The sequence below is a fragment of the Verticiella sediminum genome (assembly GCF_007558815.1).
Lineage (GTDB): Bacteria > Pseudomonadota > Gammaproteobacteria > Burkholderiales > Burkholderiaceae_B > Verticiella > Verticiella sediminum.
The window spans coordinates 114,090-166,351 of record NZ_VLTJ01000002.1 but is presented as its reverse complement, the minus strand read 5'-3'; the positions used below and the strand labels follow the sequence as shown (position 1 = coordinate 166,351).

At 69.0% G+C, this 52,262-nt stretch carries 42 protein-coding genes, 1 tRNA gene and 1 CRISPR repeat array (1 of these 44 only partly in view); of the genes, 32 read left to right on the top strand and 11 right to left on the bottom strand.

Annotation, left to right across the window (positions count from 1 at the left end):
* Window positions 1–204: 204 nt before the first annotated feature.
* From FOZ76_RS01370 to FOZ76_RS01325, 10 genes are all read left to right on the top strand, one after another.
* Window positions 205–1,035, top strand: a complete 831-nt coding sequence (locus FOZ76_RS01370; RefSeq protein WP_143946319.1) for an IclR family transcriptional regulator — start codon at window positions 205–207, stop codon at window positions 1,033–1,035.
* An 83-nt stretch (window positions 1,036–1,118) separates the two neighbouring features.
* Window positions 1,119–2,099: a tripartite tricarboxylate transporter substrate-binding protein gene (locus FOZ76_RS01365; protein ID WP_425473215.1), complete on the top strand. Its 981-nt coding sequence runs from the start codon at window positions 1,119–1,121 to the stop codon at window positions 2,097–2,099.
* Between the two features lie 497 nt (window positions 2,100–2,596).
* Complete coding sequence (locus tag FOZ76_RS01360; RefSeq protein ID WP_143946318.1) at window positions 2,597–7,378, top strand: glutamate synthase-related protein; 4,782 nt, start codon at window positions 2,597–2,599, stop codon at window positions 7,376–7,378.
* A 97-nt stretch (window positions 7,379–7,475) separates the two neighbouring features.
* Window positions 7,476–8,963, top strand: coding sequence for a glutamate synthase subunit beta (locus FOZ76_RS01355; protein WP_143946317.1), 1,488 nt, complete (start codon window positions 7,476–7,478; stop codon window positions 8,961–8,963).
* Between the two features lie 128 nt (window positions 8,964–9,091).
* Window positions 9,092–9,550, top strand: a complete 459-nt coding sequence (locus tag FOZ76_RS01350; protein ID WP_143946316.1) for a carboxymuconolactone decarboxylase family protein — start codon at window positions 9,092–9,094, stop codon at window positions 9,548–9,550.
* Window positions 9,543–10,442, top strand: coding sequence for a sigma-70 family RNA polymerase sigma factor (locus FOZ76_RS01345; protein ID WP_143946315.1), 900 nt, complete (start codon window positions 9,543–9,545; stop codon window positions 10,440–10,442). Before FOZ76_RS01350 ends, FOZ76_RS01345 begins: the two co-directional genes overlap by 8 nt.
* Before the next feature lie 67 nt (window positions 10,443–10,509).
* Window positions 10,510–12,102 carry a nickel ABC transporter substrate-binding protein gene (nikA, locus tag FOZ76_RS01340; protein ID WP_143946314.1) on the top strand — a complete coding sequence of 531 codons (1,593 nt, stop codon included), beginning with the start codon at window positions 10,510–10,512 and terminating at the stop codon, window positions 12,100–12,102.
* Window positions 12,099–13,205 (top strand): nickel ABC transporter permease subunit NikB, encoded by a 1,107-nt coding sequence (gene nikB / locus FOZ76_RS01335; RefSeq protein WP_211365924.1) that lies wholly within the window; start codon window positions 12,099–12,101, stop codon window positions 13,203–13,205. The genes nikA and nikB overlap by 4 nt, the downstream gene beginning before the upstream one ends.
* On the top strand, window positions 13,202–14,116 hold the full coding sequence (gene nikC, locus FOZ76_RS01330; protein ID WP_211365921.1) for a nickel ABC transporter permease subunit NikC: 915 nt from the start codon (window positions 13,202–13,204) through the stop codon (window positions 14,114–14,116). Before nikB ends, nikC begins: the two co-directional genes overlap by 4 nt.
* The gene (locus FOZ76_RS01325) at window positions 14,113–15,861 is read left to right on the top strand and encodes an ABC transporter ATP-binding protein (RefSeq protein WP_143946313.1); all 1,749 of its coding nucleotides are present in this window, start codon (window positions 14,113–14,115) and stop codon (window positions 15,859–15,861) included. The genes nikC and FOZ76_RS01325 overlap by 4 nt, the downstream gene beginning before the upstream one ends.
* On the opposite strand, the gene nikR is transcribed toward FOZ76_RS01325, so the two are convergent.
* Window positions 15,849–16,340: a nickel-responsive transcriptional regulator NikR gene (nikR, locus tag FOZ76_RS01320; protein ID WP_143946312.1), complete on the bottom strand. Its 492-nt coding sequence runs from the start codon at window positions 16,338–16,340 to the stop codon at window positions 15,849–15,851. The two genes, FOZ76_RS01325 and nikR, sit on opposite strands and share 13 nt — an antisense overlap.
* Before the next feature lie 442 nt (window positions 16,341–16,782).
* Here nikR and trxA point away from each other — a divergent pair, with 442 nt between their 5' ends.
* Together trxA and rho are read left to right on the top strand one after the other, a co-directional pair.
* Window positions 16,783–17,109 (top strand): thioredoxin TrxA, encoded by a 327-nt coding sequence (gene trxA / locus FOZ76_RS01315; RefSeq protein WP_143946311.1) that lies wholly within the window; start codon window positions 16,783–16,785, stop codon window positions 17,107–17,109.
* A gap of 148 nt (window positions 17,110–17,257) precedes the next feature.
* On the top strand, window positions 17,258–18,514 hold the full coding sequence (gene rho / locus FOZ76_RS01310; protein ID WP_143946310.1) for a transcription termination factor Rho: 1,257 nt from the start codon (window positions 17,258–17,260) through the stop codon (window positions 18,512–18,514).
* Window positions 18,515–18,610: 96 nt separating this feature from the next.
* On the opposite strand, the gene FOZ76_RS01305 is transcribed toward rho, so the two are convergent.
* Window positions 18,611–19,384, bottom strand: coding sequence for a response regulator transcription factor (locus tag FOZ76_RS01305; RefSeq protein WP_170235247.1), 774 nt, complete (start codon window positions 19,382–19,384; stop codon window positions 18,611–18,613).
* Window positions 19,385–19,473: 89 nt separating this feature from the next.
* Here FOZ76_RS01305 and FOZ76_RS01300 point away from each other — a divergent pair, with 89 nt between their 5' ends.
* The gene (locus FOZ76_RS01300; RefSeq protein WP_143946308.1) at window positions 19,474–19,866 is read left to right on the top strand and encodes a helix-turn-helix domain-containing protein; all 393 of its coding nucleotides are present in this window, start codon (window positions 19,474–19,476) and stop codon (window positions 19,864–19,866) included.
* A 194-nt stretch (window positions 19,867–20,060) separates the two neighbouring features.
* On the opposite strand, the gene gatB is transcribed toward FOZ76_RS01300, so the two are convergent.
* The 3 genes from gatB to gatC all read right to left on the bottom strand — a co-directional run bounded on the left by gatB (window position 20,061) and on the right by gatC (window position 23,438).
* A complete protein-coding gene (gene gatB, locus FOZ76_RS01295) occupies window positions 20,061–21,521 on the bottom strand; it encodes an Asp-tRNA(Asn)/Glu-tRNA(Gln) amidotransferase subunit GatB (RefSeq protein WP_143946307.1) in 1,461 nt (486 codons plus the stop codon).
* The gene (gene gatA, locus FOZ76_RS01290; RefSeq protein ID WP_143946306.1) at window positions 21,518–23,065 is read right to left on the bottom strand and encodes an Asp-tRNA(Asn)/Glu-tRNA(Gln) amidotransferase subunit GatA; all 1,548 of its coding nucleotides are present in this window, start codon (window positions 23,063–23,065) and stop codon (window positions 21,518–21,520) included. The genes gatB and gatA overlap by 4 nt, the downstream gene beginning before the upstream one ends.
* A 64-nt stretch (window positions 23,066–23,129) precedes the next feature.
* On the bottom strand, window positions 23,130–23,438 hold the full coding sequence (gene gatC, locus FOZ76_RS01285; protein ID WP_143946305.1) for an Asp-tRNA(Asn)/Glu-tRNA(Gln) amidotransferase subunit GatC: 309 nt from the start codon (window positions 23,436–23,438) through the stop codon (window positions 23,130–23,132).
* Window positions 23,439–23,899: 461 nt separating this feature from the next.
* Here gatC and FOZ76_RS01280 point away from each other — a divergent pair, with 461 nt between their 5' ends.
* From FOZ76_RS01280 to rodA, 5 genes are all read left to right on the top strand, one after another.
* A complete protein-coding gene (locus tag FOZ76_RS01280) occupies window positions 23,900–24,943 on the top strand; it encodes a rod shape-determining protein (RefSeq protein WP_143946304.1) in 1,044 nt (347 codons plus the stop codon).
* A gap of 16 nt (window positions 24,944–24,959) precedes the next feature.
* The gene (gene mreC, locus FOZ76_RS01275; protein ID WP_143946303.1) at window positions 24,960–25,910 is read left to right on the top strand and encodes a rod shape-determining protein MreC; all 951 of its coding nucleotides are present in this window, start codon (window positions 24,960–24,962) and stop codon (window positions 25,908–25,910) included.
* Complete coding sequence (mreD, locus tag FOZ76_RS01270) at window positions 25,907–26,449, top strand: rod shape-determining protein MreD (RefSeq protein ID WP_246129244.1); 543 nt, start codon at window positions 25,907–25,909, stop codon at window positions 26,447–26,449. The genes mreC and mreD overlap by 4 nt, the downstream gene beginning before the upstream one ends.
* 91 nt (window positions 26,450–26,540) lie before the next feature.
* Window positions 26,541–28,724: a penicillin-binding protein 2 gene (gene mrdA / locus FOZ76_RS01265; protein ID WP_211365918.1), complete on the top strand. Its 2,184-nt coding sequence runs from the start codon at window positions 26,541–26,543 to the stop codon at window positions 28,722–28,724.
* Window positions 28,721–29,857 (top strand): rod shape-determining protein RodA, encoded by a 1,137-nt coding sequence (gene rodA / locus FOZ76_RS01260; RefSeq protein ID WP_143946302.1) that lies wholly within the window; start codon window positions 28,721–28,723, stop codon window positions 29,855–29,857. The genes mrdA and rodA overlap by 4 nt, the downstream gene beginning before the upstream one ends.
* Window positions 29,858–29,911: 54 nt before the next feature.
* Here rodA and FOZ76_RS01255 read toward each other — a convergent pair whose 3' ends face one another.
* On the bottom strand, window positions 29,912–30,808 hold the full coding sequence (locus tag FOZ76_RS01255) for a LysR substrate-binding domain-containing protein (RefSeq protein ID WP_143946301.1): 897 nt from the start codon (window positions 30,806–30,808) through the stop codon (window positions 29,912–29,914).
* 132 nt (window positions 30,809–30,940) lie between these two features.
* Between FOZ76_RS01255 and hglS the strand changes: the two genes are divergently transcribed.
* Complete coding sequence (hglS, locus tag FOZ76_RS01250) at window positions 30,941–32,275, top strand: 2-oxoadipate dioxygenase/decarboxylase HglS (protein WP_143946300.1); 1,335 nt, start codon at window positions 30,941–30,943, stop codon at window positions 32,273–32,275.
* Between the two features lie 12 nt (window positions 32,276–32,287).
* Window positions 32,288–33,493, top strand: a complete 1,206-nt coding sequence (locus FOZ76_RS01245; RefSeq protein ID WP_143946299.1) for an aminotransferase-like domain-containing protein — start codon at window positions 32,288–32,290, stop codon at window positions 33,491–33,493.
* A 110-nt stretch (window positions 33,494–33,603) separates the two neighbouring features.
* On the opposite strand, the gene FOZ76_RS01240 is transcribed toward FOZ76_RS01245, so the two are convergent.
* Window positions 33,604–34,314 carry a GntR family transcriptional regulator gene (locus FOZ76_RS01240; protein ID WP_143946298.1) on the bottom strand — a complete coding sequence of 237 codons (711 nt, stop codon included), beginning with the start codon at window positions 34,312–34,314 and terminating at the stop codon, window positions 33,604–33,606.
* Window positions 34,315–34,497: 183 nt separating this feature from the next.
* Here FOZ76_RS01240 and FOZ76_RS01235 point away from each other — a divergent pair, with 183 nt between their 5' ends.
* The 3 genes from FOZ76_RS01235 to FOZ76_RS01225 all read left to right on the top strand — a co-directional run bounded on the left by FOZ76_RS01235 (window position 34,498) and on the right by FOZ76_RS01225 (window position 37,663).
* Entirely contained in the window at window positions 34,498–35,493 is a 996-nt protein-coding gene (locus FOZ76_RS01235; protein WP_143946297.1) for a Bug family tripartite tricarboxylate transporter substrate binding protein, read from the top strand.
* 99 nt (window positions 35,494–35,592) lie between these two features.
* Window positions 35,593–37,212, top strand: coding sequence for a PDZ domain-containing protein (locus FOZ76_RS01230; RefSeq protein WP_246129243.1), 1,620 nt, complete (start codon window positions 35,593–35,595; stop codon window positions 37,210–37,212).
* Window positions 37,187–37,663 (top strand): hypothetical protein, encoded by a 477-nt coding sequence (locus tag FOZ76_RS01225; protein WP_143946296.1) that lies wholly within the window; start codon window positions 37,187–37,189, stop codon window positions 37,661–37,663. Before FOZ76_RS01230 ends, FOZ76_RS01225 begins: the two co-directional genes overlap by 26 nt.
* Here FOZ76_RS01225 and mutY read toward each other — a convergent pair.
* Window positions 37,620–38,687 (bottom strand): A/G-specific adenine glycosylase, encoded by a 1,068-nt coding sequence (gene mutY, locus FOZ76_RS01220; RefSeq protein ID WP_246129242.1) that lies wholly within the window; start codon window positions 38,685–38,687, stop codon window positions 37,620–37,622. The genes FOZ76_RS01225 and mutY overlap by 44 nt on opposite strands.
* A gap of 25 nt (window positions 38,688–38,712) precedes the next feature.
* A complete protein-coding gene (gene mutM / locus FOZ76_RS01215) occupies window positions 38,713–39,537 on the bottom strand; it encodes a bifunctional DNA-formamidopyrimidine glycosylase/DNA-(apurinic or apyrimidinic site) lyase (RefSeq protein WP_143946294.1) in 825 nt (274 codons plus the stop codon).
* A gap of 172 nt (window positions 39,538–39,709) precedes the next feature.
* On the opposite strand from mutM, the gene FOZ76_RS01210 reads away from it, so the two are divergent.
* From FOZ76_RS01210 to FOZ76_RS01175, 8 genes are all read left to right on the top strand, one after another.
* The gene (locus FOZ76_RS01210) at window positions 39,710–41,503 is read left to right on the top strand and encodes a tetratricopeptide repeat protein (protein WP_143946293.1); all 1,794 of its coding nucleotides are present in this window, start codon (window positions 39,710–39,712) and stop codon (window positions 41,501–41,503) included.
* A 35-nt stretch (window positions 41,504–41,538) separates the two neighbouring features.
* On the top strand, window positions 41,539–42,147 hold the full coding sequence (locus FOZ76_RS01205) for an outer membrane lipoprotein LolB (protein WP_143946327.1): 609 nt from the start codon (window positions 41,539–41,541) through the stop codon (window positions 42,145–42,147).
* Window positions 42,144–43,208, top strand: a complete 1,065-nt coding sequence (gene ispE / locus FOZ76_RS01200) for a 4-(cytidine 5'-diphospho)-2-C-methyl-D-erythritol kinase (protein WP_143946292.1) — start codon at window positions 42,144–42,146, stop codon at window positions 43,206–43,208. The genes FOZ76_RS01205 and ispE overlap by 4 nt, the downstream gene beginning before the upstream one ends.
* Before the next feature lie 8 nt (window positions 43,209–43,216).
* Window positions 43,217–43,290: transfer RNA gene (locus FOZ76_RS01195), tRNA-Gln, on the top strand.
* Window positions 43,291–43,478: 188 nt separating this feature from the next.
* Window positions 43,479–44,429, top strand: a complete 951-nt coding sequence (locus FOZ76_RS01190; RefSeq protein ID WP_170235246.1) for a ribose-phosphate pyrophosphokinase — start codon at window positions 43,479–43,481, stop codon at window positions 44,427–44,429.
* Window positions 44,430–44,537: 108 nt separating this feature from the next.
* Window positions 44,538–45,143 (top strand): 50S ribosomal protein L25/general stress protein Ctc, encoded by a 606-nt coding sequence (locus FOZ76_RS01185; RefSeq protein WP_143946291.1) that lies wholly within the window; start codon window positions 44,538–44,540, stop codon window positions 45,141–45,143.
* A 195-nt stretch (window positions 45,144–45,338) separates the two neighbouring features.
* A complete protein-coding gene (gene pth, locus FOZ76_RS01180; protein ID WP_143946290.1) occupies window positions 45,339–45,932 on the top strand; it encodes an aminoacyl-tRNA hydrolase in 594 nt (197 codons plus the stop codon).
* Window positions 45,932–46,696 (top strand): CPBP family glutamic-type intramembrane protease, encoded by a 765-nt coding sequence (locus FOZ76_RS01175; RefSeq protein WP_143946289.1) that lies wholly within the window; start codon window positions 45,932–45,934, stop codon window positions 46,694–46,696. The genes pth and FOZ76_RS01175 overlap by 1 nt, the downstream gene beginning before the upstream one ends.
* An 88-nt stretch (window positions 46,697–46,784) precedes the next feature.
* Here FOZ76_RS01175 and FOZ76_RS01170 read toward each other — a convergent pair whose 3' ends face one another.
* Window positions 46,785–47,789 (bottom strand): asparaginase, encoded by a 1,005-nt coding sequence (locus FOZ76_RS01170; protein ID WP_143946288.1) that lies wholly within the window; start codon window positions 47,787–47,789, stop codon window positions 46,785–46,787.
* Window positions 47,790–48,066: 277 nt separating this feature from the next.
* On the opposite strand from FOZ76_RS01170, the gene FOZ76_RS01165 reads away from it, so the two are divergent.
* Window positions 48,067–48,843 (top strand): MOSC domain-containing protein, encoded by a 777-nt coding sequence (locus FOZ76_RS01165; RefSeq protein WP_143946287.1) that lies wholly within the window; start codon window positions 48,067–48,069, stop codon window positions 48,841–48,843.
* 92 nt (window positions 48,844–48,935) lie between these two features.
* Window positions 48,936–50,003: a CRISPR direct-repeat array (repeat unit 29 nt; unit sequence GTGTTCCCCGCGCGAGCGGGGATGAACCG).
* A gap of 251 nt (window positions 50,004–50,254) precedes the next feature.
* On the opposite strand, the gene cas3 is transcribed toward FOZ76_RS01165, so the two are convergent.
* A protein-coding gene (gene cas3 / locus FOZ76_RS01160) for a CRISPR-associated helicase Cas3' (RefSeq protein WP_170235245.1) crosses the window boundary here: on the bottom strand, window positions 50,255–52,262 show its 3' portion. Its footprint extends 740 nt past the window's final position; the window shows 2,008 of its 2,748 coding nt (coding positions 741–2,748); its start codon lies beyond the right edge, outside the window; it ends in the stop codon at window positions 50,255–50,257.

Genomic DNA, 52,262 nt, shown 5'->3' with positions numbered 1-52,262 from the left:
CGCGTTCGCATCCCTGGAACAGCGCGCCGTTTCCCCGGGGCGCGGCTGGCGGCTTCCCGCCGCTCGGGCATTTCGCACCGCGGATTGGTGTTCCGCAATGCTTTACGGCGGCCGCCAGCCGTGCGAATATCGCTCCCAGATCAAAAAACCGCACTCGAATTTCGCAGTGCGAACGGCATACGCCGTCCGGGCAAGGGGAGACAGATGGAAAATTTCGAGGCGCCGGAGAACCGGCAGTTCGTGACGGCCCTGGCGCGCGGCCTGGAACTGCTGCGCTGCTTCCGTCCCGATAGCGCCGAGCTGTCCAACCAGCTTCTCGCGCGGCGTTCCGGCCTGCCGCGGCCCACGGTCTCGCGCCTGACCTACACCCTGCGCACGCTCGGCTATCTCGACTACGACCCCGACAGCGGCAAGTATCGGCTGGGCCCCGGCGTGCTCGCGCTGGGCTACGCCACGCTGGCGGGGGTGGAGCTGCGCGACGTCGCCAAGCCGCACATGGAGCGCCTGGCCGAAGCCACCGGCGTGTCGGTCTCGCTCGGCCGGCGCGACCGCTACAGCATGGTCTATCTGGAGAACACACGCGCCTCGCGCGGCACGCTCACCCTCGGGCTGGGCGTGGGCGACCGCATCCCGCTCATGACCACGGCCATGGGCCGCGCCTACATGTGCGCGCTGCCGGAGGCCGGCCGCGAGGCGCTGCTGGGCTCGCTGCGCCGTGCTTTCCCGCACGAGTGGGAGCACTTCGCGCCGCGCTGGGAGATGGCCCAGCGCGACTATGCCGAGTACGGCTGCTGCTTCTCGTTCGGCGACTGGCACGAGGACATCCATGGCGTGGGCGCCGCCATCCCCTACGGCCCCGGCCACCAGATCTACGGTTTCAATTGTGGCGGCCCGGCGTTTCGCCTGACGCGCCGCTACATGATGGACGAAGTCGCTCCGCGCCTGCGCGAAATGACGCAGGCGCTGATCGATTCCCGTGCTCCCGCCGCCGCACCCGGTGGCGCGCGCGAGCTTCGCACCCGGGCCGCGGCCTGAGGCTGCGCTCCGGGCCCGACCGCCCCACCCAGGCTGCTGTACCCCGACGCGGGCCGATCGCCCGCATCCCTGAAGGAGACACGATGTTCCGTCACAAGACCGCCATGCTGGCGCCGGCACTCGCCCTGTCGCTCGGTGCCTTTGCTTTCACGGCCCATGCGGCTTCCGCCGCCGACAACTTCCCGAACCGTCCGATCCACATCCAGATCGGCTTCTCGCCGGGCGGATCGACCGACGTGCCGTTCCGCGTGTTCGCGGAGAATGCGGCCAAGATCCTCGGCCAGCCGGTCATCATCGAGAACAAGCCGGGGGCGGGCGGCGTGCTGCCCGCCCAGTCCATGCAGAACGCCAAGCCCGACGGCTATACCCTGGCGCAGGTACCCCTGCCCGTGTTCCGCATGAAGTACGTCACCAAGGTCAACTGGGACCCGGTCGAGGATCTGGACTACGTGATCGGGCTGGCGGGCTATACCTTCGGCGTCGTGGTGCCCGCGGATTCCCCCATCCAGGACATGCAGGGCTACCTGGACTACGCCAAGCAGAACCCGGGCAAGCTCACCTACGGCACGCCGGGCGCCATGACCACGCTGCACGTCACGATGGAGATGCTGGCCTCGCAGGCCGGCGTCGAACTCACCCACGTGCCGTACAAGGGCAACTCGGAGTCGCTGCAGGCCGTCGTGGGCAAGCACGTGATGTCGGTCGCCGACACGCCGGGCTGGGCGCCCTTCGTCCAGGACGGCAAGCTGCGCCTGCTCTCGACCTGGGGCGACGAGCGTTCGGAGAAGTTCCCGGACGCGCCCACGCTCAAGGAGCTGGGCCTGGGCATCGTGCAGGCCTCGCCTTTCGGCCTGGTCGCGCCCAAGGGCACCGACCCGCAGATCATCCAGACGCTGCATGACGCCTTCAAGCAGGCCATGGAACAGCCCAACTTCGTCGAGGTGCTGGACCGCTTCGACATGAAGCCGAACTACATGAGCAGCGCCGACTACGCCGCCTGGGCGGCGGAGACGGCCAAGAGCGAGGCCGCGGTGCTGGAAGGGCTGGGGATGACGGTTCAGTAAAGCGCAGGCAAGCTGGCCGCCGAGAACGGCCCTGCCGATGCACCGACAAAGTGCATCGGCAGGGCCGTTCGATTTGGGTGACGGCGAAATCGCCCCGAAATAGTGCAGAGACAGCGTTTTTCGCACCAAAATCTAGCCATATTTATTGGGGACGTACCAAAACAAAAAAGAATCCGTTACACGACCGATGGGCTCGCTGGAAGGTCGATTTTCCCAAGCCCGCCGGGAACCTGTACAGCTTCCGACTGCCAATACATAGACAGCCATGCGCCCTGTAAAATAGGGACGCACCGAAATTTTTTATTGATTTCTGTGCGGTGCAGCAGTATCGTTGCTCGCCTTGGCCATGAATCCGTACCCGACGTGCGTCCGCAGCCGACGCCCCAGCGGGTCCGCCCCAGGCGCGACAGCGCCTCGGCCCGGCGTCGATTCAAGGCCTGTCACGCCGCCCCGCGCGGCGATCGATACACCCCATAACGCGTTAATAGGGAGCAGCCATGTCTCAACCCTCCTGTTCGAGTGCGGACCAAGCGCCGGTCACTGCCGTGGTCGACGCGACCCGCATCGGCCTGCCCGCTCCCCAGGGCCTGTACGATCCGGCCAACGAGCACGACGCCTGCGGCGTCGGCTTCGTCGCGCACATCAAGGGGCGCAAGAGCCACACCATCGTCGAGCAAGGCCTGAAGATCCTCGAGAACCTGGATCACCGCGGCGCGGTGGGCGCCGACAAGCTGATGGGCGACGGCGCCGGCATCCTGATCCAGATCCCCGACGAGCTCTATCGCGAAGACATGGCCGCCCAGGGCGTGACCCTGCCGCCGCCGGGCGAGTACGGTGTGGCCATGGTCTTCCTGCCCAAGGAAACCGCCTCGCGCCTGGCCTGCGAGAGCGAGCTCGAGCGCGCCGTGCGCATCGAGGGCCAGGTGGTGCTCGGCTGGCGCGACGTGCCGGTCGACATGGACATGCCCATGTCGCCGACCGTGCGCAAGCGCGAGCCGGTGATCCGCCAGCTCTTCATCGGCCGCGGCACCGACGTGATGGTGCCCGACGCCCTCGAACGCAAGCTGTATGTGATCCGCAAGACGGCCAGCCACGCCATCCAGAAGATGAAGCTCGCCCACGGCAAGGAATATTTCGTGCCGTCGGCCTCCACCCGCACCGTGGTGTACAAGGGCCTGCTGCTCGCCAACCAGGTCGGCGAGTACTACCGCGACCTGGCCGATCCGCGCGCCGTCTCCGCGCTCGCCCTGGTCCACCAGCGCTTCTCGACCAACACCTTCCCGGCCTGGCCGCTGGCCCACCCGTACCGCCTGCTCGCCCACAACGGGGAGATCAACACGGTCAAGGGCAATTTCAACTGGCTGCGCGCGCGCGAGGGCCTGATGAAGTCCGCCGTGCTGGGCGACGACCTCGCCAAGCTCTACCCCATCGTCTACGAAGGCCAGTCGGACACGGCGATCTTCGACAACTGCCTCGAACTGCTCGTGATGTCGGGCTATCCGCTCGCCCAGGCCATGATGATGATGGTGCCCGAGGCGTGGGAGCAGCACACCGAGATGGACGAGCACCGTCGCGCCTTCTACGAGTACCACGCGGCAATGATGGAACCCTGGGACGGCCCGGCCGCCCTGGTCTTCACCGACGGCCGCCAGATCGGCGCCACGCTCGATCGCAACGGCCTGCGCCCGGCGCGCTACGTCATCACCGACGACGACATGGTGATCATGGCCTCGGAGGCCGGCACCCTGTCCGTGCCCGAGAACCGCATCATCAAGAAGTGGCGCCTGCAGCCGGGCAAGATGTTCCTGATCGACCTCGAACAGGGCCGCATCATCGAGGACGAAGAGCTCAAGTCGCAGCTCGCCGCCGCCCGTCCGTACCGCCAGTGGATCGAGCGCCTGCGCGTCAAGCTCGACAGCCTGCCCGCGCCCGAGCAGGCCGACCTCGAGGAAGCCCGCTCGGCCGTGCCGCTGCTCGATCGCCAGCAAGTGTTCGGCTGGACCCAGGAAGACTACAAGTTCATCCTCGAGCCCATGGCCGCCACGGGCGAGGAAGGCATCGGCTCGATGGGCAACGACGCCCCGCTGGCGGTGCTGTCCAACCGCGCCAAGCCGTTCTACAACTACTTCCGCCAGCTCTTCGCGCAGGTCACGAACCCGCCGATCGACCCGATCCGCGAGCAGCTCGTGATGTCGCTGGTGTCGTTCATCGGGCCCAAGCCCAACCTGCTCGACATCAACAACGTCAACCCGCCGCTGCGCCTGGAAGTCGCCCAGCCCATCCTCGACTTCGACGACATGGCGCAGATCCGCCACGTCGAGCGCGTCACGCGCGGCAAGTTCCGCAGCTTCGAGCTGGACATCACCTACCCGGCCGCCTGGGGCAAGGAAGGCATCGAGGCCTGCGTGGCCGCGCTGTGCTCGCAGGCCGCCGACGCCGTGCAGCAGGGCTACAACATCCTGATCGTGTCCGACCGCAAGGTCGACGAGAACCGCGTGCCGGTGCCCGCGCTGCTGGCCACCTCGGCCGTGCACCAGCACCTGATCCGCGCCGGCCTGCGCACCGCCACCGGCCTGGTGGTGGAGACCGGCTCGGCGCGCGAGGTGCACCACTTCGCGCTGCTCGCCGGCTACGGCGCCGAGGCGATCCACCCCTACCTCGCGATGGAAGCGCTGGCCGCGATGCACCGGGACGGCAAGGCCTCGGCCGAGAGCGCCGCGGCCGCCGAGAAGGCGATCTACCAGTACATCAAGGCGATCGGCAAGGGCCTGAACAAGGTGATGTCCAAGATGGGCATCTCCACCTACATGTCCTACACAGGCGCGCAGATCTTCGAGGCCGTGGGCCTGCAGCGCGCCCTGGTCGACAAGTACTTCACCGGCACCGCGAGCAACATCGAGGGCATCGGCATCTTCGAGGTGGCCGAGGAATCCCTGCGCCTGCACCATGCCGCGTTCAGCGACGACCCCGCGCTGCGCGAGATGCTCGACCCGGGCGGCGAATACGCCTTCCGCGTGCGCGGCGAGGAGCACATGTGGACGCCGGACGCGATCGCCAAGCTGCAGCACGCGACGCGCGCCAACAACTACCGCAACTACAAGGAATACGCGCAGATTATCAACGACCAGAGCCGGCGCCACATGACGCTGCGCGGTCTGTTCGAGTTCCGCTTCGACCCGGCGCAGGCCATCCCGCTCGAGGAGGTCGAACCGGCGGCCGACATCGTCAAGCGCTTTGCCACCGGCGCGATGTCGCTGGGCTCGATCTCCACCGAGGCGCACTCGGTGCTGGCGGTCGCCATGAACCGCATCGGCGGCAAGTCCAACACCGGCGAAGGCGGCGAGGACGAGCTGCGCTATCGCGCCGAAATGCGCAACGGCACGGCCGGCATCAAGGACGGCGACACGCTGGCCTCGATCCTGGGCGAATCGCGCATCGAGGCCGACGTGCCCCTGAAGGCCGGCGATTCGCTGCGCTCCAAGATCAAGCAGGTCGCCTCGGGCCGTTTCGGCGTGAGCGCGGAGTATCTCTCCAGCGCCGACCAGATCCAGATCAAGATGGCGCAGGGCGCCAAGCCCGGCGAGGGCGGCCAACTGCCCGGCCACAAGGTGTCCGACTACATCGCCAAGCTGCGCTACTCGGTGCCGGGCGTGGGCCTGATCTCGCCGCCGCCGCACCACGACATCTATTCCATCGAGGATCTGGCCCAGCTCATCCATGACCTGAAGAACACCAACCCGCGCGCCGGCATCTCGGTCAAGCTGGTCTCGGTGGTGGGCGTGGGCACGGTGGCCGCGGGCGTGGCCAAGGCCAAGGCCGACCACGTCGTGATCGCCGGGCATGACGGCGGCACCGGCGCCTCGCCGGTGTCCTCGATCAAGCACGCCGGTACCCCGTGGGAACTCGGCCTGGCCGAAACCCAGCAGACCCTGGTGCTGAACAACCTGCGCAGCCGCATCCGCGTGCAGGCCGACGGCCAGATGAAGACCGGCCGCGACGTGGTCATCGGCGCGCTGCTGGGCGCCGACGAGTTCGGTTTCGCCACCGCGCCGCTGGTCGTCGAAGGCTGCATCATGATGCGCAAGTGCCACCTGAACACCTGCCCGGTGGGCGTGGCCACGCAGGATCCGGTGCTGCGCAAGAAGTTCCAGGGCAAGCCCGAGCACGTCGTCAACTACTTCTTCTTCGTCGCCGAGGAAGTGCGCGAGATCATGGCCCAGTTGGGCGTGCGCACCTTCGAAGAGCTGATCGGCCGCACCGAGCTGCTCAACATGCGCGCCGGCATCGACCACTGGAAGGCGCAGGGCCTGGACTTCTCGCGCGTGTTCCACCAGCCGGAGGCCGGCGCGGACATCGCGCGCCGCCAGATCGAGACCCAGGACCACGGCCTCGAACAGGCGCTCGATCTGCAGCTCATCGAGCGCGCCAAGCCGGCCATCGAGCGCGGCGAAAAAGTCTCCTTCATCGTGCCGGTGCGCAACCGCAACCGCACGATCGGCGCCATGCTCTCGGGCGTGGTGGCGTCCAAGTACGGCCACGAAGGCCTGCCGCACGACACCATCCACATCCAGTGCAACGGCGTGGCGGGCCAGAGCTTCGGCGCCTTCCTCGCGCACGGCATCACGCTGGACCTGGTCGGCGACGGCAACGACTACGTGGGCAAGGGCCTGTCGGGCGGCACCATCATCGTGCGCTCGCCCAACGACTTCCGCGGCTTCGGCCCCGAGCACATCATCGTGGGCAACACGGTGCTCTATGGCGCCCTGGCCGGCCAGGCGTACTTCAACGGCGTGGCGGGCGAGCGCTTCGCCGTGCGCAACTCGGGCGCCCAGGCGGTGGTCGAGGGCACGGGCGATCACGGCTGCGAGTACATGACCGGCGGCACCGTCGTCGTGCTCGGCCCCACGGGCCGCAACTTCGCCGCCGGCATGTCGGGTGGCGTGGCCTATGTGTACGACCCGGACGGCACGTTCCGCGAGCGCTGCAACCTGGCCATGGTGGACCTGGAGTCCGTGTCGCCCGCGAGCGAGCAGCACAAGACCGGCAACCAGGCGCAGTGGCACATGGCCATGCGCGGCGGCGAGCGCGAGGTCGACGAAGCCATCCTCAAGCGCCTGATCGAGAACCACTTCCGCTACACCGGCAGCTTCCGCGCCCGCGAATTGATGGGCCAGTGGGAGAGCGCGCGCAAGCAGTTCGTGAAGGTCATGCCGAAGGACTACCGCCGCGCCCTGGGCGAGATGTGGCAGGCCGCCAATCCCGCCAAGATGGCCGCGTGATCTGACGGCGTCATCGCGGGATAACTAGACAACCGACCCGCCCGGGACGGCGCCGCGAGGGCGCCGCGTCCGGGCAAGGCTCAGACAGGATCGAAAGATGGGAAAGACCACCGGCTTTCTGGAGTACCAGCGCCTCTCGGAGGCGGCCGAAGAACCGAAGAAGCGCCTGAAGCACTGGCGCGAGTTCGTGCTGCACCTGACGGAAGAGGAAGCCCGCCAGCAGGGCGCGCGTTGCATGGATTGCGGAATTCCGTTCTGCAACAACGCCTGTCCCGTCAACAACATCATTCCCGACTGGAACGACCTGGTCTACCGCAACAACTGGCGCCAGGCGCTGGACGTGCTGCACCTGACCAACAACTTCCCCGAGTTCACCGGCCGCATCTGCCCCGCGCCCTGCGAGGCCGCGTGCACGCTGAACATCAACGATGACGCGGTCGGCATCAAGTCGATCGAGCACGCCATCGCCGACCGCGGCTGGGCCGAAGGCTGGATCGAGGCCCAGCGTCCGCTGCACAAGACGGGCAAGACGGTGGCCGTGATCGGCTCGGGCCCGTCCGGCATGGCCTGCGCCCAGCAGCTCGCGCGCGCCGGCCACAGCGTGACCGTGTTCGAGAAGAACGACCGCATCGGCGGCCTGCTGCGCTACGGCATTCCCGACTTCAAGCTCGAGAAGCAGCAGATCGACCGGCGCGTCGCGCAGATGCAGGACGAAGGCGTGACCTTCCAGACCAGCACCTATATCGGCGACAAGGACGCGGGCGAAGCCTATGCGCAGACGCTCAACCATGCGCTCACGATCAAGACCCCGGACGAGCTCAAGGCCGAATTCGACGCCGTGGTGCTGACCGGCGGCGCCGAGAACCCGCGCGATCTGCCCATCCCGGGCCGCGAGTTGGACGGTGTCCACTTCGCCATGGATTTCCTGCGCCAGCAGAACAAGGTCGTCGCGGGCGATCGCCTCACCGGCCAGATCATGGCCACCGGCAAGCACGTCGTCGTGATCGGCGGCGGCGACACCGGCTCGGACTGTGTGGGCACCAGCAACCGCCATGGCGCCAAGTCCGTGAGCCAGCTCGAACTCATGCCCCGCCCGCCCGAGACCGAGGACAAGCCGATGACCTGGCCGTACTGGCCGAGCCGCCTGCGCACCTCGTCCTCGCACGAGGAAGGCGCCGAGCGCGACTGGGCCGTGACGACCAAGAAGTTCGTCGGCAACAAGGCCGGCAAGGTCGAGAAGATCCTCTGCGCGCGCGTGGAGTGGGTGCGCGACGACGTCACCGGCCAGATGAAGATGCAGGAAGTCGAGGGCTCGGAGTTCGAGCTCAAGGCCGACCTGGTGCTGTTTGCCATGGGTTTCGTCTCGCCCCTGCAGACCGTGCTGGACGCCTTCGGCATCGACCGCGACAACCGCGGCAACGCGCGTGCCAACACCGACGACTACCGCACCTCGGTGGACAAGGTGTTCGCCGCCGGCGACATGCGCCGCGGCCAGTCGCTGGTCGTGTGGGCCATCCGCGAAGGCCGCCAGGCCGCCCGCGCGGTGGACGAGTACCTGATGGGCGCGTCCGAACTGCCGCGCTGACCCTGCGGGCGGGCCGCCCCGCGCGGCCCGGGTTTTTTTCCTGGCATGTCACAACAGCCTGGGCTGGCTCGTCTTGTAAGGGAGCGCTGAAAGGGTTCGGCGCCGCCAACAACGAGGAGTCTCTCATCATGTCACCCCGCATCGATCCCTGGAACGCGGCCCCAGGCCTGCTCAAGCCCTTGCTGGAGCTGGAAGCGAAGCTGCGCGCCAGCGGCCTGGAGCATTCCCTGCAGGAGCTCGTGAAGATCCGCGCCTCGCAGATCAACGGCTGCGCCTATTGCCTGCACATGCACACGCAGGACGCCCGCCAGCACGGCGAGTCGGAGGCGCGCCTGCATTTGCTGGCGGCCTGGCGCGAATCGCCGCTGTACAGTGAGCGCGAGCGCGCCGCGCTGGCCTGGACCGAGGCCCTGACCCGGGTGGCCGACACTTGGGCGCCGGATGCCGACTACGACGGCCTGGGCGCGCATTTCTCGGACGAGGAGAAAGTGCAGCTCACCGTGCTCATCATGGCCATCAACGCCTGGAACCGTCTGGCGGTCGGCTTGCGTTCCGTGCATCCCGCGGCCTGGACGCCCGATGCCTGAGCCGCACGCCGACGCGGGGGATTTCGCCGCCCTGCGGCCCGGCCTGCTGCGCCTGGCCTACCGCATGCTCGGCTCGTGGGCCGAAGCCGAGGACGTGGTGCAGGACGCCTACCTGCGCTGGCACGGCGCCGATCACGCCGCGGTGCGCAACGCCCAGGCGTTTCTCCGGCAAACCGTGACGCGGCTGTGCCTGGACCTGATGAAGTCGGCAGGCCGTCAGCGCCAGACCTACATCGGCCCCTGGGTGCCCGAGCCGGTGCTGGAGGAGCATCCCGGCATGGGCGAGGGCGATGCCCTCACGCTGGCGCTGATGATGGCGCTCGAGCGGCTTTCTCCGCTGGAGCGGGCGGCTTTCCTGCTGCATGACGTGTTCGGCCTGCCGTTCGAGGAAGTCGCGGCCACGCTTGCGCGCGACGCCGCGGCCTGCCGCCAACTGGCCGCTCGCGCCCGCGGACACGTGCAGAAGTCGCGGCCCCGCTATCCGGTCTCGGCCGAGCGCGGCCGGCAGATCGCGCAAGCCTTCTTCGCGGCGTCGCGCAGGGGCGACATGGCGGGCTTGCAGGCGCTTCTGGCGGCCGACGTCCAGGTGCACACCGATGGCGGGGGCAAGCGCCCGGCGGCGCTGGTGCCGCTCTACGGTGCGGACAAGGCGGCGCGCTTTTTCGTATCGCTGGCGCGCAAGGGGCTGGTTTCGACCGCGCCGGTGGTGCGCGAGACCGTCATCGACGGCCTGCCCGGCTTCATCACGCGCGAACTGGACGGCGTGCTGCAAACCACTGCGCTGTGGATCGAGCAGGACCGCATCCAGGGCATCTACATCGTGCGCAACCCGGACAAGCTGCGTGGCCTGCCGAATTTCGACGACCCGCCGAATGCCACGCTGTCGGTATGAAGTTTTTGCCCAGAGATCATACTCGTGCTAGTGTGGCACCCATTGTTTCCGCCGGTCGCCTTGCACCATGTTCCGCCATTGCCTGCGCTCGTTCCTCGCCGCCTGCGTCGTCGTCATGGCTGGCGTCCATCCAGCGCTCGCGCAGACCCTCACCATCGCCTGGCCGCAGAACGTGGGCACCGTCAACCCGCACCTGTATTCCCCCGAGCAGATGTTCGCCCAGGCCATGGTGTACGAAGGCCTGGTGCGCCTGGGCGATGACGGGCGCATCGAGCCCGCGCTGGCGAGCGCCTGGACGATGTCGGAGGACGGCAGGCGCTATCGCTTCACGCTGCGCGAGGGCGTGCGCTTTTCCAACGGCGATCCCTTCGATGCGCAGGCGGTGGCCGATAACGTGCGCGCCATCCTGGAGAACCGCGCGCGGCACGAGTGGCTGGCGCTGATCGAGCAGATCGAGCGGGTCGAGGCGATCGATGCGCGCACGGTGGAATTCGTCTTCAAGAGCGCCTACTACCCCGTGCTGCAGGAACTGGCCCTGGTGCGCCCGATGCGCTTCATGGCGCCGTCGGCCTTCGGCGCGGACGGCGGCACGCGCAACGGCATCCGCGCGCCCATCGGCACCGGCCCCTGGAAGCACGTCGAGACGCGCCTGGGCGAATATGACGTGTTCGAGCGCAACGATGGCTACTGGGGCAAGCCGGCGGGCTACCAGCGCGTGGTGGTCAAGGTGATCCCCGACCCGACCTCGCGCGCGATTGCGCTGCAGACGGGCGAGGTCGACCTGGTCTACGGCATGGGCGGCCTGCTCGCGCCGGACGCCTTCGAGCAGTTCCGCCGCATGCCGGGCTACACGGCCACGCTCTCGCCGCCTTACGAGGGGCTGTCGCTGGCGCTCAATACGGCGCACGGGCCGACGCGCGAGCTTGCCGTGCGCCGGGCCATCAACCACGCGGTGGACAAGGACACCCTGGTCGCCAGCGTGCTGCATGGCTCGCAGCGCCGGGCGGACTTTCTCTTCAACCGCAACGTGCCCTATGCCGACAGTGTCTCGCTGACGTCCTACGCCTACGCCCCGGCGCGTGCCGAGGCCTTGCTGGAGGCGGCCGGCTGGCTGCGTCCGCGCCCCGGCGCCGTGCGCGAGAAGGACGGCGCGCGGCTCACGGTCGAGCTGCTCTACACCGGCACCGACGGGGTCATGAAGTCGCTCGCCGAAGTGCTGCAGGCCGATCTCGCCAAGGCGGGCATCGGCGTGGCCTTGCGCGCGGAAGAGGCCGGCAGCGTGCAGGCGCGCATGCGCGACGGACGCTTCGGCATGGTGTTCAACCGCACCTGGGGCGCGCCCTACGACCCGCATGCCTACGTCGGTTCCATGCGCTCGCCCTCCCATGCGGACTACCAGGCGCAGCGCGGCCTGCCGGAAAAGGCCGCGCTGGACGCCGACATCACCCGCGTGCTGTCCACCGTGGACGAGGCCGAGAGGCGCACGCTGTACGCGCGCATCCTGCGTACCTTGCACGAGGAAGCGGTCTATCTGCCGCTGACCGAAGTCGGCGCCATTGCCGTCGCGCGCGCCGCGCTGGGCGAGATCCCCTTCGCGCCCATGTCCAGCGAACTGCCGCTGGCGCGCATGCAGCCGCCTTCGGGCGAGGCACGCCGGTGAGCGCGACGAGCGCCGGGCAGGCGCCGCCGCGTGCCACGCCGCGCCGCGACGGCCTGGCGGCCTACGTGCTGCGCCGCGTGGCCGTGCTGCCGCTGATGCTGCTGGGCGCTTCGCTGGCCATCTTCTTCATGCTGCGGCTGGGCGCGGGCGACCCGGCGCTCGACTATCTGCGGCTGTCGCAGGTGCCGCCCACCGATGCCGCGCTGGCCGAGGCGCGGCAGACCCTGGGGCTGGATCGCCCGGCCGCGGTGCAGTACCTGGACTGGCTGGCCGCCGCCCTGCGCGGCGATCTGGGCGTCTCGTATGCCACGCGGCGCCCGGTCATGGACGACCTGCTGCACTATCTGCCGGCCACGCTGCAACTGGCGGGCGCGGCCTTCGCGCTCACGCTGCTGGCGTCCGTCCCGCTGGGCCTGTGGGCCGCGCGCCACCGCGAGCGCTGGCAGGACCACGTGGTGCGCGCCGTGTGCTTTCTGGGCGTGTCCATGCCCAATTTCTGGCTCGGCTTCCTGCTGGTGCTGGGCCTGTCCGTCACCCTGGGCTGGCTGCCGCCCATGGGCAGGGGCGGGTGGGCGCACCTGGTCATGCCGGCCATCGCAGTGTCCTTCATGTCGATGGCCATCAACGCGCGGCTGCTGCGCGCGAGCCTGCTCGAGGCCGGCGGCCAGCCGCACGTGCGCTATGCGCGGCTGCGCGGGCTGTCCGCGGGCCGCGTCGAGCACGCGCACATCCTGCGCAACGCGCTCATCCCCGTCGTCACCGCGAGCGGCATGCACCTGGCCGAGCTCATCGGCGGCACCCTGGTCGTGGAAAGCGTGTTCGGCTGGCCGGGGGTCGGCCGCTACGCGGTGTCCGCGATCTTCAACCGCGACTATCCGGTGATCCAGGGCTTCGCGCTGATGATGGTCGTCATCTTCGCGGCCTGCAATCTGGTGGTGGACGTCGCCTACGCCATGCTCGATCCGCGCATGCGCGCGGCGCGCGGGCCGGCGCCGGAACGCGAAGCCGATACCGGTGGCCCCGCCAGCCCGACCCGCTTCACCGGCCCCGCCAGCGCCGATGACGCCCTGTGCCCTAGCGCCGTGCCCGGAGCCCGATCATGATCGGCACGCGTCGCCGCCGCCTCGCGCAGGCCGCGCTCGCCGACGTGTCCGCCGCGGGCGGGGTGCGGGCTGCCCGTCCGTCGTATCGCCCGGCCATGTCCGGGCTGCATCGCGCCGCCCTGCTCGGCATGCTGCTGCTGGTCGCGCTGGCCGTGGCCGGCCCCTGGCTCGCACCGTGGGACCCGACCGAGGTGGCGCTCGGGCGGCGGCTGCAGGAGCCGTCGCTGGCCCATTGGATGGGCACCGACCATCTGGGCCGCGACGTGTTCTCGCGCATCCTCGCGGGCGCGCGCGTCACGCTGGGCTCGGTCGCGGCCGCGCTCGGGATCATCCTGGCGCTGGGCATCGCCGTGGGCGGGGTCGCGGGCTACGTGGGCGGCCGGGTCGATGCGCTGCTCATGCGCGTGTGCGACGTGTTCCTCACTTTTCCCACGGTCGTGCTCTCGCTCTTCATGGTGGGCGTGCTCGGCACCGGCATGGTCAACGTGGTGATCGCCATCGGTCTGTCGCACTGGGCCTGGTATGCCCGCATCGCGCGCGCGCAGGTGCTCGCGGTGCGCGAGCGCGACTTCATCCTGGCCGCGCGGATGGCGGGCGCCGGGCCGTGGGCGATCTTTCGCCGCCACCTGCTGCCCGCGATCGCCGCGCCGCTCGCCGTGCTGGCGAGCCTGGACCTGGGCCACATGATGCTGCACGTGGCCGGGCTGTCCTTCCTGGGGCTGGGCGTCGCCGCGCCCACGCCCGAATGGGGCGTGATGATCGGCGATGCGCGCCAGTTCGTCTGGACCGCCCCCTGGCAGATGGTGTGGCCGGGCGTGGCGCTGTTCGTCTCGGTCATGGTGTGCAACATCGCCGGCGACGCCTTGCGCGACCGGCTCGATCCGGCCGTGCGCGCGGGGGTGCGGGAATGACTGCGCCAGCGCATGCCCCCGCGCACGCCCATCCCGCGGCCGACGCCGTGCGCGGCGGGAGCGTCCGGGATACGGCCCGGCGCGGCCTGGCGCTGAGCGAGCTGGCCGTACACGACGGCGCCGGGCGCGTTCTCGTGGACGACGTGGCGTTGGCCCTGCACCCGGGCAGGGTGCACGCCCTGGTGGGTGCCAGCGGCTCGGGCAAGTCGCTGTGCTGCGCGGCGATCATGGACCTCATGCCGCCGGGTGCGCGGCGCGTGGGCGGCACGGCCAGGCTCGACGGCGCCGACGTGGCGCTGGCCGGGCTGCGCGGCCGCCATGTCGCCGTCGTGCTGCAGAACCCGCGCAGCGCCTTCAATCCCCTGCTGACCATGCGGAGCCACGTGCGCGAGACCTGGCGCGCCTGGCACGGCGGCGCCGAGGCCGCCCTGGCATCGGCCTGCGCGCGTGCGCTGGCCGACGTCGAGCTGGACGCCTCGGTGCTCGATCTGCGGGCGCACCAGATGAGCGGCGGCATGCTGCAGCGCATGATGATCGGGCTCGCCCTGTTGTGCGACGCGCCCTATGTGCTCGCCGACGAGCCGACCACCGATCTCGATGCGCTCACGCAGGCCCGCGTCCTGGACGTGCTCGAACGGGCCGTGCGCGAGCGCGGCCTGGGCCTGCTGCTCGTCACGCACGACCTGAGCGTGGTGGCGCGGCTAGCCGACGAGGTGGCGGTGATGGCGCAGGGGCGCATCGTCGAGCGCGCGGGGGTGGCGAGCTTCTTCTCCGCGCCGAGGCATGCGGTGTCGCGCGGGCTGGTGCAAGGGCACTTGTCGTTGTATGCGCCCGACCGTCCGCCGACGCAGGCACCTTTCGCGGCGGCGCAGGACGGGCAGGGTGGCGCGTTCCCCGGTTCAGTCGTCCTGCGCGAGCCGAGCGCACGGCTGGCCGGCACCGGGCTGAGCCAGCGCTACGGCGGCGCCGGCTGGCGGCGCAGCGGCGCGCGGGCCGTGCTGCACGAGGTGTCGCTCGCCGTGGCGGACGGCGAATCGGTCGCCCTGGTCGGGCGCAGCGGCTGCGGCAAGAGCACGCTGGCGCGTCTGCTGCTGGGGCTGGAGACGCCGGCCCGCGGCGCCATCCGCTATGACGGCCAGGCGGTGACTAGCCTGCGCGGGCCGGCGCGGCTGGCGTGGCGCGCCGCCGTGCAGGGCGTGTTCCAGGACCCCGGCTCGGCGGTCGATCCGCGTCTGTGCGTGGGCGACATCGTCGCCCAGCCGCTGCGCCACCTGTGCGGCCTCTCGGGCTCGGCGCTGCGCGAGCGCGTGGCGGCGTTGCTGACGATGGTGCGCCTGTTGCCGGAGGACGCCGCGCGCCCGGCACTGCACTTGAGCGGCGGCCAACTGCAGCGCGTGTGCATCGCGCGCGCGCTGGCCAGCCGGCCGCGCGTGCTCGTGCTCGACGAGGCGGTGTCCAGCCTGGATCTCGCCCTGCAGCTCGACCTGCTCGACCTGCTGCACGCGCTGGCGCGCGCGCATGCCATGGCGCGCCTCCTGATCACGCACGATCTGCGCCTGGCGCGCCGGTATGCGACGCGCATCGTCGCCATGCACGACGGGCGCATCGTGGACGAGAGCCGACGCACCGGCCGCGCCGACGAGCCCGCCTGGACACCGTTCGCGCATCCGGCCGCGCTGGCCCTGCAGGCGGCGATGCTGCCGGCCGGGCCGTCGGCGCGCGGGGCGCGCGATCAGGCGGCCTGACCGCCGTCGTCGTCGCCCTTGCCGGACGCGTGGCCATGGTGGTGGTGGGTGTGCCCGTGCGCGGCCTCGGTCGCAATGTTCGCCGGGATCAGCGCCAGATGGCCGTAGCGCACGCCGCGCTGGCTGGTCAGGCCGTCGGCAAAGGCGCGCAGCTCGTCGGCGCGGCCCTTGAGCACGCTGACTTCCAGGCAGGCGTGCTCGTCCAGGTGCACGTGGGTGGTCACCACCGACAGGTCGTGGCGATGGTGCTGCGCGCTGGTGAGCCGCTTGGAGAGGTCGCGCAGGTCGTGGTCGTACACGTAGGATAGGGTCGCGAAGCAGGGCGCCTGCGCCTGCGCCGCGCCGCCTGCCGGCTGCGCCAGGCCCGCCCTCACCAAGTCGCGAAACGCTTCCGACCGGCTGGCGTAGCCGCGTTCGCGGCACAGCGCGTCCACGGCGGCGAGCAGGTCGTCTTCTAGGGTGATGGTGAGGCGTCGCATGGCGGGGCTCGGGCCGGAACGGCGGCCCCCGAGTATCCCCGAGCGCGGGCGGGGCGGCAAGCGGCCGGACGGGCGTCGCGCCGCGTCCGCCGCGCCGGCATGTTGGTTTTTTTTGACAGAAACAGGGATGCATGCAACGCCGTAATCAGGTATTCTGTAACGATTACGGCAGGTATCAGAGGCAGGCAAACGCAGTCCGCCCGTTTTCCTGTCCGGGACGCCAGCCTTGCCGCCCGATCGGTTGCGCATCTGGTTTCGCGTCCCGCGAGTTCACCGGCTCTGTCCGTGTGAACCGGCCCCCGGCACGTATTTATCCATTCCACGCACGCGGGTCAACCATGGCCTTCATGGGCTGGTCGCGCGCGAGTCTCTTTCCGATCCCTACAATCCCTAGCATCAAAACACGCTGGCGCCTACCGCCACTATCCATAGAGGAAATGTCATGAGCGACACGATCAAGCACGTGAGCGATGCGAGTTTCGACTCGGACGTCGTGAACGCTTCCCGCCCTGTGCTCGTCGATTTCACCGCCACCTGGTGTGGTCCGTGCAAGATGATCGCGCCCATCCTGGATCAGGTCGCGACCGAATACGCCGGCAAGCTCGACATCGTCAAGGTCGACGTGGACGACAACCAGGCCACCGCCGCCAAGTTCGCCATCCGTGGCGTGCCCACGCTCATGCTCTTCAAGAACGGCCAGGTCACCGACACCAAGGTCGGCGCCATGTCCAAATCGCAGCTCACCGAGTTCCTCGACAAGTCGCTGTAATCCTCCAAGGGTCCGTCGCGCGCTGCGCGGCGGGCGCGCGACGGCCATCTTGCCGCCGCTCGCCGCCATCGTGCGTCCGCTCCCGCAGGCCGGCCCGCATTCGCCGGGCCGCCACTGGCGCCTCCTTATCTCCCCCTGTCCGCCTTTTATGCACCTGAATGAACTGAAAGCCCAGCACGTCTCGCAACTGCTGGAACTGGCCGCCACGCTCGACATCGAGAACGCCAACCGGCTGCGCAAGCAGGAACTGATGTTCGCCATCATGAAGCGGCGAGCCAAGCAGGGCGAGCAGATCTTCGGCGACGGGGTCCTGGAAGTCCTGCCCGATGGTTTCGGCTTCCTGCGCTCGCCCGAGACGTCCTATCTCGCGAGCACCGACGACATCTACATCTCGCCCTCGCAGATCCGCCGCTTCAACCTGCACACCGGCGATTCCATCGAAGGCGAAGTGCGCACGCCCAAGGATGGCGAGCGCTACTTCGCGCTGGTCAAGGTGGACAAGGTCAACGGCCAGCCGCCCGAGGTGGTCAAGCACCGGATCATGTTCGAGAACCTGACGCCGCTGCACCCGAACAAGCCGATGCGCCTCGAGCGCGACATCAAGAGCGAAGAGAACTTCACCGGCCGCATCCTGGACATGATCGCGCCGATCGGCAAGGGCCAGCGCGCGCTGCTGGTGGCGCCGCCCAAGTCGGGCAAGACGGTGATGATGCAGCACATCGCGCACGCGATCACCGCCAACCACCCGGATGCCACCCTCATCGTGCTGCTCATCGACGAGCGTCCCGAGGAAGTCACCGAAATGCAGCGCTCGGTGCGCGGCGAAGTGGTCGCCTCCACCTTCGACGAACCGGCCACCCGCCACGTGCAGGTGGCTGAAATGGTCATCGAGAAGGCCAAGCGCCTGGTCGAGATGAAGCAGGACGTCATCATCCTGCTCGACTCCATCACCCGTCTCGCGCGCGCCTACAACACGGTGGTGCCGGCCTCGGGCAAGGTGCTCACGGGCGGTGTGGACGCCAACGCCCTGCAGCGCCCCAAGCGCTTCTTCGGTGCCGCGCGCAACCTGGAAGAAGGCGGTTCGCTCACCATCATCGGTACGGCCCTGGTCGAGACCGGCAGCCGCATGGACGAGGTGATCTACGAAGAGTTCAAGGGCACCGGCAACTCCGAAGTGCACCTGGAGCGCCGCCTGGCCGAGAAGCGCATCTACCCCGCGCTCAACCTCAACAAGTCCAGCACCCGCCGCGAAGAACTGCTCATCAAGCCCGAGCTGCTGCAGAAGATCTGGGTGCTGCGCAAGTTCATGCACGACATGGACGAAGTCGATTCGATGGAGTTCATCCTCGACAAGCTGCGCGCCACCAAGAACAACGCCGAGTTCTTCGACATGATGAAGCGTTGACCACGGGCCTGAGCGCGAGCTTCGCCGTTTGCGGCGAGGTCTAGCGAGGCAAGTCCATCCTGGCGCGGGCTGTGGCGGCAGTGCGCTCGCCACGGCTCAGCCCTCCCGGTGGGCGATGCACGGCCCCTGGGCCGAGCGCTCGCCCGACGCGGTGTCGATCATCAGGGCGTCCAGACGATAGCCGCGCCCGGGCAAACTGGCCAGCGGCAGCGTCATCCCGGTTCGCCTCGCCTTGGCGCGCACGCGGCTGACCAGCATGTTCACCGCCTCGGGGCTCACGGGCGCCCCGCTTGCGCTCAGGTGCTCGACCAGGGCCGCGCGCGTTACGGTACGGCCCGATTGCCTTCCCAGCACGGAGACGATGTCGCGCTCGCGCCGCGTGAGTGCGACGCCGTGGCCGTTGGGCGCCTGCAGCCGCCAGCCGTCTTCCGCCATGCGCCAGGGGGCCGACGGCGCCGGATCGGCGCATTCGGTGCTCGTCGTCAATCGGCGAAAGATCGCGTAGATCGTGGCCGCGATGACCGTGAACGGGGTATCGACGCTCAGCCAGGCGTCGGCGCCGAGCAGCAGCGAGCGGATCTGGTCGCCGGTGTTGCCCGGCGTACCCAGGACCACCACCGCCAGGTCCGGCTTGCCGGCGAGGCGGCCGGCCAGCGTGACGGTCGAACCGCCGGCGGCGATGGCATCGAGCGCACAGACCGCCGGCCCATGCTGCCCGCAGGCCTGGATCAGCGCATCCACTGAGGCATAGGTTTGCGTGTCGATTCCGAGCTCGAGCAGGTGCTGGCTGGCCTGTTCGCTGCAGAGCAGACCTCCCGTCAGCGTGAGGAGCCGTAGTTGGGTCACATCGGCGGGCATGGTAAAGCGCAAGGGTTTTTCATGCATGAAAGCATAAATTGACTATGCTGTCATGCATTCCATTTTGCGTATATGGAATGCGGCTGCGTATAGTCCGCCCGATGAGCGACTTGGCAGCCCGGCTTCTCGACCTGATGCGCAGCCACGGGCTGAGGACGCAGAGCCAACTCGCCCGGCGCGCGGGCGTTCGCCAGTCGACCATCCATCGCATTCTGCACCAGCCCGGGTATGCCCCGACGCTCTCGACGCTAGAACGCCTGGCGCAGGCGCTGGGCGTCTCCCTCGCCTGGCTGGCCGAGGGGCACACGCAAAGCGACCCGCGCATCCCGCGCAACCGCGTCTCCGACGTCCCGCCGGCTTACCCGATCTCGAACGACGAACGCCTGGCCGAAGCCTTGGCGATCCTGGAGCGCCTGGACGACGAGGCGCGCACGCATGTCCTGGCCGTGCTGCGCCTGATCGACGCGCCGCCCGGCCGGCGCAATCGCAAGTAAGGCTTCCTACCTTACGCTCCCGCAACGCGCGCAGGCCCGCCGCACACGTCAGGAGAACGGCAGGCCGCAAGAGCATGGGGCCTGCCGCGAATCGATGAGGGACAGGAGTCCGTGGGATGCTGCCTGCGCGCTGAGCGGGAACGTCCCGCTCGCTGGCCGGCCGCCTCGTGCGCGAGAGCGGCCAGACTGTGAATTTACGACTGGCCGAGTTTTTCGCGCAACAGGGAATTGACCTGTTGTGGATTGGCTTTGCCGCGCGCGGCCTTCATGACCTGGCCGACCAGGGAGTTGAAAGCCTTTTCCTTGCCGGCGCGATACTCGGCGACGATCGCCGGATTGGCCGCGATCACCTCGTCGATCATGCCCCCGATCGCGCCCGAATCGCTGATCTGGCGCAGGCCGCGCGCCTCGATCACGGCGTCCGGATCGCCACCGTGTTCGCCGGCCCATAGCGCGGCGAAGACTTCCCGGGCGATCTTGTTCGAGATGGTCCCGTCGTGGATGCGCCCGATCAAACGGCCCAGCATCCCGGCGCTGACCGGGCAGTCGGCGATGTCGCGCTCCTCGCGATTGAGCGTGGCGGCGACCTCGCCCATCACCCAATTGGCGGCGAGCTTGGCCTGGCCGGCCGGCACGGCGCGCGCCGTGGCCTCGAAGTAGTCCGCGACCGCGCGGCTGCCGGTGAGCTGGGCCGCGTCGTAGGCCGTGACGCCGTATTCGCGTTCGAAGCGTTCGCGCTTGGCGCGCGGCAGTTCGGGCAGCTCGGCGCGCACGCGCTCGATCCAGTCCGGCGCGATGACCAGCGGCGGCAGGTCGGGGTCCGGGAAGTAGCGGTAGTCGTGCGCGTCTTCCTTGCTGCGCATGCTGCGCGTCTCGTCGCGGTCCGGGTCGTACAGCCGGGTTTCCTGCACCACCGTGCCGCCGTCCTCGATGAGCTCGATCTGGCGGCGCGCCTCGAACAGGATGGCGCGTTCGAGAAAGCGGAAGGAGTTGACGTTCTTGACTTCGGTGCGCGTGCCGAATTCCTTCTGGCCCAGCGGGCGCACCGACACGTTGGCGTCCACGCGGAACGAGCCTTCCTGCATGTTGCCGTCGCAGATGCCCAGCCACATTACCAGCGCGTGCAGCGCGCGGGCGTAGGCCACCGCCTCGTCGGCCGAGCGCATCTCCGGCTCGGAGACGATCTCCAGCAGCGGCGTGCCGGTGCGGTTCAGGTCGATGCCGCTAGAGCGCTCGCCGTGCGGGCCGGTGAAGTCGTCGTGCAGCGACTTGCCGGCGTCTTCTTCCAGGTGGGCCCGGGTGAGGTTGATGGTGTGTTCTTCCTCGCCGACGAAAAAGCTCAGCGTGCCGCCCTGCACCACCGGGATCTCGTACTGGCTGATCTGGTAGTTCTTGGGCAGGTCGGGGTAGAAGTAGTTCTTGCGCGCGAAGACCGAGCGCGGCGCCACGTGCGCGCCGACGGCCAGGCCGAAGCGGATCGCGCGCTCGACCGCGCCGCGGTTCATGACCGGCAGCGTGCCGGGCAGCGCGAGGTCGACCGCATTGGCCTGCGTGTTGGGCAGGGCGCCGAACGCGGTGCTCGATCCCGAAAAGATCTTGGCGGCGGTGGAAAGCTGAACGTGCGTTTCCAGGCCGATGACGATTTCCCACTTCATTGCGCTTCTCCACCGCGCGCCGCGCCTTCTCCCGGACGGCGGCGATGCCAGTCCGTGGCTTGCTGGTAGGCGTCGGCCACGGCCAGCAGACGGCCTTCGTCGAAATAGTTGCCGATGATCTGCAGCCCCACGGGCCGGCGCGCGTTGGCGCCCTGGCCGAAGCCGCAGGGCACCGACATCCCGGGCACGCCGGCCAGGTTCACGGCCAGCGTGTAGATGTCGGCCAGGTACATGGCCACCGGGTCGTCGGATTTCTCGCCGAGGTTCCAGGCCACGGTCGGGCTCACCGGGCCGGCGATGATGTCGCACTCGCTGCCGAGCACGCGCTGGAAATCCTGGGCGATCAGGCGGCGGATGCGCTGCGCCTGCAGATAGTAGGCGTCGTAGTAGCCGTGCGACAGGACATAGGTGCCGGTGAGGATGCGCCGCTGCACCTCGGCGCCGAAGCCCTCCGCGCGCGAGCGCGCCGTCATGTCGGCGATGTCCGCGTATTGCGCGGCACGGTGGCCGTAGCGCACCGCGTCGTAGCGCGACAGATTGCTCGAGGCTTCCGCGGTGGCGATCACGTAGTAGGCCGGGATCGACAGCTCGGTGCGCGGCAGCGAGATCTCCACGCGCTGCGCGCCCAGCGCCTCGAGCTGGCGCAGCGCGGTTTCGATCGCCTCGGCCACGTCGGCCGCCAGGCCGGCGCCGAAGAACTCGCGCGGCACGCCCACGCGCAGCCCGGCGAGCGGGGCGCTGCCCTGGCCCGACCGGGCCGCGGCGAAGGCGGCGCGGATGCGGCCAGGCTGGTTGGCGGCGCCCTGGCAATCGGGTACCGAGGTGGAATCGCGCTCGTCGAAGCCGCTCATGGCGTCCAGCAGTTCGACCAGGTCGCGTGCGCTGTGCGCAATCGGCCCGCCCTGGTCCAGGCTGGAGCCGTAAGCGATCATGCCGTAGCGCGACACCGTGCCGTAGGTCGGCTTGATGCCGGTGACGCCGCACAGCGAGGCCGGCTGGCGGATCGAGCCGCCGGTGTCGGTGGCGGTCGCGCCGAAGGCCAGGCCGGCGGCCACGGCCGCGGCCGAGCCGCCCGAGGAGCCGCCCGGCACGGCCTGCGCGTCCCAGGGGTTGCGCACCGGCCCGAAGGCGGAGTTCTCGTTGGACGAGCCCATGGCGAACTCGTCGCAGTTGAGCTTGCCGAGCGAGACCGCGCCCGCGCGGCGCAGCTTGTCGACCACGGTGGCGTCGAACGGGCTGACGTAGTCGGCGAGCATGCGGCTGCCGGCCGTCGTGCGCCAGCCCTGGGTGACGAACACGTCCTTGTGGGCGATCGGTACGCCGGCGAGGGGGCCGGCGTCGCCGCGCGCGATGGCGGCGTCGGCGGCGTCGGCCTCGGCCAGCGTCAGCGCCTCGTCGACGTGCAGGAAAGCGTTGTGGGCGGTGTCGGCGGCGATCGCGTCGAGCGCGCTGCGGGCCAGTTCGCGCGAGGACACGCGACGCTCGGCGAGCGCGCTGCGCAGCGCGCCGAGGTCCGCGAATTCATTGTGCAGGGGTAGAGTCATGTGGGCGAGCGGATAGACGTCGGACAGCCCGCGCCGGCAGGCGGCCGCGCGGGTGTGGGCCGGATTACTCGACGACCTTCGGAACGAGGAACAGCCCGTCGTGGGTGGCCGGCGCGTTGGCCATCAGGCGTTCGCGGGCCTCGACGGACGCGGTTTCGGTGACGATGTCCTCGCGCAGGCGCAGGGCGACGTCCTCGAGGGCGGACAGCGGGTGGGCCAGCGGCTCCACGCCCGCGGTGTCGACTGCCTGCAGCCGCTCGATGAGGGCGAAAACGTGGTTGAGGTCGCCCAGCACGCTCGCCTGCTGCTCGGGCGCCAGCGCGATGCGCGCCAGCTTGGCCATGCGAACGACGTCTTGATCGGTGAGCTTCATGCGGATTCCTTGCGGGGCCGCAGGACGCGGCCGTAGCCGTGATTTTGTTTGCAAAAAGACGGCAGATTGTGAGCGGATTATAAGTTATGATTTCGCGTTTACTCCGGTACGCATGTCAGTGCTGCCATGCCCGGCCATAGAGCGAGAACGGGTTGCGCCATCCGCAATGATGGGCGCATGCGGTAGGTGTTCCCGGTAGGGGTGTTCCCGATTGGGACGCCGGCAGTGCCGCTCGGCAGGCGTGGTCAAGGCTGCGTGTACCACGGTGAGCGTCGTCGGGAACGGCGTCGGCAGCGCCCCCAGGGCGGCGCGCCCCGCTCATCCGACGCACAGCCGCATGAACCGAATCGCGACGCCAGCGCCCGTTTTTCCCTGTTGTTTCCTAGATCGACGCGTAGCGCCCGGCGGTATCATGGCCGCACTTCACGCTGCCGGCGCCCGTCCCCAACCGAATTCGCCCCATGTTTGGTTTCCTGCGCAGTTACTTTTCGAGCGACCTGGCCATTGACCTGGGTACCGCCAACACTCTTATTTATGTACGCGGCAAGGGGATCGTGCTCGACGAGCCTTCCGTGGTCGCCATTCGTCACGAGGGCGGTCCCAACGGGAAGCAGAGCATCCAGGCCGTGGGGCACCAGGCCAAGATGATGCTGGGGCGCGTGCCCGGCAACATCGAGGCCATCCGCCCCATGAAGGACGGCGTGATCGCCGACTTCACCGTCACCGAGCAGATGTTGAAGCAGTTCATCCGCATGGTGCACCCGAAGAACCTGCTGGCTCCGAGCCCACGCATCATTGTTTGCGTTCCCTGCGGCTCCACCCAGGTCGAGCGCCGCGCCATCCGCGAATCCGCCATGGGCGCCGGCGCCAGCCAGGTCTACCTCATCGAAGAGCCCATGGCCGCCGCGATCGGCGCCGGGCTGGCGGTGGCCGAGCCCAGCGGCTCCATGGTGGTCGACATCGGCGGGGGCACGACCGAAGTCGCCGTGATCTCCCTGGGCGGCATGGTCTACAAGGGTTCGGTGCGCGTGGGCGGCGACAAGTTCGACGAGTCCATCGTCAACTACATCCGCCGCAATTTCGGCATGCTGATCGGCGAGCCCACCGCCGAACTCATCAAGAAGGAAATCGGCTCGGCCTTCCCGGGCTCCGAAATCCGCGAGATGGAGGTCAAGGGCCGCAACCTGTCCGAAGGCATTCCGCGCAGCTTCTCGGTGTCCTCCAACGAGATCCTCGAAGCCCTGACCGACCCGCTCAACCAGATCATCTCGGCCGTCAAGATCGCGCTCGAGCAGACGCCGCCCGAACTGGGCGCCGACGTCTCCGAGAAGGGCATCGTGCTGACCGGCGGCGGCGCGCTGCTGCGCGACCTCGATCGCCTGCTGCAGGAAGAGACCGGCCTGCCGGTGGTCGTCGCCGACGATCCGCTCACTTGCGTCGTGCGCGGCTGCGGCGACGCGCTCGAGCACATGGACAAGCTGGGCGCTGTCTTCATCAACGACTGAGGGCGGGTTGTAGCCAATGCTGGGAAGCGCGCCCTCGCTGTTCAGGCACGGCCCGCCAGCCTGGGTACGCCTGTCGATCTTTCTCTTGCTGGCCGTCTCGATGATGGTCGTGGATGCACGCTGGCGCGTGCTCGACGTGGCGCGCCAGTACATCGGCGTGGCCGTCTATCCCTTTCAGTACGTGATGCTGCTGCCGCGCGACGCGGCGCGCCAGCTCACCGACTGGCTGGACACCGCCGAGCGCATCCGCGCCGAGGACGAGGCGCAGCGGCAGCGCCGCATCGAGGTCGCGCAGCTCGCCACCTATGCCGCCCAGCTCCTCGAGGAGAACGCCCAGTTGCGCCGCCTGCTGGGCGCGGCGCAGCAGGCGCCCGCTGATCCGGCGGTGCTGGTCGAGCTGCTGTACGAATCGCGTACCCAGGTCGAGCAGCGGCTCATCATCAACAAGGGCGAATTCGCCGGCATCAAGGCCGGCAACCCGCTGATCGACCAGAACGGTGTGGTGGGCCAGGTGGTGCGGGCGGGCTCGGTCACGTCGGAGGTCGCGCTGCTCACCGACCGCGTGGTCTCGGTCCCGGTGCAGGTGCTGCGCAACGGCGTGCGCGCCATCGCCTTTCCCGCGGCCACGCCGGGCAAACTGGAACTGCGCTACGTGCCGGTCGACGCCGACATCCTCGTGGACGATCTGCTCGTCACCAGCGGCCTGGGCGGCTGGTTTCCGGCCGGTCTGCCGGTGGCCCGCGTCGAGGAGGTCGCGCACGACCCCGTCACCGGCTACGCGCGCGTCGTGGCCCAGCCGGTGGCAGGCCTGGACCGCTACCGTCATTTCCTGGTGCTGCGTACATCGGGAACCGATCTGCAGAGCATCGAGCCGAGCGCCGCGCCGCCAGCCGAGGAGGCCGCCGAGTCCAGCCAAGGGGCGCCCGCGGCCATGCCCTCGCGCGCCAAGCCGGAGGTGGCCGGATGATGCCGTCGCCAGGCCTGTCGGCCACACCGCGCCGTTCCATGAAGCCCCAGCGCCTGCTGGGCGCGGCGAGCGGCTGGTTCGTCGCGGTCACGCTTTTTGCTTCCTGGCTGCTCAACCTGTTGCCTTGGGGACGGTGGCCGGGCGTGCCGGACTTTTTCGGCATCGTGCTGCTGTTCTGGAGCGTGCATGCGCCGCGCCGCGTGGGCATGACGGTGGGCTTCGTGGGCGGGCTGCTGCTGGATGTGCACAATGCGCGATTGTTGGGTGAATCTGCCCTGGCGTATACACTCATCGTTTACTGGGCAGTCGCCTGGCGCGGTCGCATCCTGCGGTTCGGGCCGGCCGCGCAGACGCTGCATGTGCTGCCGGTCGTCGTTCTTTCGCTGGGGGCGATGGTCGCGTTGCGCAGCCTGCTCCTGCTGACGTGGCCCGGATGGTGGTGGCTGGCCGATTGCCTGGTGACGGCGCTGCTCTGGCCCTTCGTCACGTGGCTGTTGCAACTGCCCCAGCGGATCGCCGCCGGCAGCGACCCCACCTAGTCGCCGGGCAACGTACGTATTGCTTTGTCGTCTGTCCTGAATTGTTTTGCGTGCGCGCTGCCTTGCGCGTCGAGCACGCCTCCCGGTTGCCATGGTCGAACTCAATAACCAGCGCGAGCAGACCCGTGGATTCCGCGTGCGATTGGTCGTCGCGGCCACGGTGGCCCTGGCATGCTTCGGCGTGCTGGGCGCGCGCCTATGGTGGTTGCAGGTCGTGCAGCACGGCGACTACGTCACGCGCGCGGACAACAACCGCATCTCGGTGCAGACGCTGCCGCCGCGCCGCGGCGAGATCTTCGATCGCAACGGCGTGCCGCTCGCGCGCAATGTATCCACCTGGACGCTGGAGATCACGCCCGCCGAAGTGGGCGGGCGCATCGACGACATCATCGAGGCCGTGGCCGAGGTGATCCCGGTAACGGCGCTGGACCGCCGGCGCTTCAACCGCCTGCGCGCCGAATCGAGCCGCTTCGACAGCATCCCGCTGCGCACCAGCCTGACCGAGGCCGAGGCGGCCCTCTTCGCGGCCCAGCGTTTCCGCTTTCCCGGCGTCAACCTGCAGTCGCGCTGGATGCGCGAGTATCCCCAGGGCGAGGCGGCGTCGCACGTGATCGGCTACATCAACCGGATCTCCCAGGCCGACGTCGAGCACCTGGAAGAGGCGGGCCGGATCGGCAACTACCGCGGCACGCAGCACATCGGCAAGCAGGGCGTGGAGAAATCCTACGAGGAAGTGCTGCACGGCCAGGCCGGCGCGGTCGCCCTCGAAGTCACCGCGCGCGGGCGGCCCGTGCGCGAACTGCGGCGCACCGAGCCGGTGGCGGGGCGCGACCTGCGCCTGTCGCTGGACATCCATCTGCAGCGCGTGGCCGAAGCCGCGCTGGGCAATCAGCGCGGCGCGCTGGTCGCCATCGAGCCGGCCACCGGCGACATCCTCGCCTTCGTGTCGCAGCCCTCGTTCGACCCCAACCTGTTCGTGAATGGGATCGACGTCGAGAACTGGAAGCTGCTGTCCGAGTCGCCGGACCGTCCGCTCATCAACCGGCCGCTGTCGGGCACCTATCCGATCGGCTCGACCTACAAGCCGTTCATGGCGCTGGCCGGCATCGAATACGGCGTGCGCGGCCCGAACGACGTGATCCACGACCCCGGCTTCTTCGAGCTGGCCGGGCATCGCTTTCGCAATGCCGGCAACGCGGCCTACGGCGCGACCAACATGCATCGCTCGCTGGTGGTGTCTTCGGACACCTACTACTATTCGCTCGCCTCCGAGCTGGGCGTGAACCGCATCCACGACTTCATGAAGCCCTTCGGCTTCGGGCAGATCACCGGCATCGACCTGGAAGGCGAGAAGACCGGCGTGCTGCCCTCGACGGAGTGGAAGCGCCAGGCCTATCGCAAGGCGGAAGACCAGCGCTGGTACAACGGCGAGACGGTGTCCGTGGGCATCGGCCAGGGCTACAACAGCTTCACCATCCTGCAGCTTGCGCAGGCGACCGCGGTGCTCGCCAACGACGGCGTCTACATGAAGCCGCACGTGGTGAAGTCGGTCCTGGCGAGCAAGCACGAAGGCGAGGTGCTGACCGTGCCCAGGGAGAGCTACCGGATTCCGCTGCAGCAGCGCAACATTGCCCTGGTCAAGGCCGCGCTGGCCGACGTGAACCGCTCCGGCACCGCTCGGCGCGCCTTCCAGGGCGCCCCGTACGCGGCCGCGGGCAAGACCGGCACGGCCCAGGTCTTCAGCCTGCGCGGCGAGAAATACCGCGCCCACCAGGTGGCCGAGCGCCTGCGCGACCATGCGCTCTACATGGCGTTCGCGCCGGTGGACAAGCCGCAGATCGCCCTGGCGCTGCTGGTGGAGAACGGCGGCTGGGGCGCGTCCACCGCCGCGCCCATCGCCCGGCAGGTGTTCGACTACTGGCTGGTGGACCGCGCCGCGGTGTCGCAGCTACAGGCGGCCAACGAGGCGCCGCCCGGGGCGGCCACGGCCGCCGGCGCATCGCCCTCGCGGCAGGGCGCGGCAGCGCAGACGGCGCAGGCCGTACCCGCTGCGCCGCCCTCGCAGCCGGCCCGCCCGGCGGGGGCGCCCGCCCAGCCCGCCAGCCCGCCTGTCCCGGCGCGCGTCGCGCAGGTGCCGGACGCGGCATCCGATGCCGGCAACCGCACGAGCGGTCCGCCACGCGGCGGCGCGCCCGCGGCCACGTTTTCGGAGCGCACGCTGCCCATGAGCATTTCGGCCACCGCGCCGTTGATTCCCCCGCGTGAAGAACCATGACCGAGATCCTGAAGCGCGTCGCCTCGCGCGTGTTCGTCTTCGACGTCTGGCTGCTGCTGCTGCTCGGCCTGCTCGCGTGCGTGGGCATGGCGACCATGCAGTCCGCCGTGGGCGGTACGCATGGCCGTTTCGCCGAACAACTGCGCAACTTCGCCATCGCCCTCGCCGCGATGTGGGTGGTGGCGCAGGCCACACCGCAATTGCTGATGCGGCTGGCCTGGCCGATCTACCTGCTCGGCGTCGTCCTGCTGACCCTGGTCGAAGTGGCCGGCACCACCCGGCAGGGCGCCACGCGCTGGCTGGACCTGGGCGTCACCGTGATCCAGCCCTCGGAGCTGATGAAGATCGCCGTGCCCATGATGCTGGCGTGGTACTTCCATCGGCGCGAAGGCTCCTTGCGCGTGCGCGACTTCCTGGTCGCGGGCCTGCTGCTGGCGGTGCCCTTCCTGCTGATCGTCAAGCAGCCGGACCTGGGCACGGCGCTGCTGGTGTTCGCCGCCGGCTTCGCGGTGATCTACTTCGCCGGCCTGTCGTTCAAGCTGCTCGCCCCGATCGCGCTGGTGGGCGTGGTGAGCGTCGGGCTGGTCCTCACCTACGAACACACCCTGTGCGATCCCGAGTTCGACTGGGTCGTGCTGCACGAGTACCAGAAGCACCGTGTCTGCACGCTGCTCGACCCGACCACCGATCCCCTGGGCAAGGGGTTCCACACCATCCAGTCCTCGATCGCGATCGGCTCGGGCGGGGTGTTCGGCAAGGGCTACATGAACGGCACGCAGAGCCAGCTCGACTTCGTGCCCGAGCGCACCACCGACTTCATCTTCGCCGTCTATGCCGAGGAAATGGGCATGCTGGGCGGCATCGTGCTGCTCGTGCTGTATTTCATGCTGCTGATGCGCGGCCTGGGCGTGGCCTGGAGCGCGCCCAACACCTTCACCCGCCTGCTGGCGGGAGCGATCAGCATGGTGTTCTTCGTCTACATCTTCGTGAACATCGGCATGGTGGCGGGGGTGCTGCCCGTGGTCGGCGTGCCGCTGCCCTTCATGAGCTACGGCGGCACGGCGCTGCTCACCCTGGGCGTGGCGGCCGGGCTGCTGATGTCCATTCACCGGCACCGCATCCGGCGCGTCTGAGCGCGGGCGGTTGCGCAGGCCGGCGCTGGTTCGGCGCTGCCGGGCGGCTGCGGGCTATGGCCCGGCCTCGGCGGCGCAGGTATCCAGCAGCCATTGCCGGAACACCGTCAGCGGAAAATAGGCCGCCCGCGCCACCGGCCACATCAAGTGGTAGCAGCCGGTGCTGGCCTGCGGCTCGCCCCAGGCCGGCACCAGCCTGCCGGCCGCCAGTTCGGCCTCGAACATGAAGGTGGGCAAGAGGCCCACGCCGAGCCCGGCCAGCGCCGCCTGGCCGACGAACTCGTACTGATCGACCAGCATGCCGGGCACGCGGCCCACGTCCACGCCCTGCGCGCGGAACCAGCGCTCCCAGGCGTCCGGCCGGCTCTCCAGGTGCAGCAGGGGCGCGTCGAGCAGCTCGAGCGCCTGCGCGAAGGCGTGGCGCGTTCTGAGCGCCGGGCTGCACAAGGGCAGCACGCGTTCTCCCATCAGCCTTGCCGATTCGGTGCCGGGGCGCTGCGGCTCGCCGAACTGGATGGCCGCATCCACGCCGTCGTCCTCGAAGTTGTGCAACTGGCTGACCAGGTTCACCGCGATGTCCGGATGCGCCGCGCGAAACGCGGGCAGGCGCGGCACCAGCCAGCGCGCGCCGAAGGTGGGCGGCAGGGCCAGATTGAGCGCGCCGCCCGTCGGGCTCGCGCGGAATTCCAGCGAGGCGTTGGCGATGCGCGTGAGCGCGTCGCGCACCTGCAGCGCGTAGTTCTCGCCCGCCAGCGTGAGCCGCACGGTCTGGCGTTCGCGCACGAAGAGTTCGGCGCCGAGCGCCTCCTCGAGCGCGCGGATCTGCCGGCTCACCGCGCTCTGCGTGAGGCTCAGCTCGCTGGCCGCGGTCGTGAAGCTGCCCAGGCGGGCGGCCGCCTCGAAGGCGCACAGAACGGCGGTGGAGGGTAGGTACTGTCGCGGGAAACGCATGGCAGGTCATTCCTTTTCAGAATGATATCAGTGGAAATCATCGTTTGCGGTGGCGTTTTCAGCTCAAATAGAATGTTTGCCTGGTCTGCCCATGCGTAGATGGAATCAACCGACCCGATAGGCCGAACGCCAATGTCCGCTCACGTCTCTCCCGATGTCATCCGTGCGCGCTTTGCCGACGCGATGTCCGACATGTACCGCCTGGAAGTGCCCCAGTACGGCACGCTGCTCAAGATCGTCGCCGACATCAACCGCCAGACGGCCGATGCCGCCGGCCTGACCGACAGCGACGCCCGCCTGGGCGTGGAGCGCCACGGCGCCATCCGCCTGGGCACCGCCGAGGAGCTGGCCACCATGCGGCGCATCCTGGCCGTGATGGGCATGTACCCGGTCGGCTACTACGATCTGTCGGTGGCGGGCGTGCCGGTGCACTCCACCGCCTTTCGGCCGGTGGCCGAAACCTCGCTCGAGGCCAACCCGTTTCGCCTCTTCACGTCGCTGCTGCGCCTGGAGCTGATCGAGCCGGCCGAGCTGCGCGAGGACGCCAGGGCCATCCTGGCCCGCCGCCGCATCTTCACCGACGGTGCGCTCTCGCTCACCGCCCGGGCCGAGCGCGACGGCGGCCTGGACGAAGCCGCCGCCGATGCCTTCGTGGCCGAGGTGCTGGAAACCTTCCGCTGGCACGACGAAGCCACCGTGGACGCCGACACCTACCGCCGCCTGCACGGCGCGCACCCGCTGGCCGCCGACATCCTGTGCTTCAAGGGCCCGCACATCAACCACCTCACGCCGCGCACGCTGGACATCGACGCGGCCCAGGTGCGCATGGGCGAGCAAGGCCTGAAGGCCAAGAACTTCGTCGAGGGCCCGCCGCGCCGGCGCTGCCCCATCCTGCTGCGCCAGACCAGCTTTCGCGCCCTGCAGGAGGCCGTGCGCTTTCCGGGCGAGGGCAGCGCCACCGACGGCACGCACACCGCCCGCTTCGGCGAGATCGAACAGCGCGGCGCGGCGCTCACGCCCAAGGGCCGCGCGCTGTACGACCGCCTGCTGGCCGAGGCGCGCGCGGCCGGCATCGGCGACGCCCAGGGCTATGGCGCGGCGCTGGCCCAGGCCTTCGCCGCCTTTCCCGACGACTGGGATACGCTGCGCCGCGAGGGCCTGGCGTATTTCCGCTACGACGCCAGGGGCGAGCTGCCCGCGGGCGAGCCGGACCTGGAGGCGCTGATCGCGCAGGGGCTGCTCGCCGCGCATCCCATCACCTACGAGGATTTCCTGCCGGTCAGCGCCGCGGGCATCTTCCAGTCCAACCTGGGCGGCGAGGAACAGCAGAGCTACGCGGCCAACGCGGCCAAGGCCGAGTTCGAGCGCGACCTGGGCGCCGCGGTGCAGGACGAGTTCGCCCTTTACGCCGGGCTGCAGCAGGCGTCGATCGACGCTCTGCGTCGATCCGTGCGCGCGGCCGCCTGAGCCGGAGGCCGCATGTCGTTTGCGTTTGCCGAACGCTACCGCGAGCCCGCGGGCTCGCCGATCCGCGAACTCTTTCCCTACCTGTCGCTGCCCGGCATGATCTCGTTCGCCGGCGGCTATCCCTCGGCCGGCCTGTTCGACGCCGAGGGCCTGCGCGTGGCCGCCGGCAATGCCTTGCTCGAGGCCGGCGCCAGCCTGCAGTACGGGCCGACCCAGGGCGACCCGCTGCTGGTGCAGGCCCTGGTCCAGGCCTGCGGCGCGCGCGGCATCGCCTGCGCGCCGGCCGACGTGCTCGTCACCACCGGCTCGCAGCAGGCCTTCGACCTTCTCGTGCGCACCGGCATCGACCCGGGCGATGTCGTGTGCGTGGAATCGCCCACCTATCCGGCCGTGCTGCAGACCCTGCGCCTGGCCGGCGCGCGCATCCAGGACGTGCCCGTCGACGCCGAGGGCCTGGACGTGGATGCGCTGGCCGACTGGCTGCGCGGCTGCGCGCCCGCGGATCGGCCCAAGCTTGTCTATACCGTCCCGACCTTCTCCAACCCGAGCGGCACCACGCTCTCGCCCGCGCGGCGCGAGGCCCTGGTCGCGCTGGCGCGCGAGTATGGTTTCCTGATCGTCGAGGACGATCCGTACAGCGAACTGCGCTTTGCCGGCGCGCCGGTGGCGAGCCTCTACCGCGTGGGCGCGGCCGCGGGCGGCGGCGACAATCCTGTGATCTACCTGTCCAGCCTGTCCAAGACCGTCGCGCCCGCACTGCGCATCGGCTGGATGGTCGGCCGGGCGGACGTGCTGCGCCGTTGCACCGTCGCCAAGCAGACCGCCGACCTCTGCACCTCCGGACTCGCCCAGCGCATCGCCGCGGCCTATCTCGACAGCGGCCGCTACGCGCCCACCGTAGCCCGCGCCTGCGCCGAGTACGCCGCGCGCATGCGCGCCATGATGCAGGCGCTGCGGGCAGACCTGGCCGAATGGCTGGACGCCGTCGAACCCGCCGGCGGCATGTTCGTCTGGGCGCGCGCCCGCCGCCCGCTGGATGCGGAACGGCTCTTCAAGGCTGCCGTCGAGGCGCGCGTGCTGTTCGTCCCGGGCAAGGCCTTTCGTGCCGTGCCCACGAGCGGGACCGCCCTGCGGCTGTCGTTCGCGGCGAGCGGCGTGGAGGCGATCGAAGAGGGGATGCGGCGCCTCGGGCAGGCGCTGCGGACGGTGCCCGGGTAGGGATTCTCGGTGTGTCGTTCAGCGGGCGATCACCGGGCAATCGATCGCCTCGATCGCCATGGAGAAGGCCTGCGTTTCGATGCCTGTCGATACATTCCGCCTGCCGTCGCTCACGCGCCGGCACCGGCGCGTGCCCGGTGCATGCCCTCGATGATCGCGCGCTTGTTGTCCCGGCTGCGCCGCGCATGCTCGCGCATCAGCGCTTCGGCGCGGCTGCCTTCGCCCTGGACCAGGGCTTTCAACACATCCTCATGGTCGAACTGGGCGCGCTGAACGAAGGCCAGCTCCACCAGCGGCTGCACGCCGCTGACGCCCAGGGCGCCTGCGCCCGCCATCGGGTTCTTGGCGACTGCCGCCACTGCAGCGCCGAGCGCCGGGTTGCCCGCGCCCTGGATGAGGGCATCATGAAAGCGCACATTCATCGCCGCCCATCGGCCGGCGTCCAGGCCGGCCTCGTCGTGTGACGCGCCTTCCAGCAACTGCCTGCCTTCCTGCACGCAGGCCTCGAGTTCGCGCACGAGCACGGGCGTGACCCCGGCTTCCGCGATCAGACGCACGGCCATGCCTTCCAGGGTGCCGCGCACGTCGATGGCCATGGTCACGTCCTCGAGCGTGAAGTGGCGCACACGGAAGCCGCGCGTGGGCAGGCGCTCGAGCAGGCCTTCGGCCGCCAACTGACTCAGCGCCAGGCGCAGCGGGGTGCGCGACACGCCCAGTTCTTCGGACGCGTGGACTTCCCGTATCCGTTCGCCGGCGCGCAGCTCGCCCGCCAGGACGCGGCGGCGCAGTTCGGTGGTGACGCGCTCGATGTGTGAACTCACCTCTGGTGCTCCTTGCTCGCCGTGACGCCGGGCATTATTGCATGCAAAGCTGTGTCGCCCAGGCCAAGGCCGCTGTGTTTTCACATTTTCTGCATGCAGAAATCTTGAAATCCTGCGTGTTTTCTGAGATTCTTCGCTCGTTTGCATGCAGAAGATCATCGACAGAAACCGAGGAGACAAGAAATGCATACCTTGAGGAAGGCCGCAAGGCTGGGCTGCTGTGCCCTGTCGGCCCTGGTGTTCGCGTTCGCCGCGGGCGCGGCTGCTGCTGCCGCACCGTCGTATCCGGCCAAGCCCATACGGCTGATCGTGCCGTTCCCGGCCGGGGGCGGCGGCGACACCCTGGCCCGCCTGGTCTCGACCCGTCTGGAGGCCCAGCTCGGGCAGACCATCATCATCGAGAACCAGCCCGGTGCGGGCGGCAATATCGGTTCGGCTGCCGCAGCCCGGGCGCAGCCGGACGGCCATACCCTGCTGTACGGCACCAACGGCACCTTCGCGATCAACCACGCGCTGTACAAGTCGCCGGGCTTCGCGCCTGAGGACTTCACGCCGGTGGCGCAGCTCACCCGCATCGGCGCGCTCTTCGTCGTGCGGCCGGACCTGCCGTACCGCACGCTGCCTGAACTCGTCGCTGCAGCCAAGGCGGCGCCACACAAGCTGACGGCGGCCTCGGCCGGGAACGGCACCACCTCGCATCTGGCGCTGGAGATGCTCAATTCGCAGGCGGGGGTGCGCATCATGCACATCCCCTACCGCGGCGGCGCATTGGCGATCGCCGACGTGATGGGCGGACAGGTCGACATGATGATCGATGTCGTGCCCAACACCGGCCCGCAGGTGCGTGCCAAGCGCGTGCGGGCGCTGGCGGTCAGCACGGCCGAGCCGCTGCAGGAATTCGCCGACCTGCCTTCCGTCGCGCAAGCGGCCAACCTGCCCAACTACGACGTGGTGGCCTGGGACGGAATCTTCGCACCCAAGGGAACCCCGCCCGCTGTCGTGCAGCGCCTGGGCGAGGCCATTCAAGCCGCCCTTGCCGAGCCGGACCTGCGCGAGCAGTTGCGCCAGCGCGGCGCCGAGGTGGCCCATCTGGAGGGAGACGACTTTGCGGCCTTCATCGCCGACGAACGCAAGCGCTGGGGCGCGGTGGTCGAGCAGGCCGGCGCCCGCATCGACTAGGGCGTATCGACGTGCGCCTTTCATGAGCGCTTGGCCCGGCTGCTCCGCAGACCGGGCGCGCCGCCCCGGCATCCATTTCCGACCAGGAGACCCGACCGTATGAGCCATCCCGACCATCCAACCGCCCGCGACATCGCCGGATTCCCCCGTCACGCCGCGCCGCCGTTGCGGGCCAGCCGGCGCCCGCGCTGCCCGCCCTTCGTGCAAGTGCATGATGCCGACCAGTTGCTGCCCTATCTGGAGCACGTGGCGCGCCGGCCCTACAACCACGGCCTGAACGCCTGCTGGGATCTCAAGCCGGGCGAGCGGGTGCTGCTGCGCGTGGACAACTGGCACAGCGAGCTGACCATCCAGGCCTGCCAGAAGATTCTCGAGAAGTACGGCGTGAAGTACGAGATCCAGAAGATCGACCGCGGCCCGGTGCCGCAGTGGCGCGGCGAGGATGAAGTGGACTACTACCTCTTTCGCACCAAGGAACTCGCCGAGTGGATGGACTGGTGGGAAGAAGAAGAGAAGAAGCAGCAGTACGACAAGATCCTGATGGGCTACGGCGGGCCCGTGCTGGCCGAGCGCTACATCAAGATCCAGCGCATGCCCTTCATCACGCCGGAGATCCTGGCTTCTCCGGCGCACGCCATGCCGATCGAGGTCATCAACGCCATCGACCGCTGGACCTGGGACCGCATCCGCACGGCGCGGCGCGTGCGCATCACCGATCCCGAAGGTACGGACATTTCCTACACCAACCACGACGAATACTGGGACGAGCGCCGCGAGTTCTACCATCCCGACCTCGTCAAAGCCACCTGGCGCGGCAACGAGCACTTCGGCAAGACCTACCTGCCGGGCCACATCACGGGCCGGCCCTGGATGTTCCACCCCACCAAGGAGGACGCCTGCGGTGTGATCGCCGGCACGACCAACCACATCGCGCCCTGCGACTGGACTCAGCTCGTCGTCGAGAACTCGCGCATCACGAGCATCAACGCCGGCGGCGCCTTCGGCGACAAGCTGCGCGACGTGATGGAGCGCACGCGCGATCTGCAGTACCCCACCTTCCCCGGCAAGGGCATCATGCACTGGTGGGAGGCATCGATCGGCACCAACCCGCACATCCACCGTCCGCGCAAGGATTTCCCGTCCGGTTTCGTCAACTGCCTGTACGAGCGCGTACGCTCGGGCGTCATCCACATGGGGTTCGGCACCATCATTTCCTCGGTGGCCGAGCGCGAAGCGGCGCGCCAGGGGCTGCTGGTCGGGCATTGGCACCTGCACCTGTACTTCCCGACCTATACCGTCGAGCGCTCGGGCGACAACGAGAACGTGATCGAGAACGGCCGCCTGCTGGCGCTGGACGACCCGGACATCCGCCGTCTGTGCGCCAAGTACGGTGACGTCGATCTCTGGCTGGACGAGAGCTGGAACCCGGCGGTACCCGGCATCAACATGGCGGGCGACTATTGGGAGCACTACGCGCAGGACCCTCTGCACTGGGTCAAGACCGAACTCGAAGTCTGCCGCAACTACCACCCCATGTTCATGCGCATGGTCGAGGCCGACGACAAGTATTGCCATGGCGAGGGCGCGCGCTGGTGGAAGGGCGGTTGCTGCAACCACAGCGGGGTCATCGCGAGCGCGCTGGAGGGCAATTGCTGCGGCGACGATGCGGCGCAGACTGACGCCCAGGCGGGCCATGGCTGCTGCTCCGGGAACGGCTGACCGGCTGGCGGGCGGCCGCCGCCGTAGCGTGTGCGCCGGCGGTCTTGCGCTGGCGATGCCAGGCGTGGCGGCGGTCCTGCTGGACGGCGCGTCGCTCACCGCCGCCATCTTCCTCTCGCGCTGCGCCGAGCTGGGGTTCGCGCAGTCGGTGGTGGCGGGGTTCAGTCCCCGGGCCCACCTGCTGGCCTTCCCCTGGACCTCGGCCTGGATGCTGTACGCCTGCGTCGCGGGGCGCCGCGCATCGCGCGCGGCGCTGGCCGTGCTGGGCATGCTGCTCTACATGCCGGTGCTCTGCGCGCTCGCGGGTGCGTTCGCCGCCGCCTGGCCGCCGGCCCTGCGCGCTCACGCCTTCGCCGGCACCATGTTGGTCGCCATGGTGCTGGTGCATCGCGCCGCTGCCTGGTGCGTCAGAACAATCCGCCTTGCCGCCGATCGCACAGCAGCTTCTTGATCGGCGCGGGCAATCCGCCATCGGCCAGCCGCTCGGGCTCGAGCCATTCGTGGCGATCCGCCTCGCGCAGGGCGATCCCGGCGGCGGCCACGCGCCACGGCGTGGCGGTCAGGCGAAAGTGCGTGAATGTATGGACGAACGGGTCCAGGCGGTCGATCTGCCCCGGCTCCACGCCCAGGCGGCGACAGGCCGCCGCGGCGTCCTCGCCCTCGAACTCGGGCAGGCTCAAGAGGCCGCCCCAGATGCCGCTGGGCGGGCGGCGCTCGAACAGCGTGCGGCCCCGGTGCTCGACCCACAGCAGATGGGCGCTGCGCTCGGGCACGGCCTTGCGCTTGCGCGGCGTCGGCAGTTCGTGCTGGCGCGCCTCGCGCAGCGCAACGCAGGTCTCGCGCACGGGGCAGCGCGCGCAATCCGGCACGCCGCGCGTACAGAGGGTGGCGCCCAGGTCCATCAGCCCCTGGGTGTAGGCGCGCATGTCGTCCGCCTGCGCCGGGCCGGGCGCGGGCAGCTCGGCGTCGGCGCGTTCCCACATGCCGGCCTGCACTTTGGCCGAGGCCGGGTCGCCGGCCATGCCGAAGTGCCGGGCAAAGACGCGGCGCACGTTGCCGTCGAGGATCGCGGCCCGCTCGCCGTAGGCGAAGGCGGCGACGGCGGCGGCCGTGGAGCGGCCGATGCCGGGCAGGGTGGCGATGCGCTCGGCGTCCGGCGGGAAGCGGCCTTCCCACTGCGCGACGATCTCGCGCGCGCAGCGATGCAGGTTGCGCGCGCGGGTGTAGTAGCCCAGGCCGGCCCATAGCGCCATCACGTCGGCGTCCGGGGCCGCCGCCAGGCTGGCGACGTCGGGGTAGCGGGCGAGGAAGCGCTCGTAATAGGGAATCACCGTGGCCACCTGCGTCTGCTGCAGCATGATCTCGGAGAGCCAGATGCGGTAGGGGTCGCGGGTGTTCTGCCAGGGCAGGGCATGGCGGCCGTGGCTGCGCTGCCACCGGATGATGCGTTCGGCGAAGGCGTCGGAAATGGGCATGGGGATCACGGAGGCGGCTGCATCATCAGAACTTCTGGCAGCGGGGGCAGTAGAAGGTGGCCCGCTGGAACTGCACGATGCGCTTGATCGGCGTGGCGCAGGCGCGGCAGGGCAGGCCCTCGCGGCCATACACCCGGCTGTCGATCTGAAAGTAGCCCGAGCTGCCGTCGCTGTGCACGAAGTCGCGCAGCGAACTGCCGCCGGCGGCGATGGCCTCGGCCAGGGTGGCCTTCACTTCGTCCGCCAGGCGTAGGCAGCGCGGCAGGCTCAGGCGCCCGGCCGGCGTGCGCGGGTGGATGCCGGCGCGGAACAGGCTTTCCGAGGCGTAGATGTTGCCCACGCCGACCACGATCTCGCCGCCCAGCAGCGCCTGCTTGATCGGCGTGGCCCGCTTGCGGGTCATGCGATGCAGCAGATAGCCGTCGAAGGCCGGATCGAAGGGCTCGATGCCGAGCGTGGCGAGACGCGGGTGCGCGAGTACGGGCCCGTCGTCCTGGGCGTGCCAGAGGACGGCGCCGAACCGGCGCGGATCGCGCAGGCGCAGGATCAGGCCGTCGAAGACCCAGTCCACGTGATCGTGCAGGCCGGGCGGGGCGTCCGGCTCGACCACCCGCAGCGAGCCGGACATACCGAGGTGCACGAGCTGGGTACCGTTGTCGAAACGCAACAGTAAATACTTGCCGCGGCGCGCGGCTTCGCGCACGGTGCGGCCGGCCAGTTCGGCCGCCATGGCCGGCGGCACGGGCCAGCGCAATCGGGCGTCGCGCACGTCCAAGCGCCGCAGGACGGCGCCCTCGACGTGGGGGGCGATGCCGCGGCGCGTGACTTCGACTTCGGGTAGTTCGGGCATGAAAGGTGCGTTGGCGCGTCGTTCGAGGGACGCAGGGGGCGGGTTGCGCCCGAGGTTTCGATCGGCAGAATACCAAAGCCGGCGGCGTGCTCGCCGACATGGCGGCGGATCATGGGAAAATGGGGGTAGGTAAGGCCGCCGCAAGGCGCGCTGTAACGAGCGGAAAGCGTTGATGCTGCTGAAAATCGTAAAGAATGCCGGCGCCGGCCTGGCGCTGGCGGCGGGTCTGGGCATGTCCTTGCCCGTGGTGGCGCAACCGGCGCAACCCGGCGAGTACATGGATGCGGTCCCGATAGTGGGCGAAGAGGCGCCGATGGTGGCGCAGCTTCCGGACGTCGCGTTGTCCGGCGAAATCCTGTATCAGATCCTGGTCGCGGATTGGGCGGCGCAGAACGGCGCCTGGGCCACGGCCACCAGCACCGCGCTGGAGCTTGCGCGCAATACCCGCGATCCGCGCCTGGCCCGGCGCGCCCTCGAGTTCGCGCTGGCGGGCGACAATCTGCCGCGCGCCTGGGACGCCGCCCGCCTCTGGCTGGAACTCGCGCCGCAGGATCCGCAGGCCTATCACACCGAGTTGATGCTCGCCGCCGCCAACGGCAATACCGAGCACCTGGTCGAGACCCTGCGCGCGCAGATCGCTGCCGCCAACGACAAGGGCGAGGCCATCGTGCAGGCGCAGCAGGTGCTGTCGCGGCTGGCGGACAAGCCGCGCGCCTTCGAGCTGCTCGACCAGATGGTCACCGGCGAGCTGCGCAATCTGCCCGAGGCGCACGCCGCGCTCGCCCAGTCGGCCTTCGACGCCGGCGATCACCGGCGCGCCGTGACCGAGGCGCGGGCGGCCCTGGCCGCGCGGCCCGACTGGGAGCTGGCGGCGGGCATGGTGCTGCAGTTCGGCCTGCTGGTCGAGCCGCAGCAGGCGCTGGCCACCGCACGCAGCTTCGCCGAGCGCCATCCCGACGCGCGCGATCTGCGCCTGGCGCTCGTGACCGCCCTCGTGCAGCGTGGCGACTACGACGGCGCCATCGGCGAGCTGCGCGCCATGGCGAAGTATTCGCCCGAGGATTTCGTGCTGCTCTACCTGCAAGGCGCGATCAGCTACGAGGCGGGGCGCCCGCGCGAGGCCGAGAAGTGGCTCAACGAGTACATCCAGGTCGAGACGCGCCGGCGCTCGGCCAGCCAGGACGATTTCGACCCGACCTCCAGCCTGGTGGATGCCCAACTGCTGCTCGCGCGCATCGCCGAGCAGGAGGGCCGCTACGACCAGGCCTACGGCATCCTGGCTTCCATGACCGCGCCCGAGGCCCGCTTCCCCGCCCGCATGCGCCAGGCCGTGGTGCGCGCCAAGCAGGGGCGGGTGGACGACGCCATGCTGCTGCTCGATTCGGCCAACCCCGAGGACGAGCGCGAACAGGTGCTGCAGACCCTGGTGCGCGGCCAGATCCTGCGCGACGCGGGCCGTTCCTCCGACGCCATGCGCGCGCTGGAGGGCGGCGTGGCCATGCTGCCCGAGAACACCGAGCTGCGCTATGAGCTCGCCATGCTGTACGAGCAGAACGGCCGCCTGGACGACATGGAACTGCAGTTGCGCCGGGTCATCGCGATCGACCCGACCAGCGCGCACGCCTACAACGCACTGGGCTACACCCTGGCCGACCGCAACCAGCGCCTGGATGAGGCCGAGCAACTGATCCAGCGCGCCCTGCAGCTCGAGCCCAACGACGCCGCCATCCTCGACAGCATGGGCTGGGTGCACTACCGCCAGGGCAACTACGCCGAGGCCATCGAATACCTGGGCCGCGCTTGGCGCCTGCGCTCGGATGCCGAGATCGGCGCGCACCTGGGCGAGGCACTCTGGGCCGACGGCAAGAAGGAAGAAGCCATGCTGATCTGGCGCGCGGTGCAGACGCGCAGCCCCGACGACCCCTTGCTGCGCAGCACGCTGCAGCGCCTGGGGGTGCAGCCGTGAACGTGCTGCCGCTCGGGAACGAGCGCAGTGCGCAGGTGACGGCCGTCGCGCGGCGGCGCCGCGCCTGGGCCGCGCTGCTGCTGGCGGGCGCCGTGCTGGCCGGTTGCGCCGCGCCGCCGGCGGTCGCGCCGGTCGACGAGGCTGCGGTCAGCGCGGGCGCGATCGCCCGCAGCGGCCGCTTCGCCCTGCGCTCGGACGAATACAGCGGCAAGCAGCACGCCGTGCAGGGCGGCTTCGCGTGGCGCGACGACGGCCGTGCGCTGACGCTCGATCTCAGCTCGCCGATGGGGGCGATCATCGCCCGCGTGGAAGTGGCGCCCGACGGCCGTGCCGTGCTGACCGAGGCCAACGGCACCGTCACCGAAGCCGACACCGCCGAGGCGCTGGTCGAGCGGGTGCTCGGCAGCCCCTTCCCGGTGCAGGGCCTGCGCTACTGGCTGCGCGGCGGGCTGGCCCCCTCGCCCGCGGCGCAGGTCCAGGAGCGCGACGCGCAGGGGCGCCCGCAGGCGTTCGCCCAGGCGGGCTGGCAGGTGCGTGTGACCGATTACGATGCGCTCGGCCCCGTGCGCATGGAGCTGCAGCGCGACGAGCCGGGGCGTGGGCGTATCCAGGGCCGCCTCGTCATCACGCCGCCGGCGCCATGAGCCAGAGCACCCCGCCCGCGGCCGCCGATGCGCTGCCGCCGCCCATCCTGCGCGATGTGCCGGCGCCGGCCAAGATCAATCTGTTCCTGCACGTGGTGGGACGCCGCGCGGACGGCTATCACCTGCTGCAGACCGTGTTCCGCTTCGTCGGCCTGGCCGACACCCTGCATTTCCGGCGCCGCGACGATGGCGTCATCCGCCGGGTGACGCCGATCCCGGGCGTACCCGAAGCCACCTGCCTGACCGTCAATGCCGCGCTCGCTTTGCGCAGGGCAACGGGCTGCCGCCTGGGCGTCGACATCGAGGTCGAAAAGCGCATACCGGCCGGCGGCGGCCTGGGCGGCGGCTCCAGCGATGCGGCCAGCGTGCTGCTCGCCCTGAACCGGCTGTGGGGTACCGGCCTCGGCCGCGCCGAGCTGCAGCGCATCGCGCTGCCGCTGGGGGCGGACGTGCCCGTTTTCGTGTTCGGCCAGAATGCCTTTGCCGAAGGCGTCGGCGAGGCGCTGCGGGCCGTGAGGCTCGCGCCACAGTGGTACGTCGTCATCCAGCCGAACGCGCATGTGCCGACGGAGGCCGCTTTTCGCGCCCAGGAGTTGACGCGCGATACAAATCCTGTCAAAATCTCTGACTTTCCTGGCTCGGTTGCTCGGCATTCAAGCGCAGCCGGCGAGGAAAAAGTGCAGGACAACGTGGTTGGGCCCAGAGCTTCTGACGGCGCAGCAACGCAGGCCTTGGGGCTGCCTGAGTATTCGTTTCTCGGCAGCTTCGGCAAGAACGATCTCGAACCCGTGGTATTCTCCCGGTTTCCAATGGTTGCTCTTGCCAGGCTTGTCGCTACGCAGGCACTCCGGCGCTCCGGTGGGGATACGCGCAGCACCGTGCGGATGTCCGGTTCCGGCGCCTGTCTCTTCGTAGAGTGCGCTTCCGAAGCCCAAGCCCTTGCACTGGAAGCCGAAATCGCAGCTACAATGCGTCAGTCGAATTCGGCCAAGGATGCGATCAGGGCCGTGACGGTTTGTCAAGGTCTCGATGGGCATCCACTGCAGCACTGGGCCGCATAGGCCGCCGTTGGGGAGTCGCCAAGTTGGTTAAGGCACCGGATTTTGATTCCGGCATTCGAGGGTTCGAATCCTTCCTCCCCAGCCCCGCTTTCTTTCCCGAAGGTTTGCCTGATTCCCGAAACGCACGTCATGCTGGGCATGAGCCCGCGCTGTCGTCGAGTCTTCCGGAAAGAAAGTTCCTCCATTCCAGCTACACGTTCGCCAGGCTGTTGAACGCAATGTGCGCTCAACAGCCTTGTTGTTGGTGCAACAGGTAACGGACTCGGCGCAATGACGCGACAAAACTTCATGATTTTCACCGGCACCGCGAACCCGCGGCTGGCGGTAGACGTGGCCAATCACCTCGACATGCCCCTGGGCAAGATGACCGTCGGTCGGTTCTCCGACGGCGAGGTGATGGTGGAGATCAACGAGAACGTGCGCGGCAAGGATGTGTTCGTTCTGCAGCCCACCTGTGCGCCCACCAACGACAACCTGATGGAAATCATGGTGATGGTCGATGCCCTGCGCCGCGCGTCGGCCGGCCGCATCACCGCCGCCATCCCGTATTTCGGCTACGCCCGCCAGGATCGCCGCCCGCGCTCGGCGCGCGTGTCGATCTCGGCCAAGGTGGTGGCCAACATGCTGCAGGTCGCCGGCGTGGATCGCGTCCTCACCATGGATCTGCACGCCGACCAGATCCAGGGCTTCTTCGACATCCCGGTCGACAACATCTACGCCGCGCCGATCCTCCTGGGCGACATCTGGAAGCGCAGCCTGGACAACCTGCTGGTCGTGTCGCCCGACATCGGCGGCGTGGTGCGCGCCCGCGCGCTCGCCAAGCGCCTCGAGGCCGACCTGGCGATCATCGACAAGCGCCGCCCGCGCGCCAACGTCTCCGAGGTGATGAACATCATCGGCGAGGTCGAAGGCCGCAACTGCATCATCATGGACGACATGGTGGATACGGCCGGCACGCTGTGCAAGGCCGCCGCGGCCCTGAAGGAACACGGCGCCCTGAGCGTGGCCGCGTACTGTACGCACGCCGTGCTTTCCGGCAACGCCATCGAACGCATTTCCGAATCCGACCTGGACAGCCTGGTCGTGACCGACAGCATTCCGCTGTCCGACCCCGCCAGCGCCTGCGGCCGCATCCGCCAGCTTTCGTGCGCTGCGCTGCTGGGCGAGACGATGCTGCGCATCTCGCACGCCGAGTCGGTCTCCTCGCTGTTCGTCGAGTAAGTATTCTGGTTTTCACGCCCGGGCTGGTCGCGGCCCTGGCGCAAAGGCGTGCCGCCATGTCGGCGGCGCGCAGTTTCCGGCGGCCCAGCCGCCATCACGGAGAAGTCCATGCAATTCAACGCCACCACGCGTAGCGTCCAGGGTTCGAGTGCGAGCCGCCGCCTGCGCCGCGCGGGCCGTGTCCCGGCCATCGTCTACGGCGGCGAAGGCCAGCCGCTGAGCGTCGAGCTCGACCACAACGAAATCTTCCACGCCCTGCGCAAGGAAGAGTTCCACGCCTCGATCCTCGACATGAAGCTCGACGGCAAGAGCCAGAACGTGCTGCTGCGCGCCGTGCAATGGCACGCCTACAAGCCGCAAGTGCTGCACGTCGACTTCCAGCGCATTGCCGCTGGCCAAGCCGTGCACACCAAGGTGCCCCTGCACTTCGCCAACGCCGAGAACTCGCCGGCCGTCAAGCTCGCCGGCAACGTGATCAACCACGTTCTGAACGAACTGGAAATCTCGTGCCTGCCGAACGACCTGCCGCAGTTCATCGAAGTCGACCTGTCGCAGATGCTCGCCGGCGCCACGCTGCACCTGAACCAGGTCAAGCTGCCCAGGGGCGTGACCTACCTTGCGCACGGCGGTGACGCCAACCCGGCCCTGGCCGTGGCGCTGGCCGTCGGCGGTGGTGCCGACGCCGCTGCCGAAGGCGAAGCCGACCAGGCCTGATCCTTCGCGCTGTCGCTTCCATGCACGAGCCCCGGCCGCCTTTGGCAGCCGGGGCTCGTTGCTTATGGGACCGGTGCTGCGTCCCGGGAGTGCCGGTGCGCTCGCCTTCGCCTTCGCGCGAACGCACCCGTTCGGGCGAGGTCGAATCCGCTTTGCGCGACGAAGCCCGCGCGCCGTTGATGTATAACGCCACCCATGCCGCAACCTATCCGCCTCATCGCGGGCCTGGGCAACCCCGGCCCCGACTACGAAAAAACCCGCCACAATGCGGGCTTCTGGCTCCTTGACAGCCTGGCCGACGATGCCAGGGCCAGCTTCGCGCTGGAGAAGGGCTTTGCCGGGCAAGTCGCCAAGGTGCGTCACGACGGCGAGTGGGTCTGGCTGGTCAAGCCCATGACCTACATGAACCGCTCCGGCCAGTCGGTCGGCGCGCTCGCGCGCTTCTACAAGATTCCGCCCGAGCAGGTCCTGGTGGTGCATGACGAACTCGATCTGCTGCCCGGCCACGTCAAGCTCAAGCAGGGCGGCGGCCACGCAGGGCACAACGGCTTGAAGGATATCCAGGCCGCGCTGGGCTCGCCGGCCTTCTGGCGTCTGCGCGTGGGCATCGGCCATCCGCGCACCCTGGGCCTGGCCCAGCCGGTCGTGGATTTCGTCCTGCACCCGCCCCGGCGCGAGGAGGGCGAGGCCATCGATGGCGCGCTCACCCGGGCCCGCGCCGTGATTCCGGCCCTGATGGACGGCAAGTTCGAGCTTGCCACCCGCCAGTTGCACGGCGACAACCCCTGATGGCGCAGGCCCGCGTCATTCGCTTTCGCGACGAGTTTCGCGACTTCCTGCGCTTCGTGAAGCGCCCCACGCCGGGCCCGCGCCTGCCGCGCGCGGCCATGCCGGCGCTGGCCGCCGATTGGGTGGGCAGCATCCGTATCGGGCGCCTGCTGCGCTGGGTGCTGGTGCTGTGGCTGGTGAACCTCGCCGTGCTGGGACCGGTCGCTGCCGCGGTCGCCTCGATGAGCGGCGCGAGCCACCGGCTCGACCCGACCCAGTTGCCGCTGATGCTGGCCCTGGTCTGGGCGCCCATCGTCGAAGAACTGATGTTCCGCTTCGGCCTGCGCCGTCCCGGCGCCGCGCTGTGGCTGCTGCCGGCGTTCGTACTGATCGTGATCTACGGGCGCAGCCCGTGGCTCGGCAGCCTGCTCGCGGCCCTGCTCGCGCTCACCGCCTGGCCGCGCTTGCCGGGCGTGCGCTGGCGCCTGCGCACATGGCGGCGCTACCGACGCTGGTTCCCCTTCGTCTTCCACGTCGCCGCGTTTGCGTTCGCCATCCTGCATCTGCTGAACTTCACCGCGCTGGGCGGCGTGACGTGGTGGCTGCTGCCCCTGTTCGTGCTGCCGCAGTGGGTGACCGGCCTGGTCCTCGGCTGGATGCGCGTGCGCACCGGCATCGGCGCCTCGATCGCGCTGCACGCCATGTTCAACACGGGGCCCGTGATGCTGTTGCTGCTGCTGAGCTGGGCGGCGTCCATGGTCGAAGACAGCCTGAAGGCGATGTAGCGGGAGCCTGCGCAGGAGCGGTGAGGCGCACCCGATCAGGGCGGTCGGGCTCATCGCCAGCGAGATGGCGATTCCCGCGCGAGGCCCGTCAGCCGGGCAGCGGCGCTGCCCCGTAGCGATGCAGCGCATCGGCGATCGCCGGCTTGTCCGCCCCGCCGGCGAGCAGCGCCCAGAGCAGCAGCCGCGCCTTGCGGGCTTCCAGCCAGCCCGCCATGAAGGCGCCGCGGTGGATCAGATCGATCTCCGAGCCCACGTAGCCATAGGTGGCCCGGGTCGTCGGGCCCGCGCCCGTGCGGCTCGCGATCACCACCGGGATGCGGGCCGCGATGTCGTCGATGTGCTGGGCATAGGCATACGGCACGTGACCGGAGCCGAAGCCGGCGATCACGATGCCGTCGTAGCCCGCGTCGCGCGCCAGCAGGGCGAGCGTGCCGTCGTCGCCCATGCCCGCCTGCAGCAGCGCCACGCGCGCCTCGCGCACCGGCGCGGGCAGAGGCGCGAGACGTGGCGCAGCCGGGTGCAGAAAGCGCACACCGCCCTCGATGATCGCGCCGACCGGCCCCGTCTCCGGGGACTCGAAAGCCTGCACCGCCAACGTGTGCCGCTTGCGTACCCAGCGAGCGGCGTGCACGGTGTCGTTCATCACCACCAATACGCCGCGCTTGCGGCTCGCAGCCTCGCCCGCGGCCAGCACCGCAGCCAGCAGATTGGCGGGCCCGTCCGCGCCCGCCGCCTGCGGCGAGCGCATCGCGCCCGTCACCACCAGCGGCTGCGCACGTTGCCAATACAAGTCGAGCAGAAACGCCGTCTCTTCGATACTGTCCGTGCCCTGCGTGAGCACCACCCCCGCCGCGCCCGCGTCGACTTGCGCCTGCGCCCAGGCCAGCGCCGCCCGGCATTCCGCGAAGCCGATCGATGCACTGGGCAACTGGAACAAGGGCTCGGCGTGGATCTGCGCCACGTTCGCGAGCCCAGGTACGCTGGCCACGAGCTGCGCCGCGTCCAGGCGCGGCACCACGCCGCTCGCGGCGTCGGCGGCCGTACTGCTGATAGTGCCGCCCAGGGAGGCGACGGAGATGCGGGGGAGAGTCATGGCGGGAACTGTAGCACCGAGAAAGCCCGGTGCGCGGGCGATCGCCGGGTGAGTCCGGCAACGAATCGTGGCTCGAACGGCCGTGAACGGCATCCGCTCCGCAGCGCGTCGCGCACGGACCGCCTCGACGTAATATCTCGTCTGGCCGGCGCCGACCGCCGTGTGCCGCCACATGCCCTGCAGGCCGGCCTCTTCAACCGCGTGTCGTAGCACGTTGCCTGTCCCGCGCACCTCGCCGTGCTGCGCCGTTCTTCACTACCTGCTTGCCGAGATTGCCGTGGCCACCGTCTCCGCCCTCTATCGCTACCCCGTCAAGGGCCTCTCGCCCGAACCCCTGGACCACGTCGAACTCGCCGCCGGCGACGGCTTTCCACTGGATCGGCGCCTCGCCATCACCAACGGCGGCTGGGAGTACGACGACGCCGCCTACAAACCGCTGCGCAAGACCTTCTTCGTCGTCCTCATGCAGCACGCCGCCCTGGCCGCGCTGCGCACGCGCATCGAGAACGACGGCGAACGCCTCGTCGTGCAGGCGCCCGATGGACAGCGCCTGGTGGCCGACCTCGATGACCCCGCCTCGTTGAACGCTTTTTCGGACTTCCTGGCGGCCTATCTACCGGACAAGCTGCCCGGCAAGCCCTGCCTGGTGAAGTCGGAACGCCATCGCTTCACTGATGTCGCCGCGCGCGGACCGAACTACATGTCGGCCATCTCGCTAGTGAACCTCGCCAGCGTGCGCGCACTGGAACAGGCCAGCGGCCAGCGCATCGCCCCCCTGCGCTTTCGGGCCAACGTCTATTTCGATAGCGACACCCCATGGATCGAAAACGACTGGATCGATCGCGACCTCGCCATCGGCGACCAGGTGCGGGCGCGGGTGCTGCGCCGAACCGTGCGTTGCCCGGCAACCGAAGTGGACCCTGCCACCGCCGAGCGCGACATGGACGTGCCGGGGCTGATCCACCGGCATTTCGGGCATCGGGACATGGGGGTGTATGTGGAGTTGACGGAGGGCGGGGTGGTGCGGGCGGGGGATGGAGTGGGGGTGGTTTGAGCGCCGGTTGGTGAGCGGGTTGTTGCGACGCAGCATTTGGTAGAATTTTGGGTGTTGGTTTTGTCTTTAAAAATCAAGTGGTTGCGTTAAGTGTGTTCCCCGCGCGAGCGGGGATGAACCGTCCTTTTGCGCAAGTCCGGTCACCCGACCAAAGTGTTCCCCGCGCGAGCGGGGATGAACCGTAGCCATGAGCATGTGCGAGCGCTTGCAGGATGTGTTCCCCGCGCGAGCGGGGATGAACCGTTTGTCGATCAGGCTGTCATCCTCGATCACCCGTGTTCCCCGCGCGAGCGGGGATGAACCGCGCGATGTCGGCCTGTTGTTCAGCCAGACGCTGTGTTCCCCGCGCGAGCGGGGATGAACCGGGCGGCGAGCTGGCAAAGCTGGCCGGCGTGTTGTGTTCCCCGCGCGAGCGGGGATGAACCGGGCGGCGAGCTGGCAAAGCTGGCCGGCGTGTTCGTGTTCCCCGCGCGAGCGGGGATGAACCGATCGACATCGACGCTCTTTCGAACGAGCTTCGGTGTTCCCCGCGCGAGCGGGGATGAACCGCACTTACGATGTTTCAGGGCGGACTAGTTTCTGTGTTCCCCGCGCGAGCGGGGATGAACCGTCCGCTCAGATCGGCATGGCCGTTGTGCTGGTGTGTTCCCCGCGCGAGCGGGGATGAACCGGATGTCAGGGTAGGCGGCGTTGTAAGACCGCGGTGTTCCACGCGCGAGCGGGGATGAACCGTCCGCCAGAAGGCCTACCTTCTCGAGCGCGCCGTGTTCCCCGCGCGAGCCGGGATGAACCGTCGATGGTGTCGACTACAGGGCGAATAGAGTGGTGTTCCCCGCGCGAGCGGGGATGAACCGCACTTCGTCGAGCCAATGCCGTGCGACCATCTGTGTTCCCCGCGCGAGCGGGGATGAACCGCCGCGAAAGTGCTTGAAGAGTCGCCGTGAGCGGTGTTCCCCGCACGAGCGGGGATGAACCGGACTGTGTGCGGCCTCCGGTCTGGCGGGACGCGGTGTTCCCCGCGCGAGCGGGGATGAACCGTTCGTGTCCCCGGGCCTGCGCGGCGTACCCGAGTGTTCCCCGCGCGAGCGGGGATGAACCGATCAGGAAGTACTCGGGCATGCCGGCGCCCATGTGTTCCCCGCGCGAGCGGGGATAAACCGAGCTTGGCGCGCGCCGGGCCGTAGCAGTCGTGATGTTCCCCGTCTATGCGGGGATGAACCGTGGTGTGGCAGTTGGCCGACGCGAGCGCAGCATGTGTTCCCTGCGTATTCGCAGATGAACTACCGATTCAGAAATTTGTTCAGGCACCTTCGGTATGCTGTCCCGCTTATGAGCCTTTGCGTTCAGGCATTCTCTTGTCAGCCCCGAATGTACGAAGACGCCGTGCGCAGTCGCTGGTCAGCCCGAGACTTCACCACATAAGCCCATACACGTTGTCATACGTGAGCCGGACTTCGTCGCCGTCCGTGCGGGCGGCAATGCTCTCCCATGCACCATTGCCTCGGGGCAGCACCGGCATGACCAGCGCGGGCTCTTCCAGCACGCGATAGCGATCGCGCAGTGCCTGAATCTGCGTCTCATAGCGTACTTTCAGTGCCGGCCCCAGATCGGCGATCTGTCGCGCATCCACCCGGACGGCGGATTGATCCCACGCATGCGTGCCGTCCTGACGCCATGATTGAAGCGTGCCGTTGCACTCGACCGCGAGGAACACGGTTCGCGTTTCGTCCCCGAGCCGCGTGGGAACGACGCCGTTACCGTCCCAGAGCATGCTGTTGCTGTCCCAACAATAACCCTGTGCCATCGCCAGCGTATTGAATTCTCCCTGGCTGTTCATGGCGAGATCCTTTCCGAGCTGTTCATGAGTGGCTCTCAGCAGCGCATCCGGAATATCTTCGGTGTGTTCGCCGTAGACGGATTCCACGAGGTTGCGTACGGCACCGGGCTCGTCGGGCGTGCCTGGGCTGACGATGTACCCCGCCCGCAGCAAGGCGCGCGCACTGCGCCACAGATTGCCGACGTTGGGGTAGACATGAACTGCCTTGGGAAAGAGTCGAGCGTACCAATGGCTGTCAGGCTCTTCACTGGGTTCCGGCATGAGCACATACAGAATCGGCTCGGGTCGGTGCTCTCTGCCGTCCGGCGAAGGGGTCCCATCCGCCAGGCGAGCGTGTCGTTGCAGCCGACCGGCACGCTGGATGATGAGATCGATGGGCGCGAGGTCGGTCACCATGATGTCGACGTCGAAGTCCAGGCTTTGCTCGAGCACTTGGGTGCCCACCAGTATCCGCCCCCTGCGTACTGCACCGTCCGACTTTTTCCCATAGTCGCGCAGCACTCGTGCTTCGATGTCCAGGCGGTCGCCCATCGCGTAGCGGCTGTGGAAGAGGTCGGCCCGACCCTGGCCCAGCCGAGCCTCGAGCATCGCGTGGGCACGGCGGGCATCGTCCACGGTGTTGCGGATCCAGCACACGCAGCGGCCTTGCTCGGCCTGCTCGGCGAGCAGGTCGATGACAGTTGTCTCATCATGCAGCGGGGCGATGCGCACGCGGCGCACCAGCGATGCGCGTGTGTCGCAGGTGTCCACGCTCACGGTCTGGCCGATTCGGGTCGCGAGTGGATATCGAAGGTCGGCGGCAAGCTCTGAGTCTTGTATATTCAACCCGGTACGGTAAACTTGCGCAAGCTCCTGACGGAAGGATGCAGGCAGCGTTGCCGACAGCAGGATGGCGCTACCGTTCTGACGAGCATGGGCTTCGAGCAAGTGCTTGAGCAGCGCGCGCATGTAGGTGTCGTAGGCATGCACCTCGTCCACGATGAGTACTTTCGACGACAGGCCCAGCAGTCGCAGCGACTGGTGCCGCACGGGCAGAACGCTCAACAACGCCTGATCCAGCGTCCCCACGCCCACATCGGCGAGTAGAGACTTCTTGCGGCTGTCGGCCAGCCATGCGTTGCATTGCACGGATGCGGTGTCTTCCCCGTCGGTGTAGCGAGGGTCGGAAGGCTGCGCATTGTATTGAAGAACGCTGTCGGTGAAACCATCGACGAGTTCGCGCGCGCCGTGAGCAAGGACGAGAGACGGGTTTGCCGATGGCATATAGAAACGTCGGTAGACGCGGCCCACCCGTTCATACATCTGGTTGGCAGTCGCCATGCTTGGAAGCGCAAAGTAAAGACCGTGCGCCTGACGGCTCTGGAGCAGGCGCTGCGCGAGGATGAGTGCGGCTTCGGTCTTGCCGGCGCCAGTCACATCTTCCAGCAGAAAGAGTTGAGGTCCCGCATCGAGCTTACACGTGGCGGCGTGGGCCTGCAGCGGCGTGGGGTGTTCGAGATGGTCGAACAGCTTCAACGGGCTGGGCATCGGCTGCACGGGCTGCGGGCTCAGGCCGGCCATTCGCAAGGCTCGGCGGGCTTGC

Excerpts from the sequence above, each read along its gene's own strand:
- rodA (WP_143946302.1), top strand. The coding sequence starts at position 28,721 with ATGACCGAGATCCTGAAGCGCGTCGCCTCGCGCGTGTTCGTCTTCGAC.
- FOZ76_RS01185 (WP_143946291.1), top strand. The coding sequence starts at position 44,538 with ATGCAATTCAACGCCACCACGCGTAGCGTCCAGGGTTCGAGTGCGAGC.
- FOZ76_RS01225 (WP_143946296.1), top strand. The coding sequence starts at position 37,187 with ATGGCTGCTGCTCCGGGAACGGCTGACCGGCTGGCGGGCGGCCGCCGC.
- rho (WP_143946310.1), top strand. The coding sequence starts at position 17,258 with ATGCACCTGAATGAACTGAAAGCCCAGCACGTCTCGCAACTGCTGGAA.
- mutM (WP_143946294.1), bottom strand. The coding sequence starts at position 39,537 with ATGCCCGAACTACCCGAAGTCGAAGTCACGCGCCGCGGCATCGCCCCC.
- hglS (WP_143946300.1), top strand. The coding sequence starts at position 30,941 with ATGTCCGCTCACGTCTCTCCCGATGTCATCCGTGCGCGCTTTGCCGAC.
- FOZ76_RS01235 (WP_143946297.1), top strand. The coding sequence starts at position 34,498 with ATGCATACCTTGAGGAAGGCCGCAAGGCTGGGCTGCTGTGCCCTGTCG.
- mrdA (WP_211365918.1), top strand. The coding sequence starts at position 26,541 with ATGGTCGAACTCAATAACCAGCGCGAGCAGACCCGTGGATTCCGCGTG.
- trxA (WP_143946311.1), top strand. The coding sequence starts at position 16,783 with ATGAGCGACACGATCAAGCACGTGAGCGATGCGAGTTTCGACTCGGAC.
- nikC (WP_211365921.1), top strand. The coding sequence starts at position 13,202 with ATGATCGGCACGCGTCGCCGCCGCCTCGCGCAGGCCGCGCTCGCCGAC.
- FOZ76_RS01300 (WP_143946308.1), top strand. The coding sequence starts at position 19,474 with ATGAGCGACTTGGCAGCCCGGCTTCTCGACCTGATGCGCAGCCACGGG.
- nikA (WP_143946314.1), top strand. The coding sequence starts at position 10,510 with ATGTTCCGCCATTGCCTGCGCTCGTTCCTCGCCGCCTGCGTCGTCGTC.
- FOZ76_RS01325 (WP_143946313.1), top strand. The coding sequence starts at position 14,113 with ATGACTGCGCCAGCGCATGCCCCCGCGCACGCCCATCCCGCGGCCGAC.
- FOZ76_RS01355 (WP_143946317.1), top strand. The coding sequence starts at position 7,476 with ATGGGAAAGACCACCGGCTTTCTGGAGTACCAGCGCCTCTCGGAGGCG.
- ispE (WP_143946292.1), top strand. The coding sequence starts at position 42,144 with ATGAGCCAGAGCACCCCGCCCGCGGCCGCCGATGCGCTGCCGCCGCCC.
- pth (WP_143946290.1), top strand. The coding sequence starts at position 45,339 with ATGCCGCAACCTATCCGCCTCATCGCGGGCCTGGGCAACCCCGGCCCC.
- mutY (WP_246129242.1), bottom strand. The coding sequence starts at position 38,687 with ATGCCCATTTCCGACGCCTTCGCCGAACGCATCATCCGGTGGCAGCGC.
- mreD (WP_246129244.1), top strand. The coding sequence starts at position 25,907 with ATGATGCCGTCGCCAGGCCTGTCGGCCACACCGCGCCGTTCCATGAAG.
- FOZ76_RS01345 (WP_143946315.1), top strand. The coding sequence starts at position 9,543 with ATGCCTGAGCCGCACGCCGACGCGGGGGATTTCGCCGCCCTGCGGCCC.
- FOZ76_RS01280 (WP_143946304.1), top strand. The coding sequence starts at position 23,900 with ATGTTTGGTTTCCTGCGCAGTTACTTTTCGAGCGACCTGGCCATTGAC.
- mreC (WP_143946303.1), top strand. The coding sequence starts at position 24,960 with ATGCTGGGAAGCGCGCCCTCGCTGTTCAGGCACGGCCCGCCAGCCTGG.
- nikR (WP_143946312.1), bottom strand. The coding sequence starts at position 16,340 with ATGCGACGCCTCACCATCACCCTAGAAGACGACCTGCTCGCCGCCGTG.
- FOZ76_RS01210 (WP_143946293.1), top strand. The coding sequence starts at position 39,710 with ATGCTGCTGAAAATCGTAAAGAATGCCGGCGCCGGCCTGGCGCTGGCG.
- FOZ76_RS01245 (WP_143946299.1), top strand. The coding sequence starts at position 32,288 with ATGTCGTTTGCGTTTGCCGAACGCTACCGCGAGCCCGCGGGCTCGCCG.
- FOZ76_RS01365 (WP_425473215.1), top strand. The coding sequence starts at position 1,119 with ATGTTCCGTCACAAGACCGCCATGCTGGCGCCGGCACTCGCCCTGTCG.
- FOZ76_RS01360 (WP_143946318.1), top strand. The coding sequence starts at position 2,597 with ATGTCTCAACCCTCCTGTTCGAGTGCGGACCAAGCGCCGGTCACTGCC.
- FOZ76_RS01370 (WP_143946319.1), top strand. The coding sequence starts at position 205 with ATGGAAAATTTCGAGGCGCCGGAGAACCGGCAGTTCGTGACGGCCCTG.
- FOZ76_RS01255 (WP_143946301.1), bottom strand. The coding sequence starts at position 30,808 with ATGCGTTTCCCGCGACAGTACCTACCCTCCACCGCCGTTCTGTGCGCC.
- FOZ76_RS01350 (WP_143946316.1), top strand. The coding sequence starts at position 9,092 with ATGTCACCCCGCATCGATCCCTGGAACGCGGCCCCAGGCCTGCTCAAG.
- FOZ76_RS01230 (WP_246129243.1), top strand. The coding sequence starts at position 35,593 with ATGAGCCATCCCGACCATCCAACCGCCCGCGACATCGCCGGATTCCCC.
- gatC (WP_143946305.1), bottom strand. The coding sequence starts at position 23,438 with ATGAAGCTCACCGATCAAGACGTCGTTCGCATGGCCAAGCTGGCGCGC.
- gatB (WP_143946307.1), bottom strand. The coding sequence starts at position 21,521 with ATGAAGTGGGAAATCGTCATCGGCCTGGAAACGCACGTTCAGCTTTCC.
- FOZ76_RS01175 (WP_143946289.1), top strand. The coding sequence starts at position 45,932 with ATGGCGCAGGCCCGCGTCATTCGCTTTCGCGACGAGTTTCGCGACTTC.
- gatA (WP_143946306.1), bottom strand. The coding sequence starts at position 23,065 with ATGACTCTACCCCTGCACAATGAATTCGCGGACCTCGGCGCGCTGCGC.
- FOZ76_RS01170 (WP_143946288.1), bottom strand. The coding sequence starts at position 47,789 with ATGACTCTCCCCCGCATCTCCGTCGCCTCCCTGGGCGGCACTATCAGC.
- FOZ76_RS01190 (WP_170235246.1), top strand. The coding sequence starts at position 43,479 with ATGACGCGACAAAACTTCATGATTTTCACCGGCACCGCGAACCCGCGG.